Source organism: Candidatus Limnocylindria bacterium (assembly GCA_036523395.1).
Taxonomy (GTDB): Bacteria; Chloroflexota; Limnocylindria; order P2-11E; family P2-11E; genus CF-39.
On the sequence record DATDEH010000083.1, the window covers coordinates 56,765 to 114,435 of the forward strand.

57 protein-coding genes and 1 tRNA gene (2 of these 58 running past the window's edge) are annotated in these 57,671 nt (G+C 67.2%); 13 read left to right on the forward strand and 45 right to left on the reverse strand.

The features are described 5' to 3' along the window. Window positions 1-135 carry the end of a hypothetical protein gene (locus VI056_10890; protein HEY6203536.1) on the forward strand. The gene continues 207 nt to the left of window position 1, outside the view, so 135 of the gene's 342 nt are visible here — the last part of the coding sequence; its start codon lies off the left edge, out of view; the stop codon is at window positions 133-135. Window positions 136-1,421: 1,286 nt separating this feature from the next. Here the strand turns inward: VI056_10890 and VI056_10895 are convergent. From VI056_10895 to VI056_10905, 3 genes are all read right to left on the reverse strand, one after another. Further along, window positions 1,422-2,003: a hypothetical protein gene (locus tag VI056_10895; protein HEY6203537.1), complete on the reverse strand. Its 582-nt coding sequence runs from the start codon at window positions 2,001-2,003 to the stop codon at window positions 1,422-1,424. Then, entirely contained in the window at window positions 1,996-2,574 is a 579-nt protein-coding gene (locus VI056_10900) for a MauE/DoxX family redox-associated membrane protein (GenBank protein ID HEY6203538.1), read from the reverse strand. The genes VI056_10895 and VI056_10900 overlap by 8 nt, the downstream gene beginning before the upstream one ends. A 751-nt stretch (window positions 2,575-3,325) precedes the next feature. Beyond that, window positions 3,326-3,580, reverse strand: a complete 255-nt coding sequence (locus VI056_10905; GenBank protein HEY6203539.1) for a LuxR C-terminal-related transcriptional regulator — start codon at window positions 3,578-3,580, stop codon at window positions 3,326-3,328. Window positions 3,581-4,249: 669 nt separating this feature from the next. Here VI056_10905 and VI056_10910 point away from each other — a divergent pair. From VI056_10910 to VI056_10920, 3 genes are all read left to right on the forward strand, one after another. Then, complete coding sequence (locus tag VI056_10910) at window positions 4,250-5,221, forward strand: replication-relaxation family protein (protein HEY6203540.1); 972 nt, start codon at window positions 4,250-4,252, stop codon at window positions 5,219-5,221. A gap of 89 nt (window positions 5,222-5,310) precedes the next feature. Beyond that, the gene (locus VI056_10915; protein ID HEY6203541.1) at window positions 5,311-5,748 is read left to right on the forward strand and encodes a hypothetical protein; all 438 of its coding nucleotides are present in this window, start codon (window positions 5,311-5,313) and stop codon (window positions 5,746-5,748) included. Further along, a complete protein-coding gene (locus VI056_10920) occupies window positions 5,745-6,341 on the forward strand; it encodes a site-specific integrase (protein HEY6203542.1) in 597 nt (198 codons plus the stop codon). Before VI056_10915 ends, VI056_10920 begins: the two co-directional genes overlap by 4 nt. Window positions 6,342-6,439: 98 nt before the next feature. Here VI056_10920 and VI056_10925 read toward each other — a convergent pair. Continuing rightward, a tRNA-Cys gene (locus VI056_10925) sits at window positions 6,440-6,510 on the reverse strand. 167 nt (window positions 6,511-6,677) lie between these two features. Between VI056_10925 and VI056_10930 the strand changes: the two genes are divergently transcribed. Continuing rightward, on the forward strand, window positions 6,678-7,415 hold the full coding sequence (locus tag VI056_10930) for a rhomboid family intramembrane serine protease (protein HEY6203543.1): 738 nt from the start codon (window positions 6,678-6,680) through the stop codon (window positions 7,413-7,415). An 8-nt stretch (window positions 7,416-7,423) separates the two neighbouring features. On the opposite strand, the gene VI056_10935 is transcribed toward VI056_10930, so the two are convergent. The 4 genes from VI056_10935 to VI056_10950 form a co-directional block, all read right to left on the reverse strand. After that, window positions 7,424-9,016: a hypothetical protein gene (locus VI056_10935; GenBank protein HEY6203544.1), complete on the reverse strand. Its 1,593-nt coding sequence runs from the start codon at window positions 9,014-9,016 to the stop codon at window positions 7,424-7,426. Continuing rightward, on the reverse strand, window positions 9,013-10,254 hold the full coding sequence (locus VI056_10940; protein HEY6203545.1) for a cache and HAMP domain-containing protein: 1,242 nt from the start codon (window positions 10,252-10,254) through the stop codon (window positions 9,013-9,015). Before VI056_10940 ends, VI056_10935 begins: the two co-directional genes overlap by 4 nt. A gap of 155 nt (window positions 10,255-10,409) precedes the next feature. Then, complete coding sequence (locus VI056_10945; protein ID HEY6203546.1) at window positions 10,410-10,694, reverse strand: hypothetical protein; 285 nt, start codon at window positions 10,692-10,694, stop codon at window positions 10,410-10,412. Further along, window positions 10,691-10,945, reverse strand: coding sequence for a hypothetical protein (locus VI056_10950; GenBank protein HEY6203547.1), 255 nt, complete (start codon window positions 10,943-10,945; stop codon window positions 10,691-10,693). The genes VI056_10945 and VI056_10950 overlap by 4 nt, the downstream gene beginning before the upstream one ends. A 61-nt stretch (window positions 10,946-11,006) precedes the next feature. On the opposite strand from VI056_10950, the gene aceE reads away from it, so the two are divergent. After that, a complete protein-coding gene (gene aceE / locus VI056_10955) occupies window positions 11,007-13,691 on the forward strand; it encodes a pyruvate dehydrogenase (acetyl-transferring), homodimeric type (GenBank protein HEY6203548.1) in 2,685 nt (894 codons plus the stop codon). A 1-nt stretch (window position 13,692) separates the two neighbouring features. Here the strand turns inward: aceE and VI056_10960 are convergent, their stop codons facing one another. Both VI056_10960 and ettA read right to left on the reverse strand, forming a co-directional pair. Further along, on the reverse strand, window positions 13,693-14,328 hold the full coding sequence (locus VI056_10960) for a hypothetical protein (GenBank protein ID HEY6203549.1): 636 nt from the start codon (window positions 14,326-14,328) through the stop codon (window positions 13,693-13,695). Further along, on the reverse strand, window positions 14,321-16,000 hold the full coding sequence (gene ettA / locus VI056_10965; GenBank protein ID HEY6203550.1) for an energy-dependent translational throttle protein EttA: 1,680 nt from the start codon (window positions 15,998-16,000) through the stop codon (window positions 14,321-14,323). The genes VI056_10960 and ettA overlap by 8 nt, the downstream gene beginning before the upstream one ends. A gap of 60 nt (window positions 16,001-16,060) precedes the next feature. Between ettA and VI056_10970 the strand changes: the two genes are divergently transcribed. Next, window positions 16,061-18,631 carry a M1 family metallopeptidase gene (locus VI056_10970; GenBank protein ID HEY6203551.1) on the forward strand — a complete coding sequence of 857 codons (2,571 nt, stop codon included), beginning with the start codon at window positions 16,061-16,063 and terminating at the stop codon, window positions 18,629-18,631. Between the two features lies 1 nt (window position 18,632). Here the strand turns inward: VI056_10970 and moaA are convergent, their stop codons facing one another. The 4 genes from moaA to VI056_10990 form a co-directional block, all read right to left on the reverse strand. Further along, window positions 18,633-19,637, reverse strand: coding sequence for a GTP 3',8-cyclase MoaA (gene moaA / locus VI056_10975; protein HEY6203552.1), 1,005 nt, complete (start codon window positions 19,635-19,637; stop codon window positions 18,633-18,635). A gap of 439 nt (window positions 19,638-20,076) precedes the next feature. After that, complete coding sequence (locus VI056_10980; protein HEY6203553.1) at window positions 20,077-23,352, reverse strand: S8 family serine peptidase; 3,276 nt, start codon at window positions 23,350-23,352, stop codon at window positions 20,077-20,079. 186 nt (window positions 23,353-23,538) lie between these two features. Then, window positions 23,539-23,796, reverse strand: coding sequence for an Rdx family protein (locus VI056_10985; GenBank protein ID HEY6203554.1), 258 nt, complete (start codon window positions 23,794-23,796; stop codon window positions 23,539-23,541). Further along, window positions 23,793-24,392 (reverse strand): thioredoxin family protein, encoded by a 600-nt coding sequence (locus tag VI056_10990; protein ID HEY6203555.1) that lies wholly within the window; start codon window positions 24,390-24,392, stop codon window positions 23,793-23,795. The genes VI056_10985 and VI056_10990 overlap by 4 nt, the downstream gene beginning before the upstream one ends. A 79-nt stretch (window positions 24,393-24,471) precedes the next feature. Here VI056_10990 and VI056_10995 point away from each other — a divergent pair, with 79 nt between their 5' ends. Continuing rightward, window positions 24,472-24,627, forward strand: coding sequence for a hypothetical protein (locus tag VI056_10995; GenBank protein ID HEY6203556.1), 156 nt, complete (start codon window positions 24,472-24,474; stop codon window positions 24,625-24,627). Then, window positions 24,624-25,469, forward strand: a complete 846-nt coding sequence (locus VI056_11000; GenBank protein HEY6203557.1) for a GNAT family N-acetyltransferase — start codon at window positions 24,624-24,626, stop codon at window positions 25,467-25,469. The genes VI056_10995 and VI056_11000 overlap by 4 nt, the downstream gene beginning before the upstream one ends. Here VI056_11000 and VI056_11005 read toward each other — a convergent pair. Genes VI056_11005 through VI056_11025 form a run of 5 tightly spaced genes read right to left on the reverse strand, consistent with a single transcriptional unit; the run spans window position 25,466 to window position 30,608 of the window. Further along, on the reverse strand, window positions 25,466-26,419 hold the full coding sequence (locus tag VI056_11005; GenBank protein HEY6203558.1) for a trypsin-like peptidase domain-containing protein: 954 nt from the start codon (window positions 26,417-26,419) through the stop codon (window positions 25,466-25,468). The two genes, VI056_11000 and VI056_11005, sit on opposite strands and share 4 nt — an antisense overlap. A gap of 2 nt (window positions 26,420-26,421) precedes the next feature. Further along, window positions 26,422-26,934 (reverse strand): hypothetical protein, encoded by a 513-nt coding sequence (locus tag VI056_11010; protein HEY6203559.1) that lies wholly within the window; start codon window positions 26,932-26,934, stop codon window positions 26,422-26,424. Window positions 26,935-26,994: 60 nt separating this feature from the next. Then, entirely contained in the window at window positions 26,995-27,939 is a 945-nt protein-coding gene (locus VI056_11015) for an ABC transporter permease (GenBank protein ID HEY6203560.1), read from the reverse strand. Beyond that, entirely contained in the window at window positions 27,939-28,898 is a 960-nt protein-coding gene (locus VI056_11020) for an ABC transporter permease (protein ID HEY6203561.1), read from the reverse strand. Before VI056_11020 ends, VI056_11015 begins: the two co-directional genes overlap by 1 nt. A gap of 12 nt (window positions 28,899-28,910) precedes the next feature. Further along, window positions 28,911-30,608, reverse strand: coding sequence for an ABC transporter substrate-binding protein (locus tag VI056_11025; GenBank protein ID HEY6203562.1), 1,698 nt, complete (start codon window positions 30,606-30,608; stop codon window positions 28,911-28,913). A gap of 107 nt (window positions 30,609-30,715) precedes the next feature. Between VI056_11025 and VI056_11030 the strand changes: the two genes are divergently transcribed. Together VI056_11030 and VI056_11035 are read left to right on the forward strand one after the other, a co-directional pair. Continuing rightward, window positions 30,716-31,861 carry an MFS transporter gene (locus VI056_11030; GenBank protein ID HEY6203563.1) on the forward strand — a complete coding sequence of 382 codons (1,146 nt, stop codon included), beginning with the start codon at window positions 30,716-30,718 and terminating at the stop codon, window positions 31,859-31,861. Beyond that, window positions 31,858-32,310, forward strand: coding sequence for a hypothetical protein (locus tag VI056_11035; GenBank protein HEY6203564.1), 453 nt, complete (start codon window positions 31,858-31,860; stop codon window positions 32,308-32,310). Before VI056_11030 ends, VI056_11035 begins: the two co-directional genes overlap by 4 nt. On the opposite strand, the gene VI056_11040 is transcribed toward VI056_11035, so the two are convergent. From VI056_11040 to VI056_11080, 9 genes are all read right to left on the reverse strand, one after another. Beyond that, complete coding sequence (locus VI056_11040; protein HEY6203565.1) at window positions 32,276-33,184, reverse strand: HD-GYP domain-containing protein; 909 nt, start codon at window positions 33,182-33,184, stop codon at window positions 32,276-32,278. The genes VI056_11035 and VI056_11040 overlap by 35 nt on opposite strands. A 70-nt stretch (window positions 33,185-33,254) precedes the next feature. Continuing rightward, entirely contained in the window at window positions 33,255-33,626 is a 372-nt protein-coding gene (locus VI056_11045; GenBank protein ID HEY6203566.1) for a response regulator, read from the reverse strand. Between the two features lie 52 nt (window positions 33,627-33,678). After that, window positions 33,679-34,383: a response regulator transcription factor gene (locus tag VI056_11050; GenBank protein HEY6203567.1), complete on the reverse strand. Its 705-nt coding sequence runs from the start codon at window positions 34,381-34,383 to the stop codon at window positions 33,679-33,681. Further along, on the reverse strand, window positions 34,380-35,696 hold the full coding sequence (locus VI056_11055) for an HD domain-containing phosphohydrolase (GenBank protein HEY6203568.1): 1,317 nt from the start codon (window positions 35,694-35,696) through the stop codon (window positions 34,380-34,382). Before VI056_11055 ends, VI056_11050 begins: the two co-directional genes overlap by 4 nt. An 11-nt stretch (window positions 35,697-35,707) precedes the next feature. Continuing rightward, the gene (locus VI056_11060) at window positions 35,708-36,469 is read right to left on the reverse strand and encodes a VTC domain-containing protein (GenBank protein ID HEY6203569.1); all 762 of its coding nucleotides are present in this window, start codon (window positions 36,467-36,469) and stop codon (window positions 35,708-35,710) included. Further along, entirely contained in the window at window positions 36,466-38,013 is a 1,548-nt protein-coding gene (locus VI056_11065; GenBank protein ID HEY6203570.1) for a response regulator, read from the reverse strand. The genes VI056_11060 and VI056_11065 overlap by 4 nt, the downstream gene beginning before the upstream one ends. Window positions 38,014-38,015: 2 nt before the next feature. Then, window positions 38,016-40,328 (reverse strand): ATP-binding protein, encoded by a 2,313-nt coding sequence (locus VI056_11070; GenBank protein HEY6203571.1) that lies wholly within the window; start codon window positions 40,326-40,328, stop codon window positions 38,016-38,018. A 10-nt stretch (window positions 40,329-40,338) separates the two neighbouring features. Then, the gene (locus VI056_11075; GenBank protein HEY6203572.1) at window positions 40,339-41,178 is read right to left on the reverse strand and encodes a substrate-binding domain-containing protein; all 840 of its coding nucleotides are present in this window, start codon (window positions 41,176-41,178) and stop codon (window positions 40,339-40,341) included. A 123-nt stretch (window positions 41,179-41,301) separates the two neighbouring features. Then, entirely contained in the window at window positions 41,302-41,532 is a 231-nt protein-coding gene (locus VI056_11080) for a DUF2277 domain-containing protein (GenBank protein HEY6203573.1), read from the reverse strand. A gap of 55 nt (window positions 41,533-41,587) precedes the next feature. Between VI056_11080 and VI056_11085 the strand changes: the two genes are divergently transcribed. Next, a complete protein-coding gene (locus VI056_11085) occupies window positions 41,588-42,565 on the forward strand; it encodes an ornithine cyclodeaminase family protein (protein HEY6203574.1) in 978 nt (325 codons plus the stop codon). On the opposite strand, the gene VI056_11090 is transcribed toward VI056_11085, so the two are convergent. From VI056_11090 to VI056_11130, 9 genes are all read right to left on the reverse strand, one after another. Further along, window positions 42,562-42,927: a YkvA family protein gene (locus VI056_11090; GenBank protein ID HEY6203575.1), complete on the reverse strand. Its 366-nt coding sequence runs from the start codon at window positions 42,925-42,927 to the stop codon at window positions 42,562-42,564. The genes VI056_11085 and VI056_11090 overlap by 4 nt on opposite strands. Continuing rightward, window positions 42,924-44,729, reverse strand: a complete 1,806-nt coding sequence (locus tag VI056_11095; protein ID HEY6203576.1) for a tetratricopeptide repeat protein — start codon at window positions 44,727-44,729, stop codon at window positions 42,924-42,926. Before VI056_11095 ends, VI056_11090 begins: the two co-directional genes overlap by 4 nt. Beyond that, complete coding sequence (locus tag VI056_11100; GenBank protein ID HEY6203577.1) at window positions 44,726-45,694, reverse strand: VWA domain-containing protein; 969 nt, start codon at window positions 45,692-45,694, stop codon at window positions 44,726-44,728. Before VI056_11100 ends, VI056_11095 begins: the two co-directional genes overlap by 4 nt. Continuing rightward, window positions 45,691-46,650, reverse strand: a complete 960-nt coding sequence (locus VI056_11105; GenBank protein ID HEY6203578.1) for a hypothetical protein — start codon at window positions 46,648-46,650, stop codon at window positions 45,691-45,693. The genes VI056_11100 and VI056_11105 overlap by 4 nt, the downstream gene beginning before the upstream one ends. Then, entirely contained in the window at window positions 46,647-47,573 is a 927-nt protein-coding gene (locus VI056_11110) for a DUF58 domain-containing protein (GenBank protein ID HEY6203579.1), read from the reverse strand. The genes VI056_11105 and VI056_11110 overlap by 4 nt, the downstream gene beginning before the upstream one ends. A 2-nt stretch (window positions 47,574-47,575) precedes the next feature. Next, a complete protein-coding gene (locus VI056_11115; GenBank protein ID HEY6203580.1) occupies window positions 47,576-48,568 on the reverse strand; it encodes a MoxR family ATPase in 993 nt (330 codons plus the stop codon). A 61-nt stretch (window positions 48,569-48,629) separates the two neighbouring features. After that, a complete protein-coding gene (locus VI056_11120; protein HEY6203581.1) occupies window positions 48,630-49,082 on the reverse strand; it encodes a peroxiredoxin in 453 nt (150 codons plus the stop codon). 33 nt (window positions 49,083-49,115) lie between these two features. Then, window positions 49,116-51,026, reverse strand: coding sequence for an FAD-dependent oxidoreductase (locus VI056_11125; protein HEY6203582.1), 1,911 nt, complete (start codon window positions 51,024-51,026; stop codon window positions 49,116-49,118). An 11-nt stretch (window positions 51,027-51,037) separates the two neighbouring features. Next, window positions 51,038-51,697: a CvpA family protein gene (locus VI056_11130; protein ID HEY6203583.1), complete on the reverse strand. Its 660-nt coding sequence runs from the start codon at window positions 51,695-51,697 to the stop codon at window positions 51,038-51,040. Window positions 51,698-51,783: 86 nt separating this feature from the next. On the opposite strand from VI056_11130, the gene VI056_11135 reads away from it, so the two are divergent. Continuing rightward, window positions 51,784-52,782, forward strand: a complete 999-nt coding sequence (locus VI056_11135; protein ID HEY6203584.1) for an LLM class flavin-dependent oxidoreductase — start codon at window positions 51,784-51,786, stop codon at window positions 52,780-52,782. Window positions 52,783-52,786: 4 nt separating this feature from the next. On the opposite strand, the gene VI056_11140 is transcribed toward VI056_11135, so the two are convergent. The 8 genes from VI056_11140 to VI056_11175 form a co-directional block, all read right to left on the reverse strand. Then, entirely contained in the window at window positions 52,787-53,191 is a 405-nt protein-coding gene (locus VI056_11140; protein ID HEY6203585.1) for a DUF1761 domain-containing protein, read from the reverse strand. A 57-nt stretch (window positions 53,192-53,248) separates the two neighbouring features. Next, on the reverse strand, window positions 53,249-54,055 hold the full coding sequence (locus tag VI056_11145; protein HEY6203586.1) for a hypothetical protein: 807 nt from the start codon (window positions 54,053-54,055) through the stop codon (window positions 53,249-53,251). Between the two features lie 113 nt (window positions 54,056-54,168). Next, complete coding sequence (locus VI056_11150) at window positions 54,169-54,669, reverse strand: polymer-forming cytoskeletal protein (protein HEY6203587.1); 501 nt, start codon at window positions 54,667-54,669, stop codon at window positions 54,169-54,171. A 57-nt stretch (window positions 54,670-54,726) separates the two neighbouring features. Continuing rightward, a complete protein-coding gene (locus VI056_11155; protein ID HEY6203588.1) occupies window positions 54,727-55,215 on the reverse strand; it encodes a GNAT family N-acetyltransferase in 489 nt (162 codons plus the stop codon). 32 nt (window positions 55,216-55,247) lie between these two features. After that, complete coding sequence (locus VI056_11160) at window positions 55,248-55,901, reverse strand: DNA-3-methyladenine glycosylase 2 family protein (protein ID HEY6203589.1); 654 nt, start codon at window positions 55,899-55,901, stop codon at window positions 55,248-55,250. A gap of 270 nt (window positions 55,902-56,171) precedes the next feature. Beyond that, a complete protein-coding gene (locus VI056_11165) occupies window positions 56,172-56,528 on the reverse strand; it encodes a response regulator (protein ID HEY6203590.1) in 357 nt (118 codons plus the stop codon). Window positions 56,529-56,782: 254 nt separating this feature from the next. Continuing rightward, window positions 56,783-57,514, reverse strand: coding sequence for a DUF2182 domain-containing protein (locus VI056_11170; GenBank protein HEY6203591.1), 732 nt, complete (start codon window positions 57,512-57,514; stop codon window positions 56,783-56,785). 116 nt (window positions 57,515-57,630) lie between these two features. After that, window positions 57,631-57,671 carry the 3' portion of a DUF1326 domain-containing protein gene (locus tag VI056_11175; protein ID HEY6203592.1) on the reverse strand. 553 nt of this gene lie beyond the right edge of the window, so 41 of the gene's 594 nt are visible here — the last part of the coding sequence; its start codon lies off the right edge, out of view — the gene reads right to left on this strand; its stop codon occupies window positions 57,631-57,633.

Genomic DNA, 57,671 nt, shown 5'->3' on the forward strand with positions numbered 1-57,671 from the left:
CGCATCGCGATCTCGCGGTGCCGCAAAGTCTCCGCCGACCTGACGCCGATCGTCACTAAAGATCACGGCCGTCGCAAGAGCTGCCGTAATCGCTTGCCCGTCACCGGCGTCAATGGCGCGAACGAAAGAGCCTAATAGTTCAGACACGTCTGCCTTCGTGCAGGGAAGGTTGCTCGCGGGTCGGGAACCGCTATCTGGGATCGAACAAGATAACGTGAGCACGCACGCAAGCAAAAGACCAAAGACGAAGCGCGCCGCAGGCGTGCGACCGGGGCTCTGCAGACGAGCTACAGGCCCACGGCGAGGAGCGCAGCGGACCCCAGAAGGACAAGATGGCCTGCGCCGATGATCCGCGCCATCGGCTGCCGATGGATCAGCCATAGCGCCTCCTCGTTAAAGTCGCGTCCTCGTCGGTATTCGATAAGGCTTGCCAGAAAGAGCGCCGCGCCGCCAACGGCACGCGTACCGCCGTACGCGCCAAATACCATTGCACCGACAGCCGGGTTCCCGAGTAGGAACGCGGCGGCTGGCACCAGATACCAGGACCAGAATCCAATCCGGGTCGTCGCTCCGATGCCAAGTACTGCTCCCGTGGGCAGTCCCCATCGAATGGGGCTGGTGTTCACCCACCGCAGTGGTGTCTCCCTATCACACTGCATCAACTGCGGACCCCGGCCAAACCACGCGGCGCCCCCGAGAGCAACGGCCAGCATGGCACCGAGGCTCGCAAGGATCGTCCTCCCGCTGGCATCAACGTAACTACCAAGCAGACCCAGTAGAGCGCCAGCGGCAGCCGCGGCGGCTGCGGCACTGAGCGTGAAGCTCAGGACCGCAAGGCCACGCCTCGCATGACTCCTTCTGTTCCGAAGCACGTCGGAACACGCGATCCCGAAGACCGCGTTGACACCTCAGGGCAGGGTCTGTTGCAGGACCGCGACGAGGGATGCGGAGCCGACCCAGAGCCAGACTACGTCGGCGTCACCGGAACGAAGTGCGAGTCCTATTGCGAGGCCCACGGCAGTGAGCGCAACTAGGAGAAGCACTCTCAGAGTCAGCATGAACCGCCGCACGGTCCGATGTAGGCCCGGCAGATGCAGGTGTATCCAGCGCAGTTGTCGACCCAGTCACAGCACAGGTACTCCGCGCGGCAGTAGCACGTGTACCAGCACTGTGTACCGTTCGGACAACCGAGATAGCCATCGGTACACGGCGTTCCACAGGTGTCAATGCACTGCGTGCCGCTACAGTTGTGACACAGTTTGTAGCCGAAGCACGGGTACGAACTCACGTGATTCGCGCTGGCAAGGTCTGGCGCAGTCACCCTAAGCGCGGCGCTGAACAGCAGTCCGCCCAGCAGAGCGAGGGCCCGACTGCGGCCGAACCGCACCCTCTCAAGAGCTGGGTCTGTGGGATCGCCGATATCAACGAGTTGCATGGACATCTTCCAATGCCTCCCTTAGTGGACTCGGTAGGCGACGTCTTCCGTCGCTCCGCGCTCGCACGATCACCTCGAAATCTCGGACCGTGTGCATGTACGACTTCGCGGTTACATGGCCGCTTTCAATCTCAAGTAGGAAGGGTGTCCGCTGGAGTTCCAGCGCCTTGGCGAGCGACGAGGCTACGGGGTCGACCACGGTCTGGATCCAGGCCGGAAACTGCTCGACGAGCGTGGCTGCCAGCTCCGATCTTCCCGGAACTAAGGCCACCGTGCGTGGAACTTCGCGCGCCTTGGCCAGTTGCGGCACCAGTTCGCGACATGGACTGCAGGTCGCCGATGTCAGCAGCAAGTAAACAGGACCCTTGGCGGCCTCGGGGATTGTTGCGATGACTTCCGGTGACACTGCCCGTCCGATCTCCAGCCCATCTATGTTCCCCGCTGGCCGGCCCGCCCCAGACGCCTCCAAGCGCACCGCGAACACCGCCATCTGGCGGACCAGCGTCAGCGTCGTGATCGTCAGGACTCCTGTCCAAATCGCGAGCCCAATTGACACAAGTTCAGACACGTGACGGCCCTCCATGTTCGTGCCGACTGAGTCGCAGAAGCCCGGGCATCGATGAACCTAACCACGCTGACGCCGTCAATGCGAGTGCGATCAGTAGCTGCTCAACGATGTGCAATGTCGTCGGAGGGCCCAGCGCAAGCGCGAGAGTCGCAAGCAAGGCCAGTCCACCCGTGCGCGCGAGAGTCCGTCGCGAGACGCCCTCATCAGCTTCTCCAAAGCAGAAGCAGGGCTCATGGTTGCCGCGCGCGAGTTGTCGACCGATCAGACCCGTGTACAGCCAGAGCAGCAAGGCGGCAACCGCGATTGCAAAGGCACGGCTGCTTTCGACAATCAAGCCCAAGGCTAGGCTCGCCTCGAAGATTCCTACCGCCAAGGCCATCCGCGGATGAACACCGGAGATGATGCCGAACGAACTGATTCCCCGAGCCGCCAGACTGGGCTCGCGGATCTTCGCTACTGCTGCGACTCCCAATACAACGGCGATGACGCACGCGGCGACGCCTCCGGTCTCACTGCCCCACTCACTACCGAGTGCGGACAGAGCGGAGCCGATCAGGGCGAATCCGCTCACGGCTAGGCGGTCCGAAATATCTCGCGAGCCACGGGCCCGTCCCGTGGGTCAACGCGTACGACCATCGTCACGGTGTCACCAGGCGAGATCGCCTGAACTGATATTGGATCGGTGCGTGTGCCGTTGTAGAAGCGACAGTCAGCAGGGACTCTCGCCGAGCCAGCGCTCGTCGCGATGATGTCGGCAGTGGCAGACACAACCGGACCTGACACCAGGCGATAGAGCGCCTCCACTCGCGACGCACGCAACGGCGGCCTGTCTCCTTCAAGTTCGGCGACCACCTCATCGCCTCGCATGAATGCTTTGTAGGACGCCGCGCCGTCACGGTTGAACGCTGCGTCGTGTATTTGCACGAGCTGTCTACCTTGGGTTGTCTGCAGAAGCATGACGCTTTGATTGAGCTGCTCGATTACGCCGTTTACGCTTGGTTTCACAGGTCCTGCTTCACCGGCAACACTTAGGGTGCCGAGACTTGTCATGCCTACGACGACACCGGCGGCAGTCAGAAGACGGCGGCGGGTAAGCGGAACGTCATTCATAGGGCATCCCTCGCTTTCGACTATTCCCCGACGAGAGGGGCATCCGATCGTGGCCGCTGCGCCGAAGAAGTCGCTACCAAACGTAGTGACGCGGGGGGCCTCGTCAAAGTCGGCAGTTCTACCGACGCCATGCGAATGGATCCGAGCCCCCGCAGGACTGACCGCCGAGACAGTTGGAGGTCGGCTTGCCGATCCGCGAGCCCGGAAGAGTGTTAGTCCCGGCCAGGCCGATGTCCTTTGGACGGTGGGCGGTCGCCGCCGTCGGACTTCTCAAGACGATCCAGCCATTCAGGGTCCTGAAGAACCTGCGCGACGAGCGCAGCGCGACAGTGCACGTGATAGCGGTCATAAAGGCGCTCAAGGTGAGTGCGCACGGTGCGATACGAGGTGCCGACCCGATACGCAATCTCCTTGTCGGTCGAACCGTCGGCGAGGAGTTGGACGATTGCGGTCTGCGCGTTCGTCATTTGCCGGATGCGGCGTTTTGGGCGGTCGTCTCGATCGTCCTCAGCTCTCGCCGCCGCGACGGAGGTCGAAGGCTTCGGTTTGACCACGAAATGTGACTTCCTCCGAGTCTCGTATGACGCTCGGGCAACTCAGCGACGGGTGGCGCCGGGCTCACCCTTTCGTCCGCGCTCAGGTAGCGGATAGTCCTACTGACTGGCAGGTCAGGCAACTGTACCTTTGGTCAAATGCCTGGGCAGTCGTCGCGCAGACAGCCGACGCCTCAGCAGCAGGAAGTGCTCGATCTGCTGTTGCGGGGCGCGACCAACAAGCAAATCGCAGTCCGACTTGGGATCACCGAACGTGGCGTCAAGTACCACGTGTCACGGCTACTCGCGCGCTACTCCGTGGACAGTCGCGCGGAACTCATCTCGTTGATCCTTCGCAGGCGGCGCTGATCGGCATAGCGAGTCGACCAATGAGGCACTCCGCCAAAGAGCCCAGGCACGTAAATGCGACCCGGGACAGATTCCAGTGGCTTGCCGCCAGCCCGCGAGTCCTGGTCACATTTTCGATGTGAAGTGCGCCACGGTGACCCATGGACTACTCCGGTACAACGCGGGGGTGCCTCGGACATTTCTCGTTAGTCGCTTTGGCGTTCTGGCCCTGTTGGTGACGCTGTTGGGCAGGCCTTGGTCTCGGCCAACAATCCGACCGGCGCTTTCGTCCGATTCGTCCGAGACCGGACGCAAACCGTATGGCCTGAGTTTCTTCTCATCCGAAAGTTCCTTCCTCGCGTTCGAGAAGAATCCATAATCACCGCGAGCCGCCGCGAGACCGATGTCGTCCGCCTCGTTGCGCTCCACCGCTTCCTCACCCGCCCTCAGCTCGAGGATTTCCTGTTCGCGGAATCGACGCTGACGCCACGCTCGCGGCAGGTCGTGACCTGGCGGATCCTCGGACGCCTCCAGCGCCACGGCCTCGTTGCTGCTACGCCGCGCCAGAGCGGCGGCGCGGTTGCCGGCTCCACGTTGCCTGGATATTTCCTGACCACGACCGGGCTGCGCGTCGCCGCCACCTTCTACCCCGATCTCCCGGCACGTCGGCCGGCGCGACGCGCGCCGTTCCTCCTCGCGCATAGCGTCATGGCCGCCGACGTCGAGCTCGCCTTCCGCCGCGCGGCGCGCGGGAATTCCGGACACGAGCTGGAGCTCTGGGAGTGCGACTGGCAGACCCGGCTGAAGCTCGGGAGCAAGAAGCTTCTGCCAGACGCGCGACTCGTGTATCGCTTGGGCCGGGTGCTGCTCGATGCCTTCGTCGAGGTGGATCTCGGGACCGAGGGGACGCGCTTCTTCGCCGGCAAGATCGACCGGTACATCTCGGCCCGCTACGACGGCGGCTGGCGCACGCATCTGTCGCGCTGGCCGATGACGCTCACGATCACACCGACTGCGGCGCGGGCGGCGTCGCTCTGGGAGGCGACCACCGCGAGGCTGAACGCGCACCCCTGGTCTTCGGGCGGGATGGCCTTCAAGTTCTGCTCGATCGATGCGCTTCTGGGCGAACCCGGAGTGCTCGGCGCGCGCTGGCGCGTCGCCGGCACAAAGGAGTCGACTCTGTTCGCGACTCCAGAGCAACTTGCCGCGGCAAGCGGTGCTGAGTGAAACGTGGGTCAATCCGCCATCAGTCATCGGTGGGCGGTCGCCGGTGATACGCTCGGCCGCGGTCAGCCGGGAGCGCGTGAAGGTGGCACATGGCCGCACAACGCGCGTGGACATTCACAACTGAAGACGAGTCCCAGACGCTGAAGCCCTCGTACCCGCTCACGGAAGCGATCGCGGACTTCCGGCGCGATGCGCCGATCCGCGAGACCACCCTCCGCGGGTACACCGTCTCGCTCCGCCTATTCACCGAGTGGCTTCAAGCGAAGGCCGACGCACGACCTGCACTCGCCGACCTCACGTACGAAAACGCGTCGGCGTTCGGGGCGAACTTCCGTCCCACGGACAAGCACGCACCGCGCTACACCGAGCGCAACAAGCTAGTCGCGCTCAAAGCGCTCGCGAAGTGGCTCGCCGAGCGGCACCTGTACTTCGAGGCACGCGGTGACCAGCGCCTCTCGATCCTCCGCGACCTGAGGCTCCCACCGGTCCGCAGCTCGGACGCAAACCCTTCAGCGACCGTGAGGTGAAGGCGATCCTCGGCGCGGTTTCCAAGATCGCCACCTACCCGATGCGCGAGCGCGCGATCCTCACCCTCCAGATGTCGGCGCCGATGCGGCCCGACGAGGTGCGGCGCATCGCTCTCCGCGACTTCGAGCCGCGCGAGCGCGAAAGACGCGGACACATCCGGATCCGCGGCGCGAAGACCGAAGCCGGGTCCGACCGAGTCATCCCGCTGGACGACGAGGCCGAGTCGGCGCTCCACAGCTACCTCCGGTTCGAGCGGCCGGCGTGGGCCGGCGACGGACCGAGAGATCACGCCGGCGAAGAGCCGCTCTTCCTGAACCGCGACGGCAGAGGCTTCACCGAGTTCTCCTGGAACAGCCGAAATCAGATCCTGCGACGCCGGCTCCAGCAGTCCGGCGTTCGCGACTTCGTCCAGTACCGCTCCCGCGGATACGCCGCGAAGCGCCTGCAGAAGCGACGCGTGCCGCTGCAGGTGATCATGCAGATCGGCGGCTGGAAGCGGGAAGCGATGCCGACGCGGTACATCGGCAAGTACGACGAGGACGAGCTCAAGGACTTCCCCACCGCGAACCTGCGCGACGTCCTCGCGAGGTAACAAGAGACCACTGCGGGTCAGACCTCTGCGGGAAAACGGAAGACCTCTGCGGGGGCAAGAACGCGATCAGCACGATCGGCCCGGTTCTATTGACTCGGAGGCGACGGCGGGAATCGAACCCGCGATGAAGGTTTTGCAGACCTCTGCCTTACCACTTGGCTACGTCGCCTAGGAGCGGCGGCGGCGAGCGACTCGCCGGGCGCCGCGACGACGGCGACGTGAGCGAAGCGATACGTCGCCTAAGAGGCACGTACCCACAGCTAACGGCGCCGGTCGGGTCAGTCAAGTCTACGGGGAAAAATGCGGGAGGGCAGGCGACGTGCATACTGCCGCCGCATGCTTCCCATCGGCGACCAGGACGAACCGGGCGGCCTCCCGCTCGTCAACATCGCGATCATCGCGATCAACGTCCTCGTCTTCGTCCTGCTCCAGCTCCCGAGCGATGCGTTCACGATGGGCTTCAGCACGATCCCGAAGGAGATCACGACTGGCGTCGACCTGGTCGGCCCGGTCGCGATCACTCTCCCCGACGGCAGCGTCGAGACGCTCATCGAGGCGCCGGGTCCGAGTCCCATCTGGCTGACGCTGTTCACGTCGATGTTCATGCACGGCGGCTGGCTGCACATCGGTGGGAACATGCTCTTTCTGTTCATCTTTGGCGACAACGTCGAGCGGCGGCTTGGCTCGCTCCTGTATCTCGCGTTCTATCTGGTCTGCGGCGTCGTCGCATCCGCGGCGCAGATCGCCACCGACGTCAACTCCGTGATCCCGAGCCTCGGAGCGTCGGGTGCGATCAGCGGTGTGCTCGCGGCCTACCTCGTGTACTTCCCGCAGAACCGTGTGCGCGTTCTGGTGGGTTTCCGCTACGTCACCGAGGTGCCCGCGCTGGTGATGATCGGGCTATGGGCGCTGATCCAGTTCATATCGGGATTCGGCTCCATCGCCACGACCGCTTCGAGCGGCGGAGGCGTCGCGTACTTCGCGCACATCGGAGGGTTCATCGCCGGCGTCGTACTGGCATTCCTGTTGCGCGCTGTGGGCCGAGGACCCACGAGACCCTTCGCGACCGTGTAGCTGGCCGCTTAGAGGATGCGGGCGATCCGCTCCACGTCCTCGGCCACATCGGTACGGCCGTCGAGACGGTACGCGTGGGACAAGAGGTGGCACTTCTCTTTTGCCGTATCGCGCCGCCCGATCGCGCAATCGATCTCGATGAGCAGTCGCTGCGGCTCGCGGTCGGTGAGACCGTGGGCGATGTAGTCGAGCAGGAGGTCCGAGGCTGACTGCAGCTTCCCGTGGGTGAGGAGGCGGCGCGCCGCGTCGAGGGTCGCGTCGGTCGCGCGCTTGTCGCGCCTGCCGATGAGGAGCGTCGCGCGCGCCGCGACCGTGTTCGCGGCCTCGAGATCGTTGCCCTGCGGGACCAGCGCCTTGAGCTCGCGTTCGAGATCGAGTGGCGGGCGCGCTGCCCGTGGCGGTCGTGCGGGCGCGATGACCGGCGCCGGAACGGGCGCGGACTTGTGGCCGTTGGGCGAGAGGCCGGCACGGGCGAGAAGATCCACAGGCCGCCCGAGATCCACCCCTTCGGCGTGTGTGACGGTGCTCGCGCCGTTGAGCACGACCGTCGTCTGCGAGGCGGAGGGCCGGGTCGTCTGCGAAGCCGAGGGCTGGGCCGCGGCCGGAGCTTTCACTGGTTCGGCCTTCGCGGGCGTGGGCTTCGCGGGCTCGGGCCGCAGGACTGGTGGCTCGGTCCGGAACGTGGGCGGCTCGGGCTCGGATCGGAAAGCGTGCGGCTCTGGTCGTAGCGCTGCCGGCGTCGTCCGGAATGTCGGCGGCTCCGGCTGCGCGCGGAAGACGGGCCGATCGATCTTCGGCGCCGGCGCCACCGGCTTTGGAGCGAGCTCGGAGCGGGCGATGATGGGCGGCACTTCACCGATCCGTGGCGCAGGGCCGGCGGAGCCACCGGTCGCGGCCGCGACGCGATCGACGATCGCCCTGAGGCCGGGTAGGTCGCCGAGCGTCTCGCGCCCGTATGTGAGCTCCAGCCACGCGCGACGCGTGTCGTGCTGAGCGAGGGCCATGTCGACGAAGCGCGCGTACTCGCGGATCGCGCTCGGGAGGTCGCCCTGGTTCGCGAGCGCGGCCGCGAGACGACGGTGCGCGGCGAGATCGGACGGAGCGATCGCCACGGCCTCGAGCAGCAAAGCGACGGCGGTCGCGCGATCACCGCCCTGTGCGAATCTCCCCGCCGCTTCGCGCAGCGTCGTGAGCGCCGCGCCGACATCCTGCTGCGCTGCCTGCGCGCGCGCGAGACCGCAGTACGCCTCGATGTCGCCGCGCTTCTCGACGAGCTCGCGGAACGCCACCTCAGACTGCCGAGCTTTCCCGCTTTCGAGAAGCTTCGCCGCGTTGTCGGTCGCGCGACGGTGGCCGCCACTCTGCGGCTTCTGCGAGGCGCCGCACGCAGCGAGCGCTGAGGCAAGCTCGGCCGCGCGCTCCTCGCCCATCGCGCGCGCTGCCTTCGTACGTACTCGCGCGACCAGACCGTCGAGCTGAGCAGGGCTGATGGTGTTGGCGTTGACGCCGAGCGCGTGGAATTCCGTGGAGAGGAAGGTCTGCGTAGCGGGCCCGAGGTAGCCCTTGGCTACCCCCAGCAGCTGCTGCGCAAACGCGTTCAATCTTCGCCTGCGGTCGCGTCGTCCGACAATGCGTAGAAGCGGAGGGCGTTCAGCATCCGATCAAAGGCGGACGCGACCTCGCGCGTGATGTCGTCACCCGAGCGTGTGTCGAAGCGCGCGTACCGAAGGTCAACATCGCCGGTGGAGACCATCGTCGCCTCACCAACGAGGCGTCGCAGCGGACGCACCAGCGAACGAGTCAGCAGCACGCCGATGACGAGCGAGAGGAGCAGTCCCACGATGACCATGCTCGTCGCGTTCACCGTGGCGTCGTCCGCGGCCTTGGTGTACGTCGCGATCGGGACCGCGAGCACGTAGGCCCACGGCTTGGCGGTGAGACGGGTCACGACGCCGCGCTGCTCGAGGTCCGCGTTGCCGAAGGAGAACTGCGAAGAGGTCGTGATCCCCCTGGGCAGCTTGTCGAGCGCGGTCTTCAGCGTGGGCAGCGGGTCGATGACGAGCTGCTCCGGGGTCTTCGTACCAAAGCGCTTGTCCGCCGCGAGCTTCTTCGCGGTCTCCGCCTCGATCGGTGCGATCGGCTTGTAGATGAGCGACTCCGCCTGATCGCGGTGACCCTTCGTCTCGGACACCGCGAGCCGGATCCCGAAGTCGTCCACGAGGAAACCGTGAGCGCCGGCGCCAACGGCGCCGAGGTCGCCCTCGACGACGTCCCAGATCGCGGCGAGGTTCACGCGGGTACGCACGACAGCGAGGACCTTCTCGCCGTCCATCACAGGCGCGGAGAAGAAAAGAGCTGGCTTGTTCGTGATGACGGAGTAGCTCGGGTCGCTGATGTACGGCGTGCCCTTGAACGCGGTCGTGAAGTACTCGCGGAACTTCACGCTCGTGCCCTCGTCGGTGAGGATCGACGCCGCGACGATCGTTCCGTCGGGGTCGACGACCGCGACCGATTCGTATTCAGGCGAGCGGGCGGCCGCGGCGGAGAGAGCCACGCGCGCGGCCGCCTTCGCGGCGGGGTCTTTCATGTTTTGGCCGAAGCGGATGATGTCCGGCAGCTTGCCGACGAGGACGATGTCGCCAAGCCGGCTCTGCAGATACGCATCGATGGCGCCGGCGGTCGAGGTCGAGCGCTGCTGGATGTTCGTGACGCCGAGGCTCGTGAGGTCCTGACGAGTCGTTTGGATGGAGACCATGCTCACGAGGGTCACGGGGACGATGCCAACGCAAAGGAGTGCTCCGAGGACCTTCTGCCAGAAACGGATCCGAAGGAAACCCATAGCTACCCCTGACCTCTCTCCATGTGTCGCCCCACAGGCTCGTCGCCTACGCGCACTGTGGGCGCGTGAGCACACGGCGGGTAGTCAGGCCCGCATAAACCGTCCGTACCGGCTTCGGACTAGTACCCCAATGGGGGGACTATGACGGTCCGGCGTCAGCGCGGGATGCGCTGCGAGCGCCGTGCGTCGCGCATCAGGCCACGCAGCAAGCGCTTGGACTCCTCAAGTTCCGTGCGGTCCGCCTCGGTCAGGCCGCCGCGCTGAGGATCGAGGCGCCACCAGCACTCGAAGCCCCAGAGGCGCTCTTCGCCGAGCCGCAGGCGCGGGATCCCGGTACCGGCCCGGCGGAGCTCGCCGGTCTCGAAGTCGAAGAAGCCTTCAAAGCTGGCGGCCTGGCCGGTGCGGTCGGGTTCGCCCTCGCGCAGGTCGAGAAGGATCACGCAGGGCGTTCCCGGGCGGATCTCATCCGCCGCACGCACCGGTCGGGCACGGGTGCCGCGCCGCGCTGGTCGCCGGTCCGGGCGCGCATCGCGAGGTGGACCACGACGTGGATCGCGGAGGGCGGGGGCGCGCTCGGGTTGTGCAGGCGCGCGCTCCGGTTGCGCTGGTGGTTGCTGTGGACGTCCTCCGCGCCGTCGTCCACCGCGCGACCGACGACGCGGTGATCGCCCTGCGTCCGGCATGCCGTCATATTGGCATGCCGCGGCTTGGTCGACCGTCGTGACCGGTCGCGCCGGTACACTCGATCTCGGATGCACGAAGTTTTCGACGAGTTCAAGCGACAGCTCCCCGATATCGATCCGGCCGAGACCGATGAGTGGATCGAGTCCCTCGACGCCCTCGTCAAGCAAGCGGGCCCCGAGCGGGCGCGCTTCGTCCTCTACAAGCTCCTCAAGCGCGCGCGCATGCTGCAGGTAGGACTGCCGCCGCTCACGCAGACGCGTTACATCAACACGATCTCCCCTGAGCAGGAGCCCGACTTCCCGGGCGATGAGGAGATGGAACACCGCATCCGGCAGTACATCCGCTGGAACGCCGTCGCGATGGTCGTGCGCGCGAACCATCGCTATGACGGCATCGGCGGGCACCTCGCGACCTATGCGTCGTCCGCGACGCTCTACGAGGTCGGCTTCAACCACTTCTTCCGCGGCAAGGACGACGGCAATGACGGCGATCAGGTCTTCTACCAGGGCCACGCATCGCCTGGCATCTACGCGCGCGCGTTCCTCGAGGGCCGCCTGAAGGAGAGCCAGCTCGATCACTTCCGGCGCGAGAGCAAGCCCGGTGAGGGACTGTCCTCATATCCCCACCCGCGCCTCATGCCCGACTACTGGGAATTCCCGACCGTCTCGATGGGGCTCGGTCCGATCACTGCGATCTATCAGGCGCGCTTCAACCGCTACCTGCAGAACCGCGGGATCAAGGACACGAACGCGCAGCGGGTGTGGGGATTCCTCGGCGATGGCGAATGCGACGAGCCCGAGTCGCTCGGCGCGCTCCATCTCGCGGCCCGCGAGGGGCTCGACAACCTGACCTTCGTCGTGAACTGCAACCTACAGCGTCTCGATGGTCCGGTGCGTGGCAACGGCAAGATCATCCAGGAGCTGGAGGCGGTGTTCCGCGGCTCGGGCTGGAACGTGATCAAGGTGATCTGGGGCCGCGAGTGGGACGACCTTCTTGCGCGCGACGTCGACGGTGTCCTCGTGAACAAGATGAACGAGACGACCGACGGCGAGTCGCAGCGCCTCACGATCGCTGACGGCGCGTACATCCGGGAGCACTTCTTCGGACCGGACCCGCGCCTCCGCAAGCTCGTCGAGCACCTATCCGATGCGGACCTGATGAAGCTGCGACGTGGCGGTCATGACTATCGCAAGGTCTATGCGGCCTACCACGAGGCCGTCCGACACACCGCGGCGCCGACCGCGATCCTCGCGCAGACGGTCAAGGGCTGGGCGCTCGGACCCAACGTCGAGGGACGCAACATCACACACCAGGCGAAGAAGCTCACGTTCGAAGAGCTGAAGATCTTCCGCGATCGCCTCGAGCTACCGATCACCGATAAGCAGCTCGAGGAGGATCCGCCGTACTACCACCCGGGGATGGACAGCTCCGAGGTCCGGTACATGCTCGAGCGTCGCCGGGCGCTCGGTGGCGTCGTGCCCAAGCGGGTCGTTCGAGGAAAGCCGCTGCCTGTCCCAAGCGATGCCGCGTTCGCCGAGTTCCCGAAGGGATCGGGGAAAGCAGCCGCGTCGACGACGATGGCGTTCACGCGGCTCCTGCGGAATCTGCTGCGCGATGAGTCGATCGGCTCGCGCGTCGTCCCGATCATCCCGGACGAAGCGCGCACGTTCGGCATGGACCCGCTTTTCAAAGAGGTCGGCATCTACTCTTCGCTCGGCCAGACCTACGAGCCGGTCGACGCTGAGACGCTGCTTCCCTATCGCGAGGCGACGAATGGACAGGTGCTCGAGGAGGGCATCACCGAGGCCGGCTCGATGGCGAGCTTCACCGCAGCGGGCACGAGCTACGCGACGCACTCCGAAGCGATGCTGCCCTTCTACATCTTCTACTCGATGTTCGGGTTCCAGCGCACGATGGACCAGATCTGGGCGTTTGGTGACGCGCGCGGGCGCGGGTTCCTCCTCGGGGCGACCGCTGGCCGCACGACGCTCAACGGCGAGGGCCTGCAGCACGAGGACGGGCACAGCCATCTGCTCGCGACGGCCGTGCCCAACATCCGCGCATACGATCCGGCGTTCGCGTACGAGACCGCGGTCATCGTGCGCGACGGCATCCGCCGCATGTTCGTCGACAACATGGACGTCTTCTACTACCTCACGCTCTACAACGAGAACTACCCGATGCCGCCGATGCCCGCGGGCGTCGAGGACGGCATCCTGCGCGGCATCTACCTCTTCCGGAAAGGCGAGGGCGGCGGCCGAAGCCATGTCACGCTCCTCGGCTCCGGCCCGATCCTGATGCAGGTGCTGCGGACCCAGGAGATGCTGCAGGAGAAGTACGACGTCGCCGCGGACGTGTACAGCGTCACGAGTTACCAGCAGCTGCGCAACGAGGCGCTCGAGGTCGAGCGCTGGAACCGGCTGCACCCGACGGAGACCGCGAAGGTCCCCTACGTGGTGCAGGTGCTGGGCGGCGCGACGCCGATCATCGCCGCGAGCGACTTCATGAAGGCGGTCCCGGATCAGATCTCCCGCTGGCTCTCGCAGCCCTTCGTTCCGTTGGGGACCGACGGCTTCGGACGGAGCGACACGCGCGAGGCGCTACGCCGTCACTTCGAAGTGGACGCGGAGAGCATCGCGGTCGCGTCCCTCAACGCACTCGCGCTCTGCGAGCAGTACTCGCCGCAGGACGTCGCGAAGGCTATCGCGGATCTCGGCATCGATCCGAACAAACCGGAGCCGCGGACCGCCTAACTCAGCGCGGCGTGCGCTGGAACTCGACCAAGCGGCCGTCTTCGCACCGGAAGGTCACGACCGAGTCGGCGTACTCGCTATGACCGGTGAAAACTCTGCCGCTCGCGTCGCCGCCGCCGATGCTGCCGCCGCTCAGCATCTGTTGGGCCGCGCCGGGCCACCTACTGCTCGAAGTGCCCGCGCCATTCTCGAAGCACTCGGCGGTCGCGGGTACGGCCTGGGCGACATACAGCATCACGACGCCAAACCCGAGGAGAGCGCCACCGAGGGCGGCGGGTCGCGCGTACGTCAGCTCACCCCGTCGCAGCGCGCGGTACAGCAAGAGGAGGAACACCACCCCAGCCGGCAAGACAGCGAGGCCGATCGAGAACGCCGCGAGGAAGCCGAAGAACAGACAGCCGCTCGCGAGCAACGCGAGCAACGTGACATATCGCGAGCGCCGCCAGGGCACTACTTGCGCACCCACCGCCAGACCGAACATCGCAGCCGCGAGAAGCACGTAGTCGAAGCGCTCCGGCTCGAAGATCTTCGAGCCATCCGCACGCAGCGCTAGGTAAACGGGGAACAGAAGGACGGCACCGACACCCGCCGCTACCGCGACGGCCAAGATGCGCAGCGCTTGCGACGAGTTACGCACGGGTCAACGGTCGGTAGCGGATGCGATGCGGCTGCCAGTCGTCGCCCTTTTCCTTGCGCATGAACTCCTCGTACGAGTGGTAGTTCCCCTCGAACCAGCGCACGCGGCTGTCGCCCTCGAAGACGAGGAGATGCGTCGCCACGCGGTCGAGGAACCAGCGGTCGTGGCTGATCACTACGACACATCCGGCGAAATCGAGGAGCGCTTCCTCGAGGGCACGTAGTGTGTCGACATCGAGGTCGTTCGACGGCTCGTCGAGCAGCAGGACGTTCGCACCGGACTTGAGCATCTTCGCGAGATGGACGCGATTGCGCTCGCCGCCCGAAAGGTCACCGACCCGCTTCTGCTGGTCCGCGCCGCGGAAGTTGAACGACGCGACGTACGCGCGCGCATTGCGCGTCCGTGCACCGATCTGGATGTTCTCCTGTCCCTCGGCGATCTCCTCCCACACGTTCTTCTTGGGGTCGAGCGCGTCGCGCGACTGCGACACGTAGCCAAGCTTCACGGTCTCGCCCACCACGAGCGATCCGCCATCTGCCTTTTCCTCGCCGGTGATGAGACGGAACAGCGTCGTCTTGCCGGCGCCGTTCGGTCCGATGATCCCGACGATGCCGCCACGCGGCAGCGCGAACGTGAGGTCGTCGAAGAGCAGCCGGTCCCCGTATCCCTTGCGGAGCTTGGTCGCGTTGATCACGACGTCACCGAGCCGCGGGCCGGGCGGGATGCTGATCTCGAGCTCGCGCTCGCGCTCGTCCGGCGACTCCGCCAGGAGTCGTTCATACGACTCGATGCGCGCCTTGCTCTTCGCCTGGCGCGCGCGCGGCGATGCCTGCACCCACTCGAGCTCGCGAGCGAGGGTGCGCTGGCGCGCCGACTCCTGCTTCTCTTCGTCCGCGAGCCGTTTGCGCTTCTGATCGAGCCACGAGCTGTAGTTGCCCTCGTACGGGATGCCCGCGCCCTTGTCGAGCTCGAGGATCCAGCTCGCGGCGTTGTCGAGGAAGTAGCGGTCGTGCGTCACCGCGACGACGCACCCGTCATAGCCGGTGAGCGTTCGCTCTAGCCACGCCACCGATTCCGCGTCGAGGTGGTTCGTGGGCTCGTCGAGCAGCAGCAGGTCGGGGTGAGCGAGAAGCAAGCGGCAGAGCGCGACGCGGCGACGCTCACCGCCCGACAGGGTCTTCACGTCCTGCTCGCCGGGCGGCAGCCGCAGCGCGTCCATCGCGTGGTCGATCTGGCTGTCGAGATCCCACAGCCCTTTGGCCTCGATCTCGTCCTGCGCCTTCTGGAAATCGACATTGAGCCTGTCCATATCGGCATCCGATAGCGACTCGCCGAACTTCGCCGACAGCTCTTCGTACCGTTTGAGCACGGCGCGGCGGTCGGCGACGCCCTCTTCGACGTTGCCGCGGACGTCCTTGTTCGCATCCAGCTGCGGCTCCTGGGCGAGCAGGCCGGCGCGGTAGCCCTCCGTGATGCGGGCGTCGCCGACGTACTCCTTGTCGATCCCGGCCATGATCCGGAGGAGCGTGGATTTCCCCGCTCCATTCGGCCCCAGCACGCCGATCTTCGCCGTCGGGTAGAAGGCCAGCGTGATGCCCTTCAGGATCTCGCGCTGCGACCCGGGCGCGATCTTCTTGAGGCCGTACATCGTGTAGATGAATTGCGGCGGCATGTAAGAACCGTATCAGCGGACAGTCAGATACGCTTTCCCCCGCCACACCGGGGAGGGCTGATGAGCGACGAGGGGCGCAGCTTCCGTCTGGCCAAGGACGTCATGCCGAGCGCCTATGCGCTCCGGTTCGAGCTCGAGTTCGACCGCTGGACCTCGACCGGCCACGAGCAGATCACGCTCCGCACATCAAAGCCCACGCGCGAGATCGTGCTTCACGCGCTGGAGCTGGACATCCGGAAAGCGACGCTCGACGGTGATGCTGCGCAGGCGACCAACTACGACACGGAGGCCGAGACCGCCACGCTGCGGTTCAGACGAGAGATCCCCGCCGGCGAGCACACGCTCGAGATCTCGTGGACAGGCAGCATCCGCGAATCGCTGCGCGGCCTGTACCGCTCGCTGCGCGGCGAAGAGCGCTACGCGGCGACTCAGTTCGAGGCCGCTGACGCGCGCCGAGCGTTCCCGTGCTTTGACGAGCCCGAGTTCAAGGCCCGTTTCAGCGTCGAATTGATCCATCCCGCCGGGAACGCTGCCATCGCGAACATGCCCGTTGTATCCCAAGAACAGCTGGACGAGCACCGCACGCGGAGCACCTTCCGCGAGACGCCGAAGATCTCCACCTACCTCGTCGCGTTCACGGTCGGCCCCTACGAGTTCACCGAGGTCGCGACGACCCCGTCGGGGATCCCCGTCCGCGTCTGCCTGCCACCGGGGCTCGCGGCGCAGGGCACGTACGCGCGCGACGCGCACGTGCGTTCCGTCGAGTGGCTTCAGGGGTACACGGCGCTCCCCTACCCGTATTACAAGGTCGACGCGATCGGGATCCCGGACTTCGAGGCCGGCGCGATGGAGAACCCGGGCGCGATCACGTATCGCACGCGGCTCCTCGCCGCGGACGAGCGCAACGCTTCGATCCAGACCCTGAAGGGCGTGTTCAGCACCGCCGCGCACGAGCTCACCCACATGTGGTGGGGCGACCTCGTGACGATGCGGTGGTGGACGGATCTCTGGCTCAATGAATCGTTCGCGTCGTTCGTAGGCGAGAAGGCCACCGCCGCGCTCAATCCGGAGTGGCGCTACTGGCGCGACTTCGTCGCCGACAACACGAGCGCGTTCAACCTCGATGCGCTTGCCTCGACGCACCCGATCTCGGTCGAGGCGAAGAGTGCCGAGGAGGCGTCGCAGCGCTTCGACGCGATCTCGTACACGAAAGGCGCGGCGGTGCTCCGTATGATCGAGGGGTACCTCGGCGAGGGCGCGTTCCGCGAAGGCGTTCGCATCTACCTGAAGCGGCACGCGGAGGCGAACGCGTCGGCGGACGACTTCTGGCACGCGCTGGACGAATCGTCGGGCCAGGACGTGACCGCCATCGCGAACGCGTGGATCAAGGAGTCGGGGCACCCGCTGCTGGACATCCGCGCGCGCGACGCCGACGGCGGGCTCGAGCTTGACCTTTCGCAGACTCGCTACTTCTCCGACTCGAACGCCACGGCGACAAAGCAGCGCTGGCCGATACCGCTCGTGATCAAGTACGGCACCGCCGATGGTGTACGCGAGCACCGCTCAGTGTTGAGGTCAGAGCGCGGGACCATCCAGCTTCCCGGCGCGAAGTGGTTCTTCCCGAACGCGGGCGGCCGGGGCTTCTATCGCTTCCGTTTCGCCAGCGGATTCGAGGGTGACCGTCTCGATGCCGGCATCGAGCATCTGGCCGCCGAGGAACGGCTCTCGCTCGTCGACGATCTCTGGGCGATCGCACGTCACGGGAAGGCCACGCTCGCGATGTTCCTAACGCGACTCGAAACGCTGCGCGGTGAACAAGACCGCGCGGTGCTCGCCGCCATCGGCGACTCGATGTCGTGGCTCGGCAACTACGCGGTGCGCGACGCGACGGAGCGTCCGTTCGCACGTCTCGTCGACGATCTCTACCGCCCGATCCTCGAAGCTGCGGGCTGGACGGCCCGCGACGGCGACGACACCGACACACGTGAGAAGCGCACGCGCGCGATCGGCATGCTCGGCTTCCATGCTCGCGCAAAGGACATTCGCGACGAGGCGCAGCGCCGCGTGCGCGACCACCTCGAGGGTCGTGAGCGGCTCAACCCCGACGTCGCCGGGACGATCGTCGCCGTTGCCGCGACCGTCGGCGACAACGCGCTCTGGGACCGCTACGTCGCGCGCATGCAGCAGGCGCAAGCCACCGATACGCAGGAGGAGGCGCGTTTCCGCCAGGGGCTCATCTCCTTCGAAGAGCCCGAGCTCGCGCAGCGCACCGCCGAGGCGATCTTCTCGCCGCTCATCCGCGTGCAGGACCGCGGGCTCATGCTCATCCCGATGATGCAGTCCCGTCGCACGCGTCTCGCGGCCTGGGAGGCCGTAAAGACGCACTGGGACGGCGACGTCGCCGGAACGGACATGGCGCCGCTGCTCAAGCAGGGCTACGTGACCGCGATCAGCCAGCTCACCCAGCGCGGCCTGGCCGATGAGGCGGCCGCGTTCCTCGAGGCGAAGCGCACGCCGGACATCCAGGAGACGGTCGCGCAGAGCCTGGAGCGGCTCCGGATCAACACCGCGGCCGCGGAGCGCCTGGCGGCCGAGCTCGAGGACGCGCTGCGGGTGCCGACCGCTCGCTAGCTCAGCCGCCGATGAAGCTCATCTCGATCTTCTTGAGGCCGACGGTCTCCTCCGAGCGGAGCTCGGAATACCGGTCGTCGCGCGCGGTCCAGATCGCGGAGATCGAGTCGGCCATCTGAACATCCGTCGCGTCGCTGCGCACCAGGCCGCGAAGATCGTGGCCCTGTGTCGCGAAGAGGCATGTGTAAAGCGAGCCGTCGGCTGACAGACGGGCGCGTGTGCAGTCGGCGCAGAACGCCTGCGTCACCGAAGCGATGACGCCGATCTCGCCGCTGCCATCACGGTAGCGCCAGCGCTCGGCGACCTCGCCCTGGTAGTTCTTCTCGACCGGCTCGAGTGGCAGCTCGCGATCGATCGTCGCGACGATCTCGCGCGCCGACACGACATCGTTCAGCCGCCACCCGTTCGACGAGCCGACATCCATGTATTCGATGAAGCGGAGGATCCGACCGGTGCCGCGGAAGTGACGCGCCATCGGCAGGATGCTGTCGTCGTTGAGGCCGCGCTTCACGACCATGTTCACCTTCAGCGGTGCGAGACCGGCCGCCTCAGCCGCGTCCATGCCCTCGAGCACTTTCGCGACGGGGAAGTCCACGTCGTTCATGCGCTTGAACACCTCGTCGTCGAGCGAATCGAGGCTCACCGTCACGCGCTTCAGCCCCGCGTCGCGCAGCGCGCGCGCCTTTGAGGCGAGGAGCGAGCCGTTCGTCGTGAGGGTCAGGTCGAGGTCACTGACTTTCGCGAGCATCTCCACCAGTCGCTCGATGTTGCGCCGGACGAGCGGCTCGCCACCCGTGAGCCGCACCTTGCGCACGCCCAAGCCGACGAAGACGCGCACGAGTCGCTCGATCTCTTCGAACGACAGGATCTCGGCACGCGGGAGGAACTGGAAGTCCTTGCCGAAGACCTCCTTCGGCATGCAGTACACGCAGCGGAAGTTGCACCGGTCGGTAACGCTGACGCGCAGGTCGTGCAGCGGACGGGCGAATACGTCGGTTGGCAGCATCACCCACAAGTATCGACTAGTCCTGGCCCAGCCCGAACAGTCGAAGGGCCGACGACGTTCATACTGTCGGAGTGGTGCGGCGACTCGTAACGTTCATCTTCGTGGGCTCGATGGTCGGCTGCGGAGCCACAGGCGCTCCGGCTGGGACGCCCGTTCCTGACGGCGGACAACACGGTGCCGAGCCGCGACTCGCCTCCGACCCTCCTCTGGCTCACCCGCCGAGTTCGGCAACCCCGGCGAAGCCAGCCCCCCCGGACCCCGCAATGCCAGCGGTGCCCACCAGCCCGGCCGGCGCGGCGACCCCCCCGAAGACAGATCCCTTGCGCGATGCCCCCACTTCGACTGGTCAAGGCATCAACGAGCGCACGGCACCGGAGTGAAATGAACGAGGGCCCCGACCATGCGGTCGGGGCCCTCGCCGATTGCATGTCTCCAGACGTTATGGCGTGATGTCGCGGAACTCGACGCGGGCCGACCCGATGATCGCGCCAGTTACGCTCCCGATGCGGACGTTGACGCTGCCGCGGAGGAAGCGCCCCGCGCCAGGGTTGGATGCGGCTGTGCCGCTGGCGGTGACGCTGAACGTGCCACCGGCAGGACGGTTCGCGAAGCCGCTGCCGGCCGTGATCGTGACCCCGCCGTAGATGGCGTTCGTGAAGGTGTCGGTGTAGCCAAACGTCGTCGTGCCGAGGGGTACGTCAAACCCGTCGACGAGCGCGACCCATGTACCGGCCGCGGGATCGGCGATGGTGACGCTCTCGGCGAACGCCCCGGTGGCGCTCTGGCCCATCGGTGTGCACACGCGTGGACGCGTCGGAGCTGTGCACCGGAATACATACAGATCGAGGTCCGCTGAAGGATCGCTGCTGACCAGCTGCATGATCGCGACAGTTAGCGCGGTCGTAGCCGCGGGAACTTCGAACTCGTATTGCTGCAGTGTCCCATGCGCGATCGTCGGTTCGATGGCGCGCGTGCTCGCGAAAGTCGAGCCCGTCGTGCCGAGAGTGCCCGCAGCGAACTCGTTCGTGATCGTGAACCCTTGGGTGGCCGCCACGCCGACCGTGGTCGGCGTCTTCGTCCACGATGCGGGCGCGAAGCTCGCCCTGTACGCCGTCGCAGTGACAGTGAAGGTCGAGTTCGGGACCGCGGCGGCACGCGAGGCCCGGAGTGCGATCTCCCAGACGCCAGCGCGTGGGTTGGTGACGGTTGATGTGCGCGTAGCGCTACCGGTCGGTCCGAAGAATCCGGCGCCGCAGGGCGTCGCTCCCGTCGTCGCCAGCGGGATGCCACGTGGGTCGACGCACGTGACCGCGATGCGTCCGCCGTTCGTGCGGGTCACGGTGAACTGGACGGCTGTGGTGCCGCTCGGAACGTTGAAGAAGATCTTCGGCTCATTCGTCTCAAATCGTGCCGCGCTGCCGGAGATCGTTTGCGTGTAACCCGTCGTAGCGGAGAGCGGATTGTGGACAACGACGGTGTTGAGGATCTGATAGTCGATGCCCACCGTGGTCGGGTCATCGAGCCGCAAGAGAGCGCTGTACACCCCGGCCGCCGCCTGTGCATTGAAGGTCACCACAAGCGTCGCGGGCACACCGTTCCTTAGCGTGATTGTCGCCGCCCCTGCCGTGAATGCGGATGAATCTCCGAGGAAGCTGACGTTGTACGTTCCCTGGCCGCCGCTCGTCCGCGTGAAGGCGTAGGTGAGGGTCTTCGATTGGCCGGTGGTGATGCCTTCACGCTCATGGATGCCCGTGCCCATGCCGGGCGTGGCGAGGAAGGGACTAAGTACCGTGTGCGTGGGGACGGCCGACGTGATCTCGACCGTCTTGATGCCGTTCTCCGACTCGCCATCGGAGGATGACAGCAGGTCCCACGCCGCGCCCACGCGGAAGAGGCCCGGTCCCTGCTCGTGGGCCTGGTAGCCGCTAATGAAGCGGGCAGAGGACATGATCGCTTGGCGGAGCTGCGCGGGCTTGTGCGAGACGTCGCGCTGCTTCGCCGCGGAGAGCAGCAGCGCCGCGCCACCGGTCGCCTCGGGCGCCGCCATCGACGTGCCGTTGAACATCGCGTAGCCGTAAGAGCAGGTGTACGCCACACACTGTCCGGCCTGCGACTGCCACTGCGGAATGCTGGACACCGCTGAACCGGGCGTGACGATCTGCGGCTTCGTGAAGCCGTCCTCGCGCGGGCCGCGCGACGAGAAGTCGTGCAGCGCCTCGGCGCTCGGCACGTCGTTGCCGTAGTTCGCGAGCACAGTCTCCTTGGTCCAGTAGGCCCCGACGCTCATGACCTTCGTTGCGACCGAAGGGTCACCGACGGTGTTGATACCGGGACCGCTGTTGCCGGCCGAGATGAACATCTGGACGCCATATTTCTGGATCAGGTCGTTGTAGATGATGGCGCGCGGATTGTTGCCGTCATTGAGCGCGGGCAGTCCGCCGATACTCATGTTGACGACGTCGACCTTTGCGACCTTGACGGCGTAGATCATGCCCTCGATGAGCGCGTGAGCCGTGCAGCCCGAGACGAACAGGCAGACGCGCACCGAGACGATCTTCGCGCCGGGGGCTGCGCCGTCGTAGGCACCGCCGAAGAACCCGTTACCCGCCGCGATGCCGGCGACATGCGTGCCGTGCGCGCCGGAGACGATGCCGATGTTGATCGCGTTGAATGCGCGCTCGATCTGCACCACGAACGGCACCGATTCGCGGATCGGTGTCGCCGGGTTGTCTCTGCCGAAGGAGCCGACGTCGAACGACTCGTCGTTGCTGTTGCCCGAGTTGGAAGACTGTCCCTGATCGCCGCTGAAGTTGTGGTCGGCGTTCTGCCGGCCGTATGGACGCATCGGCGTCTCATCGGCGAAGCTTCCGTCACCGTTGCTGTCGACGATGACCGAGTCGCCGCGGTCGTCCCAGAGGACGGCGAAGCTGTCGCCGCAGACACCGTTGCGGTTGAGATCCGAACCGCATCCGATGTCGTACTCGCTGCCGTCGCCAAGGCTCGCCTCATTGAACTCGGCGAACCGGTAGTGGCCGGGAGCAGCACCGGTATACGTGCGACCGCCGACCGTGAAGCTTCCACTGGCTGGTACGTCGATGACCGTATTCATGATCAGCCAGGTCGGGTCGCCGTCGTCGGTGGGATGCGTGTACGTCACCCAGTCAACGATCTTGCGCTCGCCGGTGGTCGTGGTCTTGAGGGCCGGGTGGACGAGATCGATCCCCGTGTCGAGGATGCCGATCGTGACCCCGCGCCCGTCGAACTTCGGGTGCGCAGCGACGAACTGCGGTGCGCCGATGTCGCGTGTGGGCATGTAGGCGTTCTGCTTCGGCGTCGTTGGCCCCGGTGGGTCGACTAGCGTGGCGCTGTCCTCGGCCTCAGGGCGGGGAGCCGGGAGCGGAATGAGCGAATCGACCTCGGCGCCACGTACACCCTTCAGCTGTGTGGCGCGGTCGACGTTGACCGTCGGCACCGAAACACGGACGTAGCCGAGTGCTTTGTCGTGGTACTTGATGGTGCCGCCCAGGCCTTGCAAAGCCATGACGACAGCTGGCGATGCGAGGTCATCGGTCGCGATTAGCAGTGTGACGTTCGGCGCGCCGTCGACCGTCGCCTGCGCGACACGCTCGCGGCTGGCCTTATCCAGAGTCGAGCGTCGGTCGCCATCGTCGGCGAGTGCCGGGGATGGTGACGCGAAAGCGAATAACTGCAGCACGAGGCAAGCGATGACTAACGCAACGGACGCGCGCGATTCAGGACGAAGACTCAACACGGAACGCCCTCCCTCAACCTCTACACCCAAGTACGGACAGCGAGGGAGTGTGGAGCATGGCGTCCGGTACGTAAAGGGACGACCCGGGCCAGGTAAGTTCGTTACACGCGTGCGACCCGGCTATTCCGACTAAACGTCTCTCGCCGCGGCGCGGACAGCGTCGCCTATCAGGCCTCGTTCAGGAAATCCACCGTCGCGCCCCATCGAGTGGACGAGTTGGCCGTCGACTGAAACGTCGAACGTGCCCGACTCCCACGGGATGAGCTCGATCGCCGAGAGCTGCGCGCCGAATTCGTACATGAGCGCCTTCGTGAGCTCGAGAGCCTGTGGCTCGTACCCGCATTCGGCGCAGTAGGTGATCTTGACCCTGACCGGTCGCCCGGTCACACCGCCACCGCGCTGACGAGCTCCCGCAACTCGCGCTGCACTTCGGCGTTCGCGAACGGGACGGTCTCCTCACGCATCGTCTGGAGCTCGGCCTGGAGCCGCGCGCGGACCTCCTCGGGCAGCTGGTCGACCGGAGCGTCAGGGGAGCCGAATTCCGGGTGCGCCTCGAAGATGCGTTTTCGCTCCTTGGCGCGACGCTCGGTCACCGACGCCGGGCGCTCGATCCAGTGGCCGAGCTCGCGGAAGTCCTGGTCGAAGAACACGAAGACCGGGATCGACTGGTACTTCCCTTGGTTGAGCCAGCGCTCCATCAGGTCGAGGTTCTGGTCGCGGTAGAAGACGCGTACGTCGAGCGTCGAGACCTCTTTCGCCAGCCGGCCCAGGACCGGGAGGTTGGCCACGACGTCACCGCACCAATCCTCCGCGAGGACGAGGACACGAAGCTTCCGTGGGAGGGCTGTGAAGACGTGCAGCGTCTCGGGGTCGAGCGTGACGCGGTCTTCGTTCTGAGCGAACCGCTCCTGGTTGCGCGTCATCGCCGCCTTGAACGCGTCGTACGTGATGCCGTGATCCCAGCGCGCTCTGTCGAGTGCCATCTCGCCCTCCGTGAGCAATGTATCCATCTTGACGTAACACGCACCGCCGGCGGCGTGTTCCCTCGCCTAAACTCGCTGCATGTCCACGATCACCGATCCGTCGGTCACGCTGCGCCGCGGCGACCTTGCCTTCCGCCCGGCGACGCTGGATGACGCCGCCTTCGCGGCCACGTCGCGACCCTCATGCGGCCCGACGAACCGGAGGATCCGGCGTCGTGGCGTCACTGGTGGGTGAGCGAGGACCCAGCCTGGACACACGAGCGCTTCATCGTCCTTCGCGACAGCGTGCCGATCGGCTACGCGCGGCACAACCACGCGCCCTGGGATCAGATGAATAAACGCTACGGACGCGTTGGCTTCGAGCTGCTGCCATCGGAACGCACCGATGCTCAGCTGGCGACCGTGTTCGACTTCATCGAGGACCGCGCCCACTCATCTGGGACCGCGATCTTCGCGGCGTACGCCCGCGAGGACGACGAGCCTCTAAAGAACTGGCTCGTTGACCGCGGGTACCGTCAGAAACGCAGCAGCAAGGCCTGGGAGCTGGACCTGATCGCGCAGCGTCGCGCGCTCGAAGCTTTAGCCGCCGAAAGCCGCGCGAAGATGCGCGCCGCGGGCATCACCATCCAGACCATCGATCGCGAGGGCGATCCCGAGAAGCTCCACAAGATCCACGAGATGAGCGAAGAGGCCGCGTCGGACGTCCCGACGACCATTCCCCATGTGCGTCAGCCCTTCGAGGTCTTCGTGCGCTGGTTCGATGCGCCGACGGTCCGACTAGATCGCATGTGGATCGCGCGCGAAGGTGACGACATCGTCGGCATCTCTGTGCTCTCGTACCCGCCGACGCGCGGCAACGTGTGGACCGACTGGACCGGCACGGCGCGCAAGGTCCGCGGCCGTGGCGTCGCGCGCGCGCTCAAGCTCGAAACCGTGCTGCAGGCGATCGCGCTCGGCGTGAAGAGCGTTCGCACCGAGAACGACGGCGAGAACGCGCCGATCCTTCACTTGAACGAGCAGATGGGCTACGTCCGGATCCCCGGCTGGATCCAGTTCTTGAAGGGCGCGAAGCCCTAGCGCGCCTCCTCAGGCGTGATGCTGAGGACGACCTTCTCGCCGCGGCGCACCGTGGTGATGAGAGTCGCAGCGCCGATACGGTCCCCGCCCAACACGCGCTGCAGATCGGACAACGTTGGAAGCGCTGAACCGTCGAGCGCGACGAGAATGTCGCCCTCGCGGATGCCCGCGCGTCGCGCCGGCGAGTTCGGCGTCACCTCGAGCACGCGGATGCCCGACTCCGCGCCGAGTCCAAGCGAAAGTGACAGCTGCCGGCCGATCGGCGTCGCCGCGCCAGAGATGCCGAGATAGGCGCGGCGGACACGTCCGTCACGGATGAGGGCGGTGGCCACGAGGCGTGCGGTGGCGGCCGGGATAGCGAATGCGATGCCCTGCGCCATGGCGTTGATCGCAGTATTCACGCCGACCACCTTGCCGTGCGTGTCGACCAGCGGGCCGCCCGAGTTGCCCGGGTTGAGCGCGGCGTCGGTCTGGATGACGTTCTCGATGATGCGGCCATCCTTCGCGCGCAGAGAACGTCCAAGCGCGCTCACCACACCCGTCGTCACGGTCGACTGCAGACCGAGCGGATCTCCGATCGCGATCACCAGCTGACCGACGCGGAGCGCGTCGGAGTCGCCTAGTTCGGCCGCGGGAAGAGAGGGACCGAGCACGCGCACGAGGGCAAGATCGGTGGCCGCGTCGGCGCCGACGACCGGGGCGCGATAGGTCGCGCCTTCTGCGAACGCCACCTCGACCTCGACGGCACCCTCGACCACGTGCGCATTGGTGAGCACGTACCCATCCGGTGTGATCACCAGACCGCTGCCGCCGCCCTGGCCGCGCCGCACGTGCGCGACCGCCGGGGTCACGCGCTCCACGACGCGGATGACCGCCTGCGAGTAGGCGTCCAGCAGCGCGCTGGCTGGATCGGAGTCCGCGTTGGCCGGGCGCCGGATCTCGGTCGCCATGCTCAGTTCAGCGGGCCCTGCTGCCGGACGGCTCCGACCTGCTCGACCGCAGCCTTCAGCTCTTTGAGCCACTCACCCTGGTTCTGCTGCACGAGCCGCACGCACCAGGCGAGCGCGTGGGCACGGCTGCGCGCGACGCCGGAATCGACCAGCGCATCGAGCACCTCGCGCTCGGGCAGGCGGAGACGCGTCATCGCCGGGACCGCGAGATGCGTGAACATCTCGCGCGCATCGCCGCAGCGCGCGCCCCACGAGACCTTGCGCCCGAAGCGCCGCTCGGCCTCCTCGGAGATCTGCATGCGCAGGTCGCGGGTGTCCTCGCGGTGCTGCTTGATGCGTCCGGAGCGGGCCGCGGTCGCGGCCTCCGGACCGGCGTCGCCGGGCAGCTGCACGTCGGCGAGGGTGCCGATCACCCAGACCTCATCGCGGTCGGCGCGGACTTCGGGCGCGGTGGAGAACCAGTCCTTGGGAATCCGGCCGGCGAACCAGCCCTTCATTTCGTCATTTGCGCTCATTTCGGCCTCCTGCATAGGTTGTAATTGATGTAATCACAATTGGCCAAAAGCGCAAGGGGGTCAGTGCCTGGGGCGTCCTCCGCCCAGTCCACGCAGGCGGGGGTCAAGCGCGTCGCGGAGCCCGTCGCCGATCAGGTAGAGGCACAGGATCGTCAGCGAGATCGCAAGCCCGGGGCCATACACCAGCCATGGCGCACGCGAGAGGAACTGGCTTGCGCCGTTGAGCATGTTCCCCCACGACGGAACGGGCGGCTGGATGCCAAAGCCCAGATATGAGAGCGCCGACTCGGCCAGGATGATCCCGCCCACGTCGATCATCGCGATGACGACGAGCAGCGGCAGGACGTTCGGGAAGATGTGACGAAGCATGACGCGCACGTGCGAGGCTCCGATCGCGCGTGCGCCCAGGACGAACTCGCGTTCGCGCAGCGCGAGCGCCTGGCCGCGCGAGATGTTGCAGATGCCCAACCACCCCAGGAGCCCGATGAACACCGCGAGCGACAACGGGTCGAGCCTGAACAGCAGGCCGACGATGATCAGCAGGAACAGGGTTGGGATGCTGTTGAGCGTGGTGACCATCCACACGATGACGTCGTCCCACCACCCGCGGAAGTAGCCAGCCGAGATGCCGAGTGCCGCGCCCACGCTGACCGACACGAGCGCGCCGAACGTTCCGATGAAGAGCGAGACGCGTCCGCCGTACAGGAGGCGGACGATCTCGCTGCGGCCCAGGCGGTCGCTGCCCAGCCACCAGGCAGCCTCGTCCAGCGTCGGGCGGCGGTAGTTGTTCACGAGGTCCTGCTTCGAGAACGAGACATGGAAGAAGTTGTCGGCGAGGAGATCAGCTCCGACCGCAAGAGCGATCATGAGCGCGAGCACACCGAGCGCGCCGAGCGTCAGGGGATCGTGGCGTACCCGCCAGAAGACGTCAGACCAATAGCCCGACGCCTCACGGCGCGCCTGGTCCCCCACGGGTAGCTGAACCGCGGCCGCTCCGCCGGACATCACCGCACCTTGATGCGCGGGTCGACCCAGGCGTAGGCGATGTCACGGAGGATGTACGACGCGAGGAGGAGGACACTGCCGATGATCACCGCCGCTTGCACCACCGGGTAGTCCTTGTTATTCGCCGCCTCGAAGAGCAGACGCCCGAGTCCCGGCCAGGTGAAGATCTGCTCCACCACCACCGAGCCGCCGATCACGATCGTGAGGATCCCTCCGAACAGCGACACGATCGGGATGAGCGCGTTGCGCAGCACGTGTCGGAGGACCACCCAACGCTCTCGTAGGCCCTTGCTCCGGGCGGTGCGCACGAAATCCTGTCCGAGGATCTCGAGCATCTCTGTTCGGAGGTAGCGAGGATAGGTCGCGATGCCTCCATTGGCGTAGAGCAGCACCGGACCGACCATGTGCCAGGCGCGGTCCCAACAGAGCGTGCAGTCCGTTCCGATCGTGTTCATGCTGCCGATCGGGAACCAGCGCAGCTGCACACCGAGGATCAGCACGAAGAGCAGCCCGAGGAAGAAGTCCGGAACAGCGTTCAAGACGACCGACAGGACGCGGATGCCGTGGTCGGCCGGGCTGCCGCGGGCGAGCGCGGCAACGACGCCGAGCGGGATCCCGATCGTGAGCGCCACGACGAATCCCACGACCGCAAGCTGCAGGCTGTTGGGGATGCGTTCGGCGATGAGCTGGATCGCCGGACGATGGGAGTAGAAGGACTTTCCGAAGTCGAGCCGCATCATGTCCCACGCCCAGTCGACGAACTGGACCGGCAACGGCCGATTGAGCCCGTAGCTCTCGCGGATCTCCTCGCGCTGTTCGGCGGTGACGTCGGTCGAACCACCGATGATGAAGTCCACCGGATCCGCCGGTGACAGCCGGGTGAGAAGAAAGGTCAGCAGCATGATCCCGAACAACGTCGGGACCGCCTGAACCAGCCGCCTGAGGATGAATCGGCTCACGCCATCAGCGGCTCAGCGCTTGATCCACCACTTTTCGATATTCCACGCCGACCCAGAGCTGAAGGGTCTGGGGTCGAAGTTCTGCATCTGCTTGTTCGAGAACACCAAGTTGTCCGAGTTGTACAAGAAAGTCCACGGCGCTTCATCGTTCAGCAGCTTGTCGTGTTGCGCGATCACTCGCTTCCGAGCCGCTTGACTGCAGTCCGGCCCGTCGCGTTGCGCGGTGATGAGCGCGTCGCCCTTGCTCCAGCCAACGCGGTTCAGGCCGGTCGAGGTCGCCTGGCTGGAATGCCACACGCCATACGGATCGGGGTCCGTGCCGTAGGCGATCCCCAGGATGACGCCTTCCCAGTCAGGCTTGCTGAAGCGCGTGCGCTCCGTGAGCGCTTGGAACGATTCCAACAGCGGATCGATCTTGACGCCGATCTGCGCGTATTGCTCCTGAGCGATCTGCAGGATCGTCGTGCGCGTGTTGCTGTCGGAATTCGTCTCGATCTTCATCTTGATCGGCTGTCCGTCGGTCCAGCGGTAGACGCCGTCCGAGCCCATCTTCGCTCCGGCCTTCTCGAGCAGGTCCTTTGCCTTCTTTTGGTCATACGCGTACTTGTTCAGCCCCGTGTCGTCGTACGCCCACATTGTTGGCAACGTGTTCGCGAACACCGGCTTGCCGTAACCGAAGATCACCTTGTCGATGATCTGGTTCACGTTGAGTCCGTACCACAGCGCTTGACGGACCTCCTTGCTCGCGAGCCACGGTGCCTTCGGGTTGTTGGGGTTCCAGCCGATGTACCCATTGCTGAAGCTCGGGAATCTGAACCCTTTCAGCGTGTCGACCTTGGAGAGCTCCTCGTAATCCTTCGGGTCGACCCCGCTGTAACTGACCTCGCCCACCTTGAGCGCGTTCGTGATCGCGGTCGAGTCCGCGTAGAACTTGATGTAGTACTCCTCGATCAGTGGCGCGCCCGCGTAGTACTTCTCGTTGCGCACGAGCGTCACGTGATCGCCCGGCTTGTATTCCTTGAACAGGAACGGCCCCATCGATACCGCCGGCTCCATGTTCATCGTGTTGTCGTCGATGTTCTTCGTGGTGTCGGTCGTCTTGCTGTCCCAGTACTTGCTGAACATGTGCTTGGGGATGATGCCGCCGGCGCCGGCGCCGCCCATCTGGCTCACCGCCGGGCAGAACACCTTCGTGAATCTGATCGTGATCGTCTTGCCGTTGTTCCCGACCTGGATCCCGCTGATGCCGTCGATCTTGCCATCCGCGTAGTCCTTCGCCCCGGCCACGTTGTCGAACGTCCCCTTGCGAATGGTCTTCTTGCTGCGCATGACCGCTTCGGCCGTGTACTTGTAGTCCTCGCCGGTGAACGCCGTGCCGTCGCTCCAGACAAGGTTGTCGCGGAGCGTGTACGTGAGCGTCAGGCCGTCGGCACTGAGCTCGTACTTCTCGGCGAGGCGCCCGACGACCTCGCCCGTATCGGGATCGTTGCGCGTCAGGCTGAGGTAGATCCAGCCCCAGACACCCGACGAAGCCGTGTCGGACGATAGGACCGGCTGCAGCGTTTTGATGTCGGAGGTGAAGCCATCGACGATCCGGCCACCGGCGACGGGCTTGTCGACCACCGACGGAGCGGGGGTCTGGCTCGTCTGCGAAGCGCAGGCCGCACCGACCAGCACGACAGTGATGAAGACCACAGCGAAACGACTCATCCCACAGCCCTCCCTGCGCCTCGCAACTCGCGAGTCCTGCGCCACGGAACCGGTTCGCGGGGGGAGCCTAGCAAATCGGTCAATTACGAATCACGTACTTTCCGGCCGTGCGCGTGGCCGTCGCCCTTCTCTCGCTCAGCGCGGTCGCGTTCGGATTCACGTATTCGGACCACGCGCCGCTCATCCCACTCGTGTCGGTCGACTTCCGGCTCGACGACCTCGGCGCGGGTCTGCTCTCGACGGCGCTGTTCCTGGCGTACATGGCGACCACGCTCCTCACGACCGGCTTAGGCGAGCGGGTCGGTCCGAAACGCATGGTCGGCGCTGGGCTCGCCGTGTGCGCGGTCGGCACGGTGATCTTCGCTGCCTCACCGAGCTACAGCGTCGCGCTCGTGGCCAAGGTGACGCAAGGCATCGGTTCGGCACTCGCGTTCGTCGCCGGCGCTCGTTACCTGGCCGGGCTCTATCGAGAGCGCCGCAATCACTTCGCGCTCGGTCTCTATGGCGCTGGCTATCCACTGGGGAGCGCGCTTGCACTCATCGCGATGCCGACCCTCGCGGGCACGCTTGGCGGCTGGCGTGGCGCGTTCTGGGCCGAAGCAGCGTTCGTCGGTGGAGTCGCGATCGCGTGGTGGCGCGCGCCGTCGGTGCCGCGCGTGCCGCGCCCCGGGAACATCCGCGACGCGCTGCGCTGCCCCAACTGTTGGTGGACGAGCCTGCAGCACGCCGCCGGGTTCGGGCTCGGCATCGCCTCCGGCACGTGGATCACCGTGTATCTCCTGCGCGAGTTCCGCCTCCCTCTCGAGCTCTCGGGCGTGCTCGGCTCGCTCCTCCTTCTCCTGGCGGTGGTGACGCGACCAGTCGGCGGGTGGCTTCTCGCGCGCGAGCACCTGCCGGCGCGACGGGTGATGCGCATCGGCGATCTCGCGATCGTCGCCGGCGTCGCGCTGCTCGCGATCCCGGAACGCCCGCTACCGATCGCGCTCGGTGGCGCGATCCTCGTGGGTATCGGTGTGGGTCTGCCCTACTCGGCGGTGTTCAATACCGCCGCGGCATCGCTGCCCGCCGCTCCCGGTGCGGCCCAGGGTCTGGCGGCGATCGGCGGGACGGCGGGGGTGATGGTGACCGCGCCCGCGATGGGTTACGCCGTGCAGACCTTTGGCTTCTGGTCCGCTTGGCTCTTCGTCGGTGCCGTGTCCGCCGTCGCGTTCGTCGGGACCGCGTTCATGCGCGGTGAGGAGGAGCTGACGTGAGGTCGATCGCCACGCCCGTGGCGATCGTGCTGCTCGTCGGGGTCGGCGCGGTCGAGGCGAGCGCGAGCGCCCGGCAGCTCGCGGAGTCGGCCGGACCGCTGCGCCTCGGGGGCGCGGGCGTGGCGTTGACGGCAGCCGGACTCATCGCCAGCGCTGCGATCTATCTCGTGCTCGGCCACCTCGCGGCCGACGAGCGTGGTGCATTGCGCGCCGGCGCGATCACCGGGACTCTCGCCGGCCTCGTCGGCGGCGCCCTGCGCGCGGTCATCATCAGTGGAGTGGTCGCGGATCTCGTCGCGCGGTACGCCGCGGCAGGGGACTGGTTCGTGCCGGCGGCGCTTGCGACATTCGTCCTGGTGTCGCTCGTGGCGAGCGCTGTGGGTGGCGCGGCGCTCGCGTGGACCGGCCGCAGGCTCAGTCGAGCTGCGCGGTCGCGACCTCCTGCCTGACCCGCTCGATGCTGCCGTCGGCCTGCAGGGACTGGAAGGTCGCGACGACCTCGGGATCGAACTGCGCTCCGGAGCCGGCGATGACCGCGGCCATGCCCTCCTCGATCGTCCACGCGGTCTTGTACGGCCGCTTCGAGGTGAGCGCGTCGAAGACATCGGCGACGGAGACGATGCGCGCGGCCAGCGAGATCGCGTCGCCCTTCTTGCCATCGGGGTAGCCGCGTCCGTCCCAACGTTCGTGATGCTCGCGCGCGATCGCGCGGGCCGTCTCGAAGAAGCGCGCCTCACCGAGCATCACCTCGCCATCGATGCAGTGCTGCTTGATGACCTCGAACTCCTGGCTCGAGAGGTGATGCTCGCTCTGGAGGATGTGATCCGGCGTATGGATCTTGCCTACGTCGTGCATCACGCTCGAGTAGCCGAACTCTTCGACGACCTGCGCAGGTAGTCCGAGGCGGGTGCCGATGGCTTCGACATATTTGCGAACGCGAAGCAGATGCGCGCCGGTGGTCTGGTCCTTGATCGTCGCGGCAAGGAGCAGGTGGCTGATGCCCTGCAGACCGGTCCGCCGGAGCTCCTCGTTCGCGACGCGCTCGGCCTCGAGCGCGGTCTCGAGCTGCTCGCGGCGCTCGCGCTCACTGCGCAGCATCTCCGCGAGATCCTCCGCGTAACGCGTGCTCTGCCGTTCGAGGAGGCGCAACTCGCGCAGCTTCGTCTCGTACTCGAGGCGCACCGACTGTTCGCGTCGGTAGACCTCGGCGAAGTCGCTCGCCATCCGCACTGCTTGAGAGTTCGCCTGATCGGCCACGCGGATCGCCTGCTGGAGCAATTGGCGGAACACCTCGCCGGCGACGGTCGAACTCGCCGGCGGCATCGTGATACTGGGAGAGACTTCGATCACTTCGATCGACATCCGCTCGGGCCTTTCCTCTGGCATGGCGGGGTCAGCTGTGCGCGAGGATCCCGCGGATAGTGTCGATGAGCTCGAGCGGCCCGAAGGGCTTGGTGAGGTACTGCGTCGCACCGACCGAGAATCCGGTCTTCTTGTCGCTCTCGCTCTCATGCGCCGTCAGCATCACGACCGGGATGTCCTTCGTGCCCGGCTCGGACTTGAGCTGCCGGCAGACCTCGAAGCCGTTCGGTCCGGGCCCCATGTCGACGTCGAGGAGGACCAGGTCGGGCGTCTCGGCACGTGCGAGCTCGAGCGCCTCGGTGCCGTTCTTGGCCTCGAGGATCGTCCAGCCCTGCGTCGACAGGGTGATCCGGACCATCTGGCGGATGGGTACGAGGTCGTCTGCGATAAGGAGTTTTGCCATGCGACGCATGGTAGACGGGTCGCGCGTCATCAGACCCCCCCTCCGTGGGGACTTAAGCCCCACGGGCTAGCACTTTCCCCCCGCGCGGGGAGGTCGGCCCCTGGCGTGTCCACGAATCGAGGGTCACCAGGCCGAGCCGAGCGGCCTCCGCGACGGCCTCGAGGCGTGAGTGCGCGCCGAGCTTGCGAAGCACCGCCTGAACGTGTGCGCGAAGGGTCGCTGTGGAGATGCCGAGTGATGCCGCGGCTGCCGCGGTGCTCGCGCCCGTGGCGAGGAGATAGAGGACCTCGAGCTCGCGCGGCGTGAGTGGCTCGATGGCCGTCGCGGGCTCACTGCGTTCCGAGAGCAACAGGCGCTGGAGCTCGCTCGATGAGAAGAGCACCTCGCCTGCCGCTGCCGCGCGCACCGCGCCGACGACGTCGTTGAAGCCGCGCTCTTTCGTAAGGTGGCCGACCGCGCCGGACCGCGCGACGTCCGCGAGCGTGAACGCGCTGGGGTCGCCGGTGAGCACGACGATGGCCGTCTTCGGCATCGTCGAGCGGACCGCGCGCGCGAGATCCGCGCCGGTCCCGTCGGGCAGGTGGTAATCGGCGAGTACGACATCGGGTCGCGCCTCGTCCAGGGCTGCGATCGCGCTCCGCACGTCATGCGCGACCGCCACGACGTCGATGTCGCTGGCGCTGCGCATCCCGACCCGAAGGAGCTCGGCGAAGAGCCGTTCGTCGTCAACGATCATCACGCGGATCGCGTCGCTCATTGCTCGACTTCCGGGCTTCGAGCGGACCGCACCTGCGCGGCAAGTGCAGCGACGGCGGCCGGATCAAGCTCGCCGCGACCGACGGCGCCCTGAAGAATGCGAACGGCCTCCTGCTCGGTGACCGCGGGGCGGTCCGGGCGATCGACGAGCAGCGCTTCGAACCGATCGGCCACGCTCACGATGCGGACCTCGAGCGGGATCTTCTCGGCCGTGAGGTGATCCGGATACCCACCGCCGTCGAGACGCTCGTGGTGCCAGCGAACGATCGGCAGGATCGGCGCGAGTGGCGACACGTGCCTGAGGAGCTCTTCGCCCAGGAGCGGATGCTGCTCGATCGCCTCGCGCTCGTGTGGCGTGAGCTCGCCGGCCTTGACGACGATCGGCGGTGGCAGCTTCGCGTTGCCGACATCGCGAAGGAGCGCGCCGAGTCGGATCGTGCCGATCGCGACCTGGTCGAGCCCGAGCACCTGCGCGATGGAGACGGAGCGTGCCGCGACGCGTTCGCTGTGGCCCATCATGAATCGATCGTGCGCCTCGAGCGACGTCGCGAGCGTGATGAGCGCGTCCGCCGCGGCGCCCATGTCGCGCACGAGGCGCATCTCGCGCACGAGCAGATCCGCGTGTCGCGAAAGCTCGCCGTCCAGCCGCGCGAACTCGGTGGCGGGTGTCTCCGAGCCCCGCGCGATGACGAGAACGGCGGTGCCGCCATCCACGAGGCCCGCGTCGGGCGCCACACCTTCGTCGATGAGAACGAGGTCAACGGCGTCCGCCCCGTCCTTCGCTATGTCAAACCGCGACGCGAGCAGCTTCTCTGCCGTGGCGCGCCGCGCCCCATCCTTCAGCGAGACCGCGGCCATCGGCCGGGCGCGCTGGGGACGTGCCGCCAGCGGCTCGAGCCGCGGCGGACGGGCGTTCCGCGTCTGGAGGAGCACAGCGTCGATTCGGGCGAGGAGCTCAGCCGCGTTCCACGGTTTTGTGACGTAGTCCGCGGCGCCGCACGAGAGGCCACGCACCTTGTCGACGACCTCGCCGCGGGCCGAGAGGAAGATCACCGGGATGTGCGCGATCGCGCCGTCGCTCTTGATGCGCAGGCAGACGTCGTAGCCGTCGGTGTCCGGCAGCATCACGTCCAGCAGTACAAGGTCGGGGACGAGCTCGCGTACCAGCGCGAGGCCCTGGCCGCCGTCGCGCCCAACGGCGACCTTCATGCCGTTCGCCTGCAGGCGGCGCTGAAGGACATCGGCGGACGCCGGGTCGTCTTCCACCACCACGACGCTCGTGGCCTTCTTCGCGGTGCCGGGCAGGGGCGTCATCGCCAGATCGTTCATGTCGCGAGACCTGTCTGCTCTTCGCCGAGAAGGTGACGCATCGCGACGACGAACTTCGAAGGTCGCTCGTTCACCATGTGGTCGCGGATGTAGGAATAGAGCTCATCCGCCCAGCGAGGCAGTTCCTGGAACCACTTCACTTCTATGATCACGCCCGGCTCGCGCGCGATGACCGGGCCGATGCGGCAGGGCATCGAGCTCGCGTCGTTCGTCACCCACGGGACGGCGAGATACATCAGGTTGTGATCCGCGGTGATGCGCATGCTTCCGTCGGGCGCCGAGTACGCGATGCGGTTGTACTGCGTCACCACGACCGGTCGCACGCCGTCCGCGATCGTGCGCTCCGCGCGCTCGACGAGCCCGTTCTTGTCCCGCGGCATCTTCTGCTCGCCGCGGAGATACGCGGGCAGGGACATCGTCGGCACCTCGTAGCGCTCCTTGAACGACGTGCTGGCGGAGTCGTCCTTCATCTCGAGATAGACGGTCCCGCCGGCCAGGATCTCGTTCGGCCGTGTCCGGTGATATTCGCGGACGCGGATCTGGAGTGCCTTTCCCGCCTCGGCCGCGCGGAACACGCTCCAACCGTACGTATCGAGGTACGCGGTCGTCGACCACTGGTATGGGCGGTCGTCACGATCGAGCCCGAGGTAGGTTCCGCTCGTGCGGAGCGCGAGGCGCGCGACGGACTCGTTCACCAGGAAGCGGTGCTCGTTGCGACGCTCGGTGTCGCTGCCTGCGTCGAGAACGATGTTCTTCATGCCGTGACAACCACGTGATCGGCGGCCGCCGCAGGCAGCGTGAGGTCGATGATCGCGCCGGCCTCTCCGGGATTGGCGACGCGGATGGTGCCACCGTGCAGCGCAACGGCGAGCCGGCAGAACGCGAGACCGAGGCCCGTCCCACCGCGGCTCCGACCGCTGGGGCCCTGATAGAACCGGTCGAACACGTTCGGAGCATCGGTCGTCGTGATACCGGGGCCCGTGTCGGATACGCGGATCAGAACGAAGTCGGATCCCTCGTCGGCCTTTCGGGCTTCGACGCGGACCTTGCCGCCGGAAGGTGTGTGCTTGACCGCGTTCGCGAGCAGATTCGTGAGCACACGGACGACGAGACCGTCGTCGACGAAGACCGTCGCATCACCAACTTCGCTCGTGACGGTGATGTTCTTCGCGCGAGCTTCAGGTTTCACCTGGGAGATGCTCTTGCGCGTGAGGTCCTCAAGACGCATCGCCTGGGGCACCGCCTCGAGACGCCCCTCCTCGAGCTTGTAGACATCGAGAAGAGCATTGACCATCCGCAGCATCTCGCTGACGTTCGATTCGGAAAGGCCGAGCAGCTCGGTGAACTCGGGCCGCGACGGGTCGAGCTGACCCATGCCGACGAGCTGGAGGAAGGCAACGACGCTGTTGGCCAGGTTCCGGATGTCGTGGCCGAGCATCCCAATGAGCTCCTGACGCGAGCGCTCGACCTTCCTGAGCTCTTCGTTGCTGGCGCGGAGCTCATCCTGTAGCCGCTTCGTGAAGAGGGCGCTGCGCACGCGGGCGGCGAGCTCGACGGGCTCGAATGGCTTTGCGACATAGTCGACGCCGCCGGCCTCGAAGCCAGTGACGACATCGTCGGTCTGATCCTTCGCCGTGACGAAGATCACCGGGATAGCCGCGGTGCTCGCGTTCACCTTGAGCCGGCGGCAGGTCTCCCAGCCGTCTATGCCGGGCATCATCACGTCGAGCAGGACGAGATCGGGATGGTCGCGCTCGGCGATCGCGAGCGCCTGTTCGCCGCTGGACGCGCGCAATACCGCGCAGCCCAGGGCCGCGAGACGGCGCGAGATGAGATCGAGGTTCGCCGGCTCGTCGTCGACGGCGAGAACGGTGCCGAGGCGCTGGACCGGCGCCACGGCCGCGTCCTGTCGCCTCGTCCCCAGAGCGAGCGGGGCATTCTCGGGCAGGAAGCGCGCGAGCACCGCGCGCAGTTCGGCCGGGGCGTACGGCTTGGACACGAAGTCATCGCAGCCTGCGTCGATCGCGCGTTGCCGGTCTTGCTGCATCGCGAGCGCCGACACGGCGATGATCGGGATGCGCGCCGCCCAAGGCTCTTCGCGCAGCTTGCGAGTGACGGCCCACCCGTCGATTCGCGGCAGCAGCAGGTCTACGAGGATCGCGTCGGGGTGCTGGGCGCGCGCGATGTCGAGGCCGCTCTGGCCATCCATCGCGATGAGCGCCTCGTGACCGGCCGCGCGGATGATGCGCTGCGCGACGTCGAGGTTGTTGGCCTCGTCCTCGATGACGAGAACGCGAGCCACGCTCATGACCTCGCCGCCGCGCCCGTCAGGGGACCCTCGGTCAGCGCCGTGGCGCGCACCCGGACCGGCAGCGTGAAGAGGAACGTGCTGCCGGCGCCGACGGTGCTCTCCACCCAGATGCGGCCGCCATGCAGGGCGATGAGCCGCTTCGAGATGGCCAATCCCAGTCCGGTGCCGCCGTAGCGGCGCGTCGTGGATGCGTCGACCTGGCGGAACTCGTCGAAGATGTACGTCTGCGCCTCCGGTGGGATCCCCACGCCGGTGTCCACGACCGCGATGGTGATCCAGCCATCGACGATGGTCGCGCGGACCGTCACTCCGCCGTGTTCGGTGAACTTCACCGCATTTGCCATGAGGTTGACGAGCACCTGACGGATGCGCGCCCGGTCCGCCCACGCCGCGGGCAAAGAGATCGCGACATCGGCGCGCAGGGTCAGAGATTTCGCATCCGCGTGCGCACGCATGAGCTCGATGACGTCGTCGATCACGAGGGGGATATCGACCTCCTCGATGTTGAGCTCCATCTTGCCGGCCTCGATCTTCGCGAGGTCGAGAAGTCCGTTGATGAGGCCGAGCAGGTTGTCCGCCGCCTGCACGACGCGCTCGAGATCCGCGGTCTGCTGCTCGGTGAGATCGCCGTCGAGCCCATCGAGCATCAGCTTCGTATACCCGATGATCGCGTTCATCGGCGTGCGCAGCTCGTGGCTGACGGACGCGAGGAACTCGCTCTTCAGCCGGTTGGCGCGCTCGAGCTGCAGGTTGTTGTCCTTCAGCTCGTTGACCAGGTCCGCGTTCTCCTTGGCGACGCTGACGAGCCGGGCGATCGTCCGCAGCGCGCGCGCCTCGGTGTCGGTGATCTCGCGCGGTCCCTTGAAGTACGCCGACAGGAGACCCGCGGCGCGGCCGCGCGCTGACAGCGGGATGTGCGCGACGTAGGGCAGCGGAGTCTGCGGCACGTGCAGATGCTGGATCTGGTTCGGGTCGTAGACCGGATTCACCAAGACCCGTGTGGCGAGCATCACCGCCGTGTCCGCGGTGACACCGATCGTCGTCGGCGCGATCAGGCGGCCGCCCGAACCCATCGGCGCGCCAGGCGCGTCCTCGCGGATCACGATCGATGCGCCGTCCGCGTGGAACAGCGCGACCATGCGGGACAGCGACTCAGCGAAGATGCGCTCGCGGTCGGTGACACCGACGACCGCGTCGGCGACCTCGTTCACGGTGCGCACCTCGGCCATGTATTCCTCTTGGGCACGCTGACGTTCGCTCAGCGATCTGGCCATCGTGTCGAAGGCTCGCTCGAGCGTGCCGATCTCATGATGCGACCGCTGCCGGATGCGCACTCCAAGGTCGCCGGCCTCGATCTGCTGTGCCGCGGCGGCGAGATCTTCCAACGGCTTGGTCATCGCCGTCGCCGAGCGATAGGCGAAGAACGTGACCAGCCCGATGAGGCCCGCTGCGAGCACGAACATGATGACGAGCAACGCGCGCTGCGAGTTGTTGAGCGCGTCGACCGGGAGCAAGACCGCGAGAACGCCAAGAGTTGCCCGCTGGCCGATGACCCGGAAGATCCCGTAGAAGTTCCGTTCACCGATCTTTACGTCTTGGGCGACCACGTCGCCCGGAGCACCGTCGACCTGCTCCAACGTGGGGAACGCGACTCCGTCGGGGATCTCCGTTGTGTATGCGCGCACTTTGCCGTTCCAGATGAGTGCGATCTGCGCGTCGCTCTTGGTGTTGATCGCCTTCAGGTAGTCGTTCCCCAGGATCGTGCCGACCTCGAGGAAGCCGATCTTCTCGCCGTCCTTGTTGCTGCGGATCTCCCAGATCGCGCGGATGACCAGACCGTGCGCGGGTTCGTCGGTCAGGACCCAGGACTGCTGCGCGCCGGCCAGGGCGTCGGTGAGGATCTGCGGGAGAAGGGTCTCGCCTGGCACAAAGTCCTGCGCACCGGCGATGAGATGGCCATCGATGTCCGACACGCTCATGAAGTCGACGCGCAGACGCGATTTCTGCGGTAGGAGGAACGCCTCAAGGCTCTGGCGGTCCTTGGCCTCTGCAAGCGCGCGAGTGGTGTCCAGGCCTGCCATCAGCTGGGCAGCCTTCAGGGCGAGGTCTTTCTGATCCTGAATGTCGTTCTTCGCGGCGACGGCGACCACGTTCGCCTCGTCTTCGAACTGCCTCGTGACGAGCTCGTTGGACTCGTACAGGGCGACGGCCGCGAGAACCACAAGGGCGCCTATGGCCACTGCCACCGTCCGACCGACGAGGGCGCGTAGCAGACTCGGCGCGAAGAGTTGCGTGAAGAAACGCACGAAGACGGGCCTAGATGCCGGCCAGGATCTTCTGCCCTTCGGGGCCCTTCACGAAGTCGATGAAAGCCTTGATGGTTGGCTTCACTTTCGCCGGCTCCGGGTTGTACACGAAGAACAGGGGACGGCGGATGGGATACGTGCCATTCGCCAGTGTCTCCTTGGTGGCGGCGACGTTGTCGATCGTCAGCAACCGTACGTCAGCAGTGCTGAAGGCCTTCGCGTTCATGGTCATCATTCCGATCGAGTCTTTGAAGGACCCGATGGCCTTGAGCGTCTCGTCGATCTGGAAGACCTCGACCGCGTCTTTCGAGTAGACCGGCTTCGTCGCGCCGAAGAAGTACGACTCGAAGGCCGAACGGGTTGAAGACTCGGGCTCGCGCAGCAGCACGCGGATCTTGCCTGGAGAACCACCGACGTCCTTCCAGTCGGTGATCTGGCCAGTGAAGATCTTCGCGACCTGGTCCTTGGTAAGCGCCTTGACCACGCTCGACGCGTTCACACCGACGCCGGTACCGGATGCGCCGATCGGCACACTCTCGACAGTGCCCTTTTCCGCCGCTCGAAGATCACGGCTGATGAAGCCGAGATCCACGGTGCCATTCACGGTGAGCGACACGCCGGCGTCCGAGCCAACGTCGTCAAGTCCCTGCCAGAGCACCGTGGGGTGCACTTCAGAGAAGCCACTCGTGAGCGCCCTGACGGCATCGAGCGCCCCGCCGCCGCCCTTGGTGACGAAGGTGCCGGCCAGCGGATCCGGGGTCGACTTTGTCGCGATGGGACTTGCGCCGCCGCAGCTCGCCACCAGCAGCGCCACGAGGATCAGTTTCAGAGATTTATGTAGGAGCGTCATGTACCCCTTGTCCTCCAGGCCGGCGCTCGCCGGTTAAGCCAATTGTGGGAAGTGTGGCTCCGCTAACTGGCGTGTCTATCCCTCTAACGGGGAGGGGACGCTCCGAAACGGCCTAATTAGGCCCTATACGTCAGTTGGGGTAGCTGCGGGACGGCTGCGCTTGGCCGGCAGGCGGTGCAGGAGCCGCTCAGAGGACGCCGCGATCTCCGCGACCGCCGCATCGAAAGCCTGGGCGTTTGCGGGCGCCGGTGCCCTGAATCCGCTGATCTTGCGGACGAACTGGAGCGCCGCCGCCCGGACCTCTTCTTCGGTCGCGGGAGCTGTGCCACGGAGGGTCTTGATGCTTCGACACATACACGAGAACGATACGGCGAATCGGCGTCTGCGGCGCCGTCGCTAGCATCCGGGCGTGCTCGTCCTGGATAAGCGCGAGGTCGAATCGCTGCTTGATCCGGACGCCCTGCGCGCCGCCGTGGCCGCGGCCCTATCCGATCTCTCGGCCGGACGAGCCTCGATGCCCACTCGCATCGCCGCCCTCGTCGCCGAGCGCGACGCGCTGCTGGCGGCGATGCCGGCGTACCTGCCGAGCGCCGGCGCGCTCACGACGAAGCTCGTTTCGCTCTTTCCGCGCAACACCGATCGGCCGACGCATCAGGCCGTGATCGTCGCCTTCGATCCGCTGACCGGAACGCCAGCGGCACTCATGGACGGCGAGGCCATCACCGCGGCGCGGACCGCCGCGGGTTCCGCGCTCGCCACCGATCTGCTCGCTCGGAAGGACGCCAAGACGCTCGCAGTCCTCGGTGCGGGCGTGCAGGCGCGCGCGCATCTTCGCGCGCTGACGCGCGTGCGCCGGTTCCGCGAGATCCTCATCGGCGCCCGAGACCTCGAAAAGGCCAAGAACCTCGCGCGCGAGGTCGCGGCAGAGACAGGCCTCCCCGTTCGCGCCGCGTCATTCGCCGATGCCGTGCGCGCCGCCGACGTCGTGTGCGCGTGCACGCATAGCGCGGAGCCGGTCGTGCGTCGCCAGTGGCTGCGTCCCGGTACGCACGTGAACTCCGTCGGTTACAACACCGCGGGCCGCGAGGTCGATGGCGAGACTGTCGCGGCGGCGCTGGTCGTGATCGAATCGCGCGCCGCCGCGCTCGCGCCACCGCCGGGCGGTTCGAACGATCTCCTCTGGCCGATCCGCGACGGACTCATCGACGCGAAACACATCCACGCCGAGCTAGGCGAGGTCGTGTCCGGCGCGCGTCCCGGTCGCGCCGATGCAACGCAGCTGACGCTCTACAAGTCCGTGGGCGTGGCCGTCGAAGACGCAGCCGCGGCGGCGCTCGTGTTGCGGCTCGCGCGCGGGCGCGGCATCGGAAGGACGATCGAGATCTAGGCGAACGCGCGGTACGCGAGCCAGATCAGGAGTCCCGCGGCCGCGATCCAGATCGTGACGATGATCGCCGCCGCCTTGCGGTTCGTCGGCCGTTCGGACGCGGCCTGAGCCCGCGCACGGCACTCGACAAGGACGGCGTCCGGGATCATCTTCACTGCGAGAGCGATGCCGAGTGGCACGAGGATCAGGTCATCGAGGTACCCGAGCACGGGTATGAAGTCAGGTATCAGGTCGATCGGACTGAGCGCATAGGCCACGACGCCACCGGCGAATACCTTCGCGTACCAGGGCGTGCGCGGATCGCGGCAGGCGAGGTATACGGCATACGTGTCGCGCTTGATGTCGCGCGCTCGCTGCCTCAGTACTCGCCGCCGGCGCCTTTGCGTGGACCTTCGAGAAGCTGTCCGACCCCGCGCTGCTCGCCCTGCAGCGCGTCGAGCACGCGCAGCGCCGCGTCGATCGTGAGCCCGCGGCGGAAGTCATCCAGAGCGGGCCGCAGCGCCGGCGACGGCTGGTCGTTCGGATCGCTCGAGTTCGACGGATCGCCGGTCGGCTCCTGCGGCTGTCCCGTGCTCGGGCCCGGCTGCGGCGAGGCACCGGCGGGGGGCTGACCGCTCTGCCCGGGTCCCTGCGCGCCGGGGTTGGGGCTTCCGGGCTGACCCTGCCCCGGCCCGGGCTGCTGGCCGGGCTGCGGCGGACGGGCCGACAGCAGGCGCTGGATGACCTCGAGGTTGAACTTCGCGTCGCGATCGCCGGGATCGATGCGGAGCACTTCGCGATAGGCATCGCGCGCGTCCTCGTAGCGGCCCATGCGGAAGAGCGTGTTGCCGCGGTCGTACTGCGCGGTCGCGCGGAGCTTCAGATCCTTACCGCCGATCGCCTTGCCGTATTCGGGAAGCGCCTGCGGATACTGGGCGAGCTTGTGCAGCGCGTTCGCGGCGTTCACGGCGAGCTCGGGCGAGTCGGGCAGCTCCAGCTGGAGATCCCGGTATTCGGCGAGCGCTCCGGCGTAGTCACCCGCTGCGAACAGGCCGTTCGCCGCCTCGTTCGAGACCGCGTTCTCGCCACACGCGATCCCCCAGAGCGCGGCCGAGCCGATGGCGATGCCGAGGATCCGGCGTCCGCGACGTGCGACCGGCCGGCCGAGGCCGTGCGGCATTGGCATCGCGCGGCGCTCCGAGATCAGCCACTCGAGCAGGAGGAGCGCGACGGCGAGCGCGACGAACGGCGCGGACTTCTCGTCAGGGACCGCGCCCGCATCATCGAGTGGTTCGACGGCTTCCATCGTGCGGAGCTCGCGCACGAGATCGCTGATCACGGTGTCGTTGCCGGCGTACCGGAAGTAGCGCCCACCGCCCTTCTCGGCGACGGAACGCAGGGTCTCCTCCACGAGGCGACTCACGATCGGAGTGCCCGCGGCGCTCCGCAGGTAACCGGTGAACTTCCCGTTGTTCGCGTCGTACGTCGGGATCTGCCCGCCGGTGGTCGTCCCAATACCGACCGCGTAGATGCGTGCACCCTTGAGCTCGCGGGCCTCGGGCACGTCGCTGTTCGTGATCTCGCCATCGGAGACGAGCACGATCGCGCGCTGCCGCAGCGGATCAAGGTCCGGCGAGAACGCGCCGAGCGCGGACTCGAGGCCGGCGCGAAGCGACGATCCCTCTGTCAGGCGCAGTCCGCGCCCGGAGTTGTCGAGGACCTCGCCGAGGACGCGCGGGTCCGTTGTCGGGGGGTAACGGACGGCCCCCTGCCCCTTGAAGAGAACGAGTGCCACACGGCTGCCGATCATCTGGCGCCCGAGCTCTTCCGAGAAGTGCCGCGCGGCACGCAACCGGTCGGGTACGACGTCCTGCGTGGCCATGCTCTGCGATACGTCGACGGCGAGGGCGATATCCACGCCGAGCCGTCGCGCGGCGCGAGCGCGCAGGTCGACGTATGGACCGGCGAGCGCGATGACGAGGCTCGCGAGCGCGAGGAACACGAACGTCGTCTTGAGCCACCAGCGCGTTCCGCTCCGCGACACGAGGGCAGCCGCGCCACCGAACGACCGGACCGCGCGGATGCGTGCGCGATACGCGAGAGCGACGAGCACCGCGATCAAGGGAAGTGCCGCGAGCAGCAGGAGCATCTCCGGCCGCGCGAACCCAACGGCTGGAATGGTCACGGCGTCCTCCGGAAGACCGTGAGCGCGAGGACGAGCTGCAGCGCGAGGAGTCCCGCGCCGGCGGCCACGAATGGCAGCGAGACATCGTCGGTGGAGATGAACGCGCGCGTGCCGACGCGTGCCTTCTCGAGGGTCTGGATCTCGCGGTATACATCGCGGAGCGCGGTCTCGTCGGACGCTCGGTAATAGAGACCACCGGTCATCTCGCTCATCCGCTTCATGGTCGCCTCATCGACATCCGCGCGCGATCGCGCCGCCACCGCACCGATCGTGTACAGGCGCACGCCGAGCAGCTTCGCGATCTGCGCGGCCTCGGTCGGCGCGATGTCACCGGCATTGTTCGAACCGTCGGTGAGGAGGATCGCGACCTTGCTGCGGGCGCTGGACTCGCGCACGAGGAGGAGGCCGGTCGCGAGCCCGGTGCCGATCGCCGTTCCGTCGCGAAGTGGCCGGCCCGCGGCGAGCGGCTCCACCAGGCGCTGCGCCGCCGTGTAGTCGAGCGTGAGCGGGCTGAGCACCATGGATTCCGCGCTGAAGATCACGATGCCCACGCGGTCGTTCTTCAGGCCGCCGAGGAAGTCGTGCACCACCCTCTTGACGACCTCGATGCGCGACTGCCCGCCGAGATCGGGTGTCGACATCGAGGACGAAGTGTCAAGCACGACGACGATGTCGATCCCCTCGGCCGGCACGTCGAAGGCGGCCTGGACGACGGACGGCGCCGCGAGCGCGACGATGAGCGCGGTCGCGGCCAGCACGCGCAGCGGCAGCAGCAGCCAGCGCGTCCGGACGCGCCAGCTGCCGTGAGCGCGTGGCACGAGCCCGAGCGAGGAGAAGAGCACGCCCCCGCTGCGACCGCGTTCGCGGCGGAGCTCGAGCGCGGCCGCGATCACCACGATCGCGAGCAACGGGAGCGCCCACGGCGCCTCGAAGCGGATCTCCGTCCCGAAGATGCGTGTGCTCACTGCGGCCTCAGCGCCGCGATCTCGTACTCCTCCGCCGTCGCCGCGCGCCGCACCACGTCGAGGGCCGCGCGGACGGCGTTCTGCGCATGCGCCGGATACGGGATCGCATGGCGGAACCGCACCTCGTCGCCTTCGCGCAGGATGTCGTAGATGGCGCTCGCCTGTGTTCGGTCGACGCCCGCGCGTTCGAGCGCGGCGCGCAGCTCACGGGTCGTGTGGCCGGGATCGATCCCGAAGCGCTGGACCGCGTAGCGGCGGAGGCTCGCGGTGAGGAGCGCGTAATGCTCGGCCGTCTTCCCCTTCTCCGGCAGGCGCTGCTCCGCGAGCGCGTCGAGCTCGCGCAGCGCCCGCTGCACCGGCGTGAGGCGCTCCTCCGCCGACAAGGGCGCACGTCGCCGCAAAAGCATCCAGAAAATGAAGCCCGCGAGCACCGTGAATGCGGCCACCGCGACGATGCCCAGGACGATGCGCGCGAGCTTCGCGGCGAACGCCTCGGGCAGGTCGACCTGCGGCTTCAGCGGCTTCACGTCCGAGGTGTCCTCGCCGTCCCTGATCACGGTGGCGATGTGCAAGACAAACGGCGCGGTCACCGCGACGCCCGTGACGCCGTTCGGACCGCTGTACGGGATCCCGATCGGCGGCACGGAGAGATCGCCGACGACCCATGCCGTGACGCGATAGCGGAAGGTCCAGCGGGCGATCCCCGCGGGGCGCGACGAGCGGCCGGACGGCAGGACCTCGAGCACTTCGAGATCGCCGATGGTGTGCGCGATCGTCGGATCGCCCACCTGATATCCCGCCTCGGCATCCGCGTACACGGTGAGGAACGCCGGTTCGCCGACGGTGATCGTCGCGCGATCGAGCGTTGCGGCCGCGTTGACCGGGTCCGCGGCCGCTGCGATTCCCGCCACGGCGAGCGGCAACGAGAACACGAGCGCGAGGACCAGCCGTTTCATGTGCGCCGCGTCCGCGCGTTGAACAGCGCCATGAGCGCGGGGACGAAGGGACGATCGGTGTACAGATCGATGCTGTCGATATTCATCCGCGCCAGAGCCTGCCGGCGTTCGGTTCGCCGGCGCCGTGCCGTGCTCGCGTATTCCTCGCGCAGTCGCCGATCGCTCGTGTCGACGTGCGCGATCCTCCCGGTCTCGGCGTCCTCGAGCGCGACGACCCCGACGTTCGGCAGCTCGAGCTCGCGCGGGTCGTTGAGCACCAGCGCGATGACATCGTGCTTGCGGCCGAGCATGCGTACCGCGGGATCGTCCACGAGACCGACATCGAGGAAATCTGAGACGAGGAAGACCACGCTGCGCTTCTTCGTGATGTTGATGAGGAAGCGCGCGGCCTCCGTCATCTCGGTCCGGACGCGGCGCGGTGGCGCGAACAGGAGCTCGCGGATCACCTGCAGCAGATGTTCGCGTCCGCGCCGCGACGGCATCCACTCCTGGAGTCCTTCCGCGAAGCGGAGGAGTCCGACCCGGTCGTGGCTGCGCATCGCGGTCATCGCGAGCAGCGCCGCGACCTCCGCCGCGAGGTCGCGCTTGCTCTGATCGACCGAGCCGAACCACGAGGATGCCGAGATGTCGACGGCGAGAAGGATGTTGAGCTCGCGGTCCTCACGGAACTTCTTGATGTAGGGCGTGCCCATCCGCGCGGTGACATTCCAGTCGATGCTGCGGATGTCGTCGCCCGGCTCGTACTCGCGGACCTCTTCGAACTCGAGCCCCGATCCGCGGAAGACGCTGCGGTAGGTCCCGAGGAGCGCCTCGTCGGCCAGGATGCGCGCTTTGATCTCGACCTGGCGAATGCGTCGGAGCACGTTCGCTGGAAGGGCCTGTTCGCCCCGGACGCCGCCGTGAGCGCGTGTCGTCGCGATCACGATCAGGGGAGCGGGACCTTGTCCAGCACCTTCGCGATAACGGACTCGGGCGTGACCTCCTCGGCCTCCGCTTGGTACGTGACGATGAGACGGTGGCGCATCACGTCGGGCGCGACGGCCTTGATGTCATCGGGCAGCACGTAATCGCGTCCCTCGAGGAACGCGTTGGCGCGGGCCGCGAGCGAGATGAAGATCGAGGCGCGTGGTGAGACGCCGTACGCGATCATCGGCCCGAGGTCGCTCAGGCCGAACTGCTCGGGCTCTCTCGTCGCGAACACGATGCGAACGACGTAGTCCTTGAGGGAGTCCTCCATGTGGACCTGCTTTACCGCCGCGCGTGCGTCGAGGACGGCCTTCGGCGTGGCAACACGCCGGACCTGCGGCGCCGCGCCGATCGTCTGGCGATCCATGATCTCGCGTTCTTCCTGCTGCGTCGGATACCCGATGACGACCTTCATCATGAATCGGTCGACCTGCGCCTCCGGCAGGCGATACGTTCCTTCGTGTTCGATCGGGTTCTGCGTCGCAAGCACCATGAACAGCTCACCGAGCGGATGCGTCGTCCCGCCGATGCTCACCTGCTTCTCCTGCATCGCCTCGAGCAGCGCGCTCTGCACCTTGGGCGGCGCGCGGTTGACCTCGTCGGCGAGAAGGATGTCGGTGAAGATCGGGCCGAGGCGCGGCCGGAATGTCTGGTCGGCCGGGTTGTAGATCATCGTTCCGTTGAGGTCAGCCGGCAGAAGATCCGGCGTGAACTGGACCCGCTTGAAGCTCGCTTCGATCGTGTCCGACAGCGTCTTCACGGCGAGCGTCTTCGCGAGTCCGGGAACGCCCTCGATGAGGAGGTGCCCGTTACAGAGAAGACCGAGCAGCAGGCGATTCACCAGGTAGTCCTGCCCGACGATCACCTTGCGGATCTCGTGCAGGACAGGGGCGATGAAGTCCCCCCGCCGCAGGACCGCGTCGTTCGACGTGGGCGGCCGGTACGTCTTCATCGTCCCACAGCGTACCGGCTGGAAGTGGCTTCGGTTCGCTTCGCGCCAAAAGGCGCGCCGGTCAGCGCTTCAGCTCTTGGAGCACTTCCTGGGCGTGGCCATCCGGCTTCACCCCGTACCACGCTTTCTTCACCTTCCCGCGCTCGTCCACCAGGAACGTGGAGCGGATCACGCCCTCGCCGCGGCCCGGCCGGTCGCCCCATGCGCCGTACGCATCGTGGGCCTTACGGTCCGGATCGCTGAGCAGCGGGAACTTGAGCTTGAACTTCTCCTGGAACGCGCGGTGCGACGCGGCGTCGTCGCGCGAGACGCCGAGCACGGGGATACCCAGCGACTGGAACGCGGTGAGGTTGTCGTTGAACTGGCAGGCCTCGACCGTGCACCCGGGTGTGTCGTCCTTTGGGTAGAAGTACACGACGTACTTCTTCCCGCGCATCGCGTCGGTCGAGACAAGCTTGCCGTTCTCGTCGGTCAACGCGAACGTCGGAGCGGCGTCGCCGGAACTCAGCTCCATGGGTCTTCTCCCTCTCGGTGGCTTGTTCTGAGTCTATGAGGCGGCCGCGATCCGCGATGCGGTCCGGCGTGCGAGCGCCATGACCGTGAGCATCGGGTTCACGCCTGACGCGCTCGGGAACGCGCTCGCATCGGTGACGTAGAGACCCCGCACGTCGTGGACCTGGCCGTCGGGATCGGCGACCGACGTCGCCGGATCCAGGCCGATACGACAGCTCGACATCTGATGCGCCGAGAAGAGCGCCACGCGGTTCGTCACGACGCCGCGGCGCTCGATCTCCGCGACGAACGGCTCGATCGGTCCGCCGGCGTGCTCGAGCGGCGGCGTGTGCAGCGTGAACACGCGGCGAGCGCCGGCGGCGGCGTGGATGCGCGCGCACTCGCTCATCCCGCGGGTCAGACGGCGGCGGTCATGAAGGGCACACGAGTAGTCGACGATCGGCTCGCCTTCGCGATCCACACGCACCCGACCCTCCGTCTCATCACGCACGATCGCGATGAACGGCGCGATGTGCCGCGCGCCCGCCGCGCGGGAGCGGTGCGCCTCGCTCCCCCACCACGGGAACGACGCCGCGAGGATGCCCGGATACCCCTGCGGGATCTCGATGCGGAACCCGAAGCCGTTGTCCACATCGGCGAACTCGTCCCCGAGCACCGACTGCGGCACCCCCGACCACACGCCGCCGAGGTCCTCGTCATACGCCCCCGATGTGACGGAGACGGGATGCACGTGCAGGTGCCGGCCCGCCTGCGCCGTCGCGATGCCGGATCGAAGGAGCAGCGCGGGCGAGAGGAGCGCGCCTCCGGCAAGCGCGACGACCGGCGCGCGCACTCGCAGCTCGCCTCCGTCGACGCGCGCGACGACGCCGGTCACGCCGCCACCCTGCGTCTCGATGCGCCGCGCCTCGGTGACCTGCAGGATCTCCGCGCCGCGCGCGCACGCGTCTGCGAGATACGTGCGCATGGTCGAACGCTTTGCGGCGCGGCGGCAGCCCAGCGTGCACGGTCCGCACGCGGCCACGTCCATCCCCTCGGTAGTGCAGCCACTGACGTTGCGCGCGATCGTGGCAGTCGACAGCCCCAGCGCGCGCAGGCCTCGCTCGAGGACGGCGTTGGGTCCATTCCGCGCGCTCTCGTCGGTGTTCACGTGGATCCGCGCGGAGACCGCGTCGTAATGCTCGTCGAGGTCATCGATGCCCGCCCGGTGCCAGTCCTCGCGCACGCGCGCGGGGATCCGAAGCGAGGTGTTCCAGTTCACGATCGTGCCGCCACCGACAGCGGAGCCGGCGAGCAATGCGATGCCGCGGTCGCTCGTCGCGGCGATACCGCGGTCGACGAAGAGCGACGCATACCCGGCGAGCTCTCGTCCGTCGAAGTCGCTCTCGATGCGCAGCGCCGCGCGCTCGAGGACGACGACGCGTTTTCCCGCGGCCGCGAGCTCCGCGGCGACCACGCTGCCGCCCGCACCCGATCCGATGACACACACGTCCGCGACGACCGTCTCGCCCGGGACTCCGCGCCGCGCGATCAATCTGGCTGGTTCGGCGGGGCGGTCGAGCGGCGGACGCGTGTAGCCCGTGAGCGCCGCGTACGGCGAGCCGTCCTGGCCATACGTATAGAGAAGGACGAGCCGCTTCATCACCTGGAACGCGCGACGCTTCAGTGGCAGGGGGCTGGCGGCCCAGCGCTTCAGGTACTCCTCGCGCTCGGCCTGCGCGAGCGTCGTGAAACGGATGGCGCGGCCGGTAAGAGCGAAGTTGAGGATGGGCGACTCGATCGTGTCGAGGAGCTGATCGAGCTCGGCGACGAGCGCGGGACGGCCAAGCGCCGTGACCTCGGAACGGAGCACGCGATCGACGCCGAGCCCGCTCGCGCTGGGGAGGTCGCCCACAGCCGGAACGAAGGCGTCGCATAGGGCCTCGAGCGTGCGATCGCGATCCGACATCGCGACGGAGGCTAGTGCTTCGGCAGCTCCGCGTGCCGGCCGATGACCGGAAGCGACTCCCCGACCGCAAGGAGCACCGGCACGATGCGGCTCTGCAGCAGCTCGGGCCGCACGGTCTGCTCGTAGAACGCGAGCGTCGCGTCGAATTTCGCGAGCTGGTCAGCGGCGACGGGCGAGCTGGATGCGGCGGTCGCCATGGCCTTCAGCACCGCAGGGTCCGCGAACATCCCGAGCGCGGGATTCGCGGCGGCGAGCGCCTGCACCGCGGAGACGTCCTGGATCTCGATCGTCGCCTTCCCGTGCAGCGGGGATAGCCATCCATCTACGGCGAGCACGCCGAGGACCGCGACGTACACGCCGACCGAGGCCGTCACCGCACCGAGCGGGATGCCCACGGCCTGATCGAGCCGGCGCAGTGCCGGCACCTTGTACACAAGTCCGATGAGCACGCCACCAACGCGACCCAGGAGCATGCCGCCGATGAAGAGCGCGACCGCGCCGAGCCCAAGGCCGGCCGTCCCGGTGGGCACGATGCCGTTGAGGGGGCCGGCGTACAGCGAGGCGATCGAGAACAGCGCGCCGCCGAGCGCGATGAGCGGAAGGACGAAGCCCTTCCGCCAGCCCGCGATCGCGCCGAGGGCGATCGCTCCGATGATCACGAGGTCCGCCATGGCCCGGGAGTCTACTGATGGAGCAGCGACAGCTGCTCCAGAAAGCCGGAACCGAAGGTGTAGGTCACGTGTCAGGATTCGCGCGAATGTCTCGGATCGGGATCGCGCTCGGGACCGTGCATGACCGTCCGTTCACGGAGGTCGCGGCCTTCGCGCGCACGGCCGAGGAATGCGGCTACGAGGCCATCTTCGTGCCCGAAGCGTGGGGCCGCGACGCCTTCGTAACGCTCGGCGCGCTCGCCCGTGTAACGGAACGCATCGCTTTGGGCACCGGCATCGTGAACGTCTACAGCCGCACTCCGGCGCTTCTCGCGATGGCCGCGGTCACGCTCGACGAGATCTCCGGTGGCCGCGCGATCCTCGGCCTGGGAACGTCGGGGCAACGCGTCGTCGAAGGGTGGCACGGCGTTCCGATGGCGCGACCGCTGCGACGCCTGCGCGAGGTGACGGAAGCGGTGCGCGCGATCGTGAGCGGATCGCGTCGCGGTTATGCCGGCGAGACGCTGAGCGTCGCGCCCGGCTTCGGCGTCACGCTCGCGCGGGTGAGGGACCGCATCCCGATCTTTCATGCGAGCCTCACGCCGCGCGGCGTGCAGCAGTGCGCGGAGGTCGCTGATGGCTGGCTCCCGTACTTCGCGAGCCCAGACACCCTGCGCGCCGATCTCGCGACGATCGAGGACGTGCTTCGCGCCGCGGGCCGCCAGCGCTCCTCGTTCACCGTTGCGCCGTTCCTTCCGGTCCTCGTGAGCGATGACGACGCGGCTCCACGCGCGGTGCTCCGGCGTCATCTCGCCTTCTACATCGGGGGGATGGGGCGTTTCTATCGTGAGACCGTCGCGCGTCACGGGTTCGGGGACGCGGCCGAGGAGATCCGGCGCCTATGGGATGCGCGTGAGCGCGATGCCGCGGCCGCGGCCGTGACGGATGACCTGCTCGACGCGTTCGCGATCGTCGGCGACGCGGCGCACTGTCGTGCGCGACTCGACGACTATCGCGCGGCCGGCGCGGACCTCCCGATCGTGGCGCTTCCGGGAGACGTTCCGCTCGCGGACGTCGAGCGCACCGTCCGCGCGCTCCGGATGTAGACGGCTAGCGCCAGGCAGCGACGATGGCGGCCATGATCATCTGACCGAGCAGCCCATGCGCCGCATCGATCGCGAAGAGACTCCACGGTCGTTTCGTGATGACCGTGTTCGCGGCGAAGGCCGCGCCGAAGAATCCAACGCCCACGAGCGCTCCGAGCACGAGTCCGTCGGCGAGCGTTGACGCGCCGAGCGACCGCGCGAGGACGGCCAGCGTCCAGGCATTGACGAACGCGGCGAGGATCGAGATCACGAACTCAGGGCCGGGCCGCATCGGCTCGTTGGGCCTGCCGATCAGCGCCATCCAACGCGCGCCGAACACCTGTGGCAGGAAGAACACGAAGCCGAACACCATCACGGCGATCGTCGCGACCACGACAGCGATGTAGTTGACGCCGAGATCAAGAGACACAGTTCCCTCCCGTGTCGCACCGTGCGACGGCGGGATGCTATTCCTTGGGCGGCGACGCTATGGGCGGGTCAGCGCCTTCTTCGACAGGGTCTCGTCGAGGAGCGCCGCGACGCGCTGGCGCGCGAGCTGCTCGGCCTCTTCCCACCACTGGACGAGGCGCTGCTCCTGCTCGCGCTGGCGCTCGCCGAGCTGGAACTCGAATTCCTTGAGCTGCCGCATGAGGCGTTCACTGAAACGCTGCTCCTCACCGAGAAGCTCGCTCTCGATCCGCTGGCTCTCCGACCTGCGCCACGCCTCGAGCCGCTCGGCCTCTTCGCGACGCCGACCTTCGAACTCGGCGTGAAGCCGATCTTCGGCCGCCTCGTAGCGGCGCCGGGTCTCGACGAGCTCCACCGTGAGCGCGCCGTTGAGACGCTCGGCGAGGTTTCGCGGCTGCTCGGCGGACCAGATCCTGTCTGATTCCTCGCGCCTGCGCGCGATCGCTTCCCGTTCGAGGCGCTCCGCTTCAGCGATGCGCCGCTCGGCCTCGGCGCGTTGAAGCTCCATCGACTGCATGAGCTCGGCGCGCCGTGTGCGGAGCTCCGCCTCAAGCCGCTCCAGGCCTTCGGCGCGGCGTCGAGCAAGCTCGGACGCGAGGGCTCCAGCTGTCGCATCGATCACTTCGGTCGGCGTCTCTTCAATGACCGAGTGCGGCATCGGCTCGGGATCGAGGGCGTCGGCTGTCGCATCGCGGGTCGCCTGCTCCGCCGCGGTCGTGACGCCGCCGTGCTCGTTCCACACGAGCTCACCACGTGCGGCCGCATCTGGACGTCGGCTGATCAGTGAGGTGTGCCGCGTTGCGCCATCGTCCGGCTTCTCGATCATCCCCAAACCCCCGCTAGTTCGTCAGGTTAGGTGTATCGCCCCGCTGTCATAGCGCGCATCACCTGAGAGGGGGTAGCAGCCGCGTTGCGGACGTACGGGCGGCGCGGGCCGGGCTACTCGGCTGGGTGCTCTTCGCCCTCTTCGCTGTGCCCGTTTTCCTGCGTCGACCGGCCGCTTGGCACGAGCTCGCGACCGTTAGCGAAGCCCTTGCCCTTCTTATTGCGCTCGCGGCGATCCGTCGACGCGACCGTCACCATCGCGCGCGCACCGCCGGTCATGCGCGAGTTGCCCTCGAACACGGCGCCCTTGTCCATGACCAGGGACGGAGCGTAGATATCCGCTTGGACGCGCGCGGTCGCGCGGAGCACGATCGAATCGCTGGCATTGACGTTCCCGTTGATGTCGCCCTTGATCTCGACCGAGCCGCAGTTGATGGTCGCCGAGACCTTGGCCCCTTCGCCGATGATCAGGAGGTCGGTCGTCGTGATCTCGCCGGTGAACGTTCCGTCGATACGGACCTGACCCTCGAAGTGGAGCTTGCCCTCGAAGACCGAGCCGGCGCCGAGCAGCGCGTTCAGCGCCGCGGTCGAGCTTGACTGCCCAAGATCACGCATGGGTACCTCCTGTCGCGCTACAAAGAACGCTCGGAGGCCACCGGATGCTACGGGCGGCTACGGCTCCTGGCGGGGCGGGCGGCCGCCACGCAGCAGGCCGGCGTAGATCCCCGGGGTCGAACCCGCGATAGCCACCGCTCCGACCGCGTTCGCGTAGAACTCAGCGGGGCCGACCCCACCGATGATCGCGTAGGCGTACCCCTGGGCGGCCATGGCGTGGAGCGTCATGAGGAGGAGCGCCGTCCCGATCCCCTGCTTCCGCTCCGATTCGAGCACGCCGGTCGGGCCAAAGAACGCCTTCGCGGTGGCGTCGTAGCACGCGAATCCGAGGATCTCCTGCCCGCGCTGGGCGCGGAAACAGGAGATGGGAAGGCGCGCGAAGCTGACCTCGCATTCGCTCGCCCACCCCTCACCGAACTGCTGGCGCACCCACGACACGACCACGTCCTTCTCAGGCGCGATGGCGCGGCGGACGTCGACCCCGGCCTGATGGAGCGTGGCGACGCGAGCTGACGCCTCGGGGATGTCGTAGAGGCGGACGAGCATGTCCTGCACGGCCGGCGGACTATAGCCCCGCTTCAGCTTCGCCCACGCTCGCTCAGATAGTGATGCCACAGGAGGCGCGCCGCGGCCGCGCGGTGCGGACTCCAGGCGCGTGCGCGGCGAGCGAGTGCTTCCGGCGATGGTCGCTCGCGCAGCTTCCACAGCTGGCGCACCGCCTCCAGCAGCGCGAGATCGGCGGTCGGGAAGACGTCCGAGCGACGCAGCGCGAAGAGCAGGTAGCACTGCGCGGTCCACGGTCCAACGCCGTGCAGCGCATCAAGCGCGGCGGCCGCGTCGACGTCCGGCAGGATGGCGATCGCATCGAGATCGAGCGCCTTGCCCTCGAGCTGCGCCGCAAGCGCCGCGAGGTAAGCGGACTTCTGGCGCGTCACGCCGAGCGCCCGCATTCCCGCTGCGCCCAGCGTCGCGACATTTGCCGGCGTGACATGGCAGGTCGCGTTCGCGATCCGCGCGTACATCGCGCGCGCCTGCGCGAGCGAGACCTGCTGCTCGAGCATGAGCAGCGCGAGCGTTTCGAAGCCGGGCTCGCGCGGCCAGAGCGGCGGAGGGCCGTGTCGTTTCACGATGCGCGCGAAACGCGGCTCGACGCGGGCGAGCGTGCGGACGGCGCGAGCGAGTGCGGGCTCATCCAAAGTAGTGACCTGACGAGAGATCCCGCGAGCGCGCATTCTCCGACGATAGGCCGTGCGGCGACTTCGTTGTCGCACGGCATCGGGTCGATATGCGGTGCTGAGCAGTCGCTCCGTCAGAGACACCAGCGCGTCCAGCTTGAACGGTTTCGAGAAGAAGGCATCCGCACGTATTCGCGCCGCGGTCTCGGTGGCTCTCCCGGTGCCGCTGACGACAATGATCCGAGCGCGGCTGCCCGGGATGCGGCGATATGCGTTAGCGAGGCGCCGTCCAGACCGGGCAACGCAAGGTCGAGAACGAGCGCCTTCTCAGCCGTAGGCGAAGCGTCGTACCGACTGCAACAAGAGCTCGAGATCGAAGGGCTTCCCAACGAATTCGTCGACGACCAGATCCTTCGCGATCGGGTCCCCTCGCGAAGCTCCGCTGATCACGATGACCTTCGCGCGGCCGCCTGAGCGCCGGTACAGGTGAAGGAACTCCCCGCCGTTCATTCCGCCGCTCAAGAAGAGGTCCAGGAGGATCACATCGGGGTCTCGTCGTGCGGCCTGTTCCCGCGCCAGGTAGCCGGTCGCGGCCTCGACGACCTCGTAGCCGCTCTCGCGCAGAGCGAACCCCAACATCCGCATGGCTTCGGCGTCGTCCTCGACGATCAGGATCCGTTTCATTTGCCTAGGCGCATCTTACGTGTCGGGTCTGCGTGCGGGTCGACGCCTTCACCGAGAAGCGAGCTACTTGCCGGCCATGAGGCGCAGATACCCGCCAAGGAGTTGCGGGTAGATCCTCACGGGGAGCCCGGAGTCGGCAAGCTGTTGCACGCGCGACTCCCCGTCGCCACCGAGACCCGCGGCGGCATCCGCCGCATCTGATCACAGGAACCGCGCCGTAGCTGGCGAGCGTCCGGCCAAGGACCCACCCGCAGCTACATGGGCGACCCGCCCATCACGAACTGGGCAACCGCCGGGATCGTCGCGACTGCGATCCCGAATCCCACAAGCACCACCGCGACCCCCTTCGCGACGGCCGGCGTCGGCGCGAGGACCTTCTCACTGAAGATGACAGCCGCAACTGCGGCCATCCACCCGACACTGGCAAGTCCGACCGCAAGCAGCACGAGCATGAGGCCCACGCAGCAGCCCAGGCAGACCACGCCCTCGTCGATCCCCATAAGCAGGGCGCCCCTCACGCCTGGCCGGAAGCCACGGAAGAGCCAATGAAATGGAGACCGACAGTGCGTGAGAAGCGCGTCCTTCATTGGGGTCAACTGATACAGGCCCGCCGCGCCAATCACGGCGCCGAGGAACACCTGCGGCGCAGCTTGAACCACGGGAATCTCGACGATGAGCGGCACAAGCAGCGCGACGAGCACGTATGCGCCGACCCCGACGGCGCTCCAGATCATCAGATATCCAGCCACGAAGACCGCCGCCAGCAGTGGCCACGTTCCGGTCCGCTGCCGCGTGTATTGCGCGTACACAAGCACCACCGGAGCGAATGCGGGGAACATCATCGCGGCCATCATCACGACCCACGTAGCGAGGAAGATTGCGAAGCTCGCCGGGGCTGGCCCAGCGGACATCGTCATCGAGCTGCTTTGTGTGGCCACGTAGGCCCACGCGACGGCAGCGAGCGCGAGGAGCGTAACGAGGATCACTACGGCCGCCCCCGTCAACGCCAGGCGACCGAAACGAGCTTCGAAGTTGGGAGCCGTGGAACTCAAGGGCGGTACCCCGTTAGAAACGGTGAGGGCCCGCGCAGCCGGCTACTTCGTCACGCCTCGTACTTGAACTCCGTCGTAAATCCGTTCGTGC

Coding starts and splice junctions, on each gene's coding strand:
- VI056_11125 (HEY6203582.1), bottom strand. CDS start 51,026: ATGTCGGATCGCGATCGCACGCTCGAGGCCCTATGCGACGCCTTCGTT.
- VI056_11010 (HEY6203559.1), bottom strand. CDS start 26,934: ATGAGCGCAAATGACGAAATGAAGGGCTGGTTCGCCGGCCGGATTCCC.
- VI056_10995 (HEY6203556.1), top strand. CDS start 24,472: ATGTCCACGATCACCGATCCGTCGGTCACGCTGCGCCGCGGCGACCTT.
- VI056_10915 (HEY6203541.1), top strand. CDS start 5,311: ATGGCCGCACAACGCGCGTGGACATTCACAACTGAAGACGAGTCCCAG.
- VI056_11120 (HEY6203581.1), bottom strand. CDS start 49,082: ATGGAGCTGAGTTCCGGCGACGCCGCTCCGACGTTCGCGTTGACCGAC.
- VI056_10905 (HEY6203539.1), bottom strand. CDS start 3,580: ATGACGAACGCGCAGACCGCAATCGTCCAACTCCTCGCCGACGGTTCG.
- VI056_11135 (HEY6203584.1), top strand. CDS start 51,784: ATGTCTCGGATCGGGATCGCGCTCGGGACCGTGCATGACCGTCCGTTC.
- ettA (HEY6203550.1), bottom strand. CDS start 16,000: ATGCCGCCGCAATTCATCTACACGATGTACGGCCTCAAGAAGATCGCG.
- VI056_11105 (HEY6203578.1), bottom strand. CDS start 46,650: ATGAAACGGCTGGTCCTCGCGCTCGTGTTCTCGTTGCCGCTCGCCGTG.
- VI056_11005 (HEY6203558.1), bottom strand. CDS start 26,419: ATGGCGACCGAGATCCGGCGCCCGGCCAACGCGGACTCCGATCCAGCC.
- VI056_11060 (HEY6203569.1), bottom strand. CDS start 36,469: ATGAAGAACATCGTTCTCGACGCAGGCAGCGACACCGAGCGTCGCAAC.
- VI056_11115 (HEY6203580.1), bottom strand. CDS start 48,568: ATGAAGACGTACCGGCCGCCCACGTCGAACGACGCGGTCCTGCGGCGG.
- VI056_11050 (HEY6203567.1), bottom strand. CDS start 34,383: ATGAGCGACGCGATCCGCGTGATGATCGTTGACGACGAACGGCTCTTC.
- VI056_11075 (HEY6203572.1), bottom strand. CDS start 41,178: ATGACGCTCCTACATAAATCTCTGAAACTGATCCTCGTGGCGCTGCTG.
- VI056_11025 (HEY6203562.1), bottom strand. CDS start 30,608: ATGAGTCGTTTCGCTGTGGTCTTCATCACTGTCGTGCTGGTCGGTGCG.
- aceE (HEY6203548.1), top strand. CDS start 11,007: ATGCACGAAGTTTTCGACGAGTTCAAGCGACAGCTCCCCGATATCGAT.
- VI056_10990 (HEY6203555.1), bottom strand. CDS start 24,392: ATGGCACTCGACAGAGCGCGCTGGGATCACGGCATCACGTACGACGCG.
- VI056_11150 (HEY6203587.1), bottom strand. CDS start 54,669: ATGCGTGATCTTGGGCAGTCAAGCTCGACCGCGGCGCTGAACGCGCTG.
- VI056_10940 (HEY6203545.1), bottom strand. CDS start 10,254: ATGGGTTTCCTTCGGATCCGTTTCTGGCAGAAGGTCCTCGGAGCACTC.
- VI056_11155 (HEY6203588.1), bottom strand. CDS start 55,215: ATGCTCGTCCGCCTCTACGACATCCCCGAGGCGTCAGCTCGCGTCGCC.
- VI056_11080 (HEY6203573.1), bottom strand. CDS start 41,532: ATGTGTCGAAGCATCAAGACCCTCCGTGGCACAGCTCCCGCGACCGAA.
- VI056_11130 (HEY6203583.1), bottom strand. CDS start 51,697: ATGGCGGACCTCGTGATCATCGGAGCGATCGCCCTCGGCGCGATCGCG.
- VI056_11015 (HEY6203560.1), bottom strand. CDS start 27,939: ATGTCCGGCGGAGCGGCCGCGGTTCAGCTACCCGTGGGGGACCAGGCG.
- VI056_11040 (HEY6203565.1), bottom strand. CDS start 33,184: ATGCCGCCGGCGAGTTCGACCGTCGCCGGCGAGGTGTTCCGCCAATTG.
- VI056_11145 (HEY6203586.1), bottom strand. CDS start 54,055: ATGATCGAGAAGCCGGACGATGGCGCAACGCGGCACACCTCACTGATC.
- VI056_11160 (HEY6203589.1), bottom strand. CDS start 55,901: ATGCGCGCTCGCGGGATCTCTCGTCAGGTCACTACTTTGGATGAGCCC.
- VI056_11055 (HEY6203568.1), bottom strand. CDS start 35,696: ATGACGCCCCTGCCCGGCACCGCGAAGAAGGCCACGAGCGTCGTGGTG.
- VI056_10930 (HEY6203543.1), top strand. CDS start 6,678: ATGCTTCCCATCGGCGACCAGGACGAACCGGGCGGCCTCCCGCTCGTC.
- moaA (HEY6203552.1), bottom strand. CDS start 19,637: ATGCTGCCAACCGACGTATTCGCCCGTCCGCTGCACGACCTGCGCGTC.
- VI056_11165 (HEY6203590.1), bottom strand. CDS start 56,528: ATGAAACGGATCCTGATCGTCGAGGACGACGCCGAAGCCATGCGGATG.
- VI056_10970 (HEY6203551.1), top strand. CDS start 16,061: ATGAGCGACGAGGGGCGCAGCTTCCGTCTGGCCAAGGACGTCATGCCG.
- VI056_10950 (HEY6203547.1), bottom strand. CDS start 10,945: ATGACGGCATGCCGGACGCAGGGCGATCACCGCGTCGTCGGTCGCGCG.
- VI056_11045 (HEY6203566.1), bottom strand. CDS start 33,626: ATGGCAAAACTCCTTATCGCAGACGACCTCGTACCCATCCGCCAGATG.